Source organism: Streptomyces siamensis (assembly GCF_039543605.1).
GTDB lineage: Bacteria > Actinomycetota > Actinomycetes > Streptomycetales > Streptomycetaceae > Streptomyces > Streptomyces siamensis.
Genome location: NZ_BAABKB010000021.1, coordinates 453,942 through 511,612, shown reverse-complemented (window position 1 = coordinate 511,612; position 57,671 = coordinate 453,942). Strand labels below are relative to the sequence as shown.

Annotated in this window: 46 protein-coding genes and 7 pseudogenes (2 of these 53 cut by a window edge); 32 read left to right on the top strand and 21 right to left on the bottom strand. The window is 70.3% G+C overall.

Annotated elements, in window-relative coordinates; all coding sequences use genetic code 11:
• The 4 genes and pseudogenes from ABEB03_RS26745 to ABEB03_RS26730 form a co-directional block, all read right to left on the bottom strand.
• On the bottom strand, nt 1-36 hold the beginning of the coding sequence (locus ABEB03_RS26745) for an IS110 family transposase (protein ID WP_345654610.1). It extends 285 nt beyond the left edge of the window; the window shows 36 of its 321 coding nt (coding positions 1-36); it begins with the start codon at nt 34-36; the stop codon falls past the left edge of the window.
• Nucleotides 37-285: 249 nt separating this feature from the next.
• Nucleotides 286-1,275 carry an ABC transporter permease gene (locus tag ABEB03_RS26740; RefSeq protein ID WP_345654607.1) on the bottom strand — a complete coding sequence of 330 codons (990 nt, stop codon included), beginning with the start codon at nt 1,273-1,275 and terminating at the stop codon, nt 286-288.
• A gap of 404 nt (nt 1,276-1,679) precedes the next feature.
• A pseudogene (locus ABEB03_RS45390) lies at nt 1,680-2,159 on the bottom strand (ATP-binding cassette domain-containing protein); the annotation flags it as partial.
• Nucleotides 2,160-2,170: 11 nt separating this feature from the next.
• A pseudogene (locus tag ABEB03_RS26730) lies at nt 2,171-2,550 on the bottom strand (GntR family transcriptional regulator).
• Nucleotides 2,551-4,007: 1,457 nt separating this feature from the next.
• Between ABEB03_RS26730 and ABEB03_RS26725 the strand changes: the two are divergent.
• From ABEB03_RS26725 to ABEB03_RS26715, 3 genes and pseudogenes are all read left to right on the top strand, one after another.
• Nucleotides 4,008-5,030 carry a nuclear transport factor 2 family protein gene (locus tag ABEB03_RS26725; protein WP_345654601.1) on the top strand — a complete coding sequence of 341 codons (1,023 nt, stop codon included), beginning with the start codon at nt 4,008-4,010 and terminating at the stop codon, nt 5,028-5,030.
• Nucleotides 5,031-5,318: 288 nt separating this feature from the next.
• Nucleotides 5,319-5,432: pseudogene (locus ABEB03_RS26720) on the top strand (class I SAM-dependent methyltransferase); the annotation flags it as partial.
• 125 nt (nt 5,433-5,557) lie between these two features.
• A pseudogene (locus tag ABEB03_RS26715) lies at nt 5,558-5,745 on the top strand (THUMP-like domain-containing protein); the annotation flags it as partial.
• A gap of 8 nt (nt 5,746-5,753) precedes the next feature.
• Here ABEB03_RS26715 and ABEB03_RS26710 read toward each other — a convergent pair.
• The 4 genes and pseudogenes from ABEB03_RS26710 to ABEB03_RS26695 all read right to left on the bottom strand — a co-directional run bounded on the left by ABEB03_RS26710 (nt 5,754) and on the right by ABEB03_RS26695 (nt 9,446).
• A complete protein-coding gene (locus ABEB03_RS26710) occupies nt 5,754-6,740 on the bottom strand; it encodes a cell wall-binding repeat-containing protein (RefSeq protein ID WP_345654598.1) in 987 nt (328 codons plus the stop codon).
• Nucleotides 6,741-6,829: 89 nt separating this feature from the next.
• Nucleotides 6,830-7,120, bottom strand: a pseudogene (locus tag ABEB03_RS26705) (transposase); the annotation flags it as partial.
• A 177-nt stretch (nt 7,121-7,297) separates the two neighbouring features.
• The gene (locus ABEB03_RS26700) at nt 7,298-8,419 is read right to left on the bottom strand and encodes an FAD-dependent oxidoreductase (protein ID WP_345654595.1); all 1,122 of its coding nucleotides are present in this window, start codon (nt 8,417-8,419) and stop codon (nt 7,298-7,300) included.
• A gap of 55 nt (nt 8,420-8,474) precedes the next feature.
• Nucleotides 8,475-9,446, bottom strand: coding sequence for a Clp protease N-terminal domain-containing protein (locus ABEB03_RS26695; RefSeq protein ID WP_345654591.1), 972 nt, complete (start codon nt 9,444-9,446; stop codon nt 8,475-8,477).
• A 68-nt stretch (nt 9,447-9,514) separates the two neighbouring features.
• Between ABEB03_RS26695 and ABEB03_RS26690 the strand changes: the two genes are divergently transcribed.
• From ABEB03_RS26690 to ABEB03_RS26680, 3 genes are all read left to right on the top strand, one after another.
• Nucleotides 9,515-9,874: an excisionase gene (locus ABEB03_RS26690; RefSeq protein WP_345654586.1), complete on the top strand. Its 360-nt coding sequence runs from the start codon at nt 9,515-9,517 to the stop codon at nt 9,872-9,874.
• Nucleotides 9,875-10,177: 303 nt separating this feature from the next.
• Nucleotides 10,178-10,894: a scabin-related ADP-ribosyltransferase gene (locus tag ABEB03_RS26685; RefSeq protein WP_345654583.1), complete on the top strand. Its 717-nt coding sequence runs from the start codon at nt 10,178-10,180 to the stop codon at nt 10,892-10,894.
• Between the two features lie 432 nt (nt 10,895-11,326).
• The gene (locus ABEB03_RS26680; protein ID WP_345654580.1) at nt 11,327-11,989 is read left to right on the top strand and encodes a DUF4232 domain-containing protein; all 663 of its coding nucleotides are present in this window, start codon (nt 11,327-11,329) and stop codon (nt 11,987-11,989) included.
• Nucleotides 11,990-12,035: 46 nt separating this feature from the next.
• Here the strand turns inward: ABEB03_RS26680 and ABEB03_RS26675 are convergent, their stop codons facing one another.
• From ABEB03_RS26675 to ABEB03_RS26665, 3 genes are all read right to left on the bottom strand, one after another.
• Nucleotides 12,036-13,016: a threonine ammonia-lyase gene (locus ABEB03_RS26675; RefSeq protein ID WP_345654578.1), complete on the bottom strand. Its 981-nt coding sequence runs from the start codon at nt 13,014-13,016 to the stop codon at nt 12,036-12,038.
• A 147-nt stretch (nt 13,017-13,163) separates the two neighbouring features.
• Entirely contained in the window at nt 13,164-14,633 is a 1,470-nt protein-coding gene (locus ABEB03_RS26670) for a sensor histidine kinase (protein ID WP_345654576.1), read from the bottom strand.
• Nucleotides 14,630-15,364: a response regulator transcription factor gene (locus ABEB03_RS26665; protein ID WP_345654573.1), complete on the bottom strand. Its 735-nt coding sequence runs from the start codon at nt 15,362-15,364 to the stop codon at nt 14,630-14,632. Before ABEB03_RS26665 ends, ABEB03_RS26670 begins: the two co-directional genes overlap by 4 nt.
• A gap of 128 nt (nt 15,365-15,492) precedes the next feature.
• Between ABEB03_RS26665 and ABEB03_RS26660 the strand changes: the two genes are divergently transcribed.
• From ABEB03_RS26660 to ABEB03_RS26645, 4 genes are all read left to right on the top strand, one after another.
• A complete protein-coding gene (locus ABEB03_RS26660; protein WP_345654570.1) occupies nt 15,493-16,863 on the top strand; it encodes a ferredoxin reductase family protein in 1,371 nt (456 codons plus the stop codon).
• A gap of 98 nt (nt 16,864-16,961) precedes the next feature.
• The gene (locus tag ABEB03_RS26655) at nt 16,962-17,324 is read left to right on the top strand and encodes an FMN-binding protein (protein ID WP_345654567.1); all 363 of its coding nucleotides are present in this window, start codon (nt 16,962-16,964) and stop codon (nt 17,322-17,324) included.
• Nucleotides 17,317-18,081: an FAD:protein FMN transferase gene (locus tag ABEB03_RS26650; protein ID WP_345654563.1), complete on the top strand. Its 765-nt coding sequence runs from the start codon at nt 17,317-17,319 to the stop codon at nt 18,079-18,081. Before ABEB03_RS26655 ends, ABEB03_RS26650 begins: the two co-directional genes overlap by 8 nt.
• Nucleotides 18,082-18,141: 60 nt before the next feature.
• A complete protein-coding gene (locus tag ABEB03_RS26645) occupies nt 18,142-19,125 on the top strand; it encodes a tetratricopeptide repeat protein (protein ID WP_345654558.1) in 984 nt (327 codons plus the stop codon).
• A 110-nt stretch (nt 19,126-19,235) separates the two neighbouring features.
• Here ABEB03_RS26645 and ABEB03_RS26640 read toward each other — a convergent pair whose 3' ends face one another.
• Complete coding sequence (locus ABEB03_RS26640) at nt 19,236-19,664, bottom strand: VOC family protein (protein ID WP_345654554.1); 429 nt, start codon at nt 19,662-19,664, stop codon at nt 19,236-19,238.
• A 122-nt stretch (nt 19,665-19,786) separates the two neighbouring features.
• Here ABEB03_RS26640 and ABEB03_RS26635 point away from each other — a divergent pair, with 122 nt between their 5' ends.
• Nucleotides 19,787-20,770, top strand: a complete 984-nt coding sequence (locus tag ABEB03_RS26635; protein WP_345654551.1) for a phosphotransferase family protein — start codon at nt 19,787-19,789, stop codon at nt 20,768-20,770.
• Nucleotides 20,771-21,457: 687 nt separating this feature from the next.
• Here the strand turns inward: ABEB03_RS26635 and ABEB03_RS26630 are convergent.
• Together ABEB03_RS26630 and ABEB03_RS26625 are read right to left on the bottom strand one after the other, a co-directional pair.
• Nucleotides 21,458-21,841, bottom strand: coding sequence for a fic family toxin-antitoxin system, toxin component (locus ABEB03_RS26630; RefSeq protein ID WP_345654548.1), 384 nt, complete (start codon nt 21,839-21,841; stop codon nt 21,458-21,460).
• On the bottom strand, nt 21,838-22,122 hold the full coding sequence (locus tag ABEB03_RS26625; protein ID WP_345654785.1) for a type II toxin -antitoxin system TacA 1-like antitoxin: 285 nt from the start codon (nt 22,120-22,122) through the stop codon (nt 21,838-21,840). The genes ABEB03_RS26630 and ABEB03_RS26625 overlap by 4 nt, the downstream gene beginning before the upstream one ends.
• Before the next feature lie 658 nt (nt 22,123-22,780).
• On the opposite strand from ABEB03_RS26625, the gene ABEB03_RS26620 reads away from it, so the two are divergent.
• Nucleotides 22,781-25,384, top strand: coding sequence for a carboxypeptidase regulatory-like domain-containing protein (locus ABEB03_RS26620; RefSeq protein ID WP_345654546.1), 2,604 nt, complete (start codon nt 22,781-22,783; stop codon nt 25,382-25,384).
• Between the two features lie 145 nt (nt 25,385-25,529).
• Nucleotides 25,530-26,540 (top strand): helix-turn-helix transcriptional regulator, encoded by a 1,011-nt coding sequence (locus tag ABEB03_RS26615; RefSeq protein ID WP_345654544.1) that lies wholly within the window; start codon nt 25,530-25,532, stop codon nt 26,538-26,540.
• Nucleotides 26,541-26,842: 302 nt separating this feature from the next.
• Here the strand turns inward: ABEB03_RS26615 and ABEB03_RS26610 are convergent, their stop codons facing one another.
• Nucleotides 26,843-27,508: a DUF4097 family beta strand repeat-containing protein gene (locus ABEB03_RS26610; RefSeq protein ID WP_345654542.1), complete on the bottom strand. Its 666-nt coding sequence runs from the start codon at nt 27,506-27,508 to the stop codon at nt 26,843-26,845.
• A gap of 369 nt (nt 27,509-27,877) precedes the next feature.
• On the opposite strand from ABEB03_RS26610, the gene ABEB03_RS26605 reads away from it, so the two are divergent.
• The 4 genes from ABEB03_RS26605 (at nt 27,878) to ABEB03_RS26590 (ending at nt 31,551) form a co-directional block, all read left to right on the top strand.
• Nucleotides 27,878-28,294, top strand: coding sequence for an ester cyclase (locus ABEB03_RS26605; protein ID WP_345654539.1), 417 nt, complete (start codon nt 27,878-27,880; stop codon nt 28,292-28,294).
• Nucleotides 28,295-28,510: 216 nt separating this feature from the next.
• Complete coding sequence (locus ABEB03_RS26600) at nt 28,511-29,065, top strand: DUF3558 family protein (RefSeq protein WP_345654536.1); 555 nt, start codon at nt 28,511-28,513, stop codon at nt 29,063-29,065.
• Between the two features lie 183 nt (nt 29,066-29,248).
• Nucleotides 29,249-29,917, top strand: a complete 669-nt coding sequence (locus tag ABEB03_RS26595; RefSeq protein ID WP_345654534.1) for a hypothetical protein — start codon at nt 29,249-29,251, stop codon at nt 29,915-29,917.
• A gap of 788 nt (nt 29,918-30,705) precedes the next feature.
• Nucleotides 30,706-31,551 carry an alpha/beta fold hydrolase gene (locus tag ABEB03_RS26590; RefSeq protein ID WP_345654531.1) on the top strand — a complete coding sequence of 282 codons (846 nt, stop codon included), beginning with the start codon at nt 30,706-30,708 and terminating at the stop codon, nt 31,549-31,551.
• A gap of 175 nt (nt 31,552-31,726) precedes the next feature.
• Here ABEB03_RS26590 and ABEB03_RS26585 read toward each other — a convergent pair whose 3' ends face one another.
• The 5 genes from ABEB03_RS26585 to ABEB03_RS26565 all read right to left on the bottom strand — a co-directional run bounded on the left by ABEB03_RS26585 (nt 31,727) and on the right by ABEB03_RS26565 (nt 35,393).
• Entirely contained in the window at nt 31,727-32,938 is a 1,212-nt protein-coding gene (locus tag ABEB03_RS26585; RefSeq protein WP_345654528.1) for a PI-PLC domain-containing protein, read from the bottom strand.
• Nucleotides 32,939-33,158: 220 nt separating this feature from the next.
• Nucleotides 33,159-33,779 carry an Rv1733c family protein gene (locus ABEB03_RS26580; protein ID WP_345654525.1) on the bottom strand — a complete coding sequence of 207 codons (621 nt, stop codon included), beginning with the start codon at nt 33,777-33,779 and terminating at the stop codon, nt 33,159-33,161.
• A gap of 66 nt (nt 33,780-33,845) precedes the next feature.
• Nucleotides 33,846-34,664: a rod shape-determining protein gene (locus ABEB03_RS26575; protein ID WP_345654520.1), complete on the bottom strand. Its 819-nt coding sequence runs from the start codon at nt 34,662-34,664 to the stop codon at nt 33,846-33,848.
• Complete coding sequence (locus ABEB03_RS26570) at nt 34,661-35,035, bottom strand: TraR/DksA family transcriptional regulator (RefSeq protein WP_345654517.1); 375 nt, start codon at nt 35,033-35,035, stop codon at nt 34,661-34,663. Before ABEB03_RS26570 ends, ABEB03_RS26575 begins: the two co-directional genes overlap by 4 nt.
• Before the next feature lie 46 nt (nt 35,036-35,081).
• Entirely contained in the window at nt 35,082-35,393 is a 312-nt protein-coding gene (locus tag ABEB03_RS26565; protein WP_345654514.1) for a TraR/DksA family transcriptional regulator, read from the bottom strand.
• A gap of 354 nt (nt 35,394-35,747) precedes the next feature.
• Here ABEB03_RS26565 and ABEB03_RS26560 point away from each other — a divergent pair, with 354 nt between their 5' ends.
• The 4 genes from ABEB03_RS26560 (at nt 35,748) to secD (ending at nt 40,334) form a co-directional block, all read left to right on the top strand.
• Nucleotides 35,748-36,731, top strand: coding sequence for a HAMP domain-containing sensor histidine kinase (locus ABEB03_RS26560; protein ID WP_345654511.1), 984 nt, complete (start codon nt 35,748-35,750; stop codon nt 36,729-36,731).
• Between the two features lie 2 nt (nt 36,732-36,733).
• Nucleotides 36,734-37,417 (top strand): response regulator transcription factor, encoded by a 684-nt coding sequence (locus ABEB03_RS26555; RefSeq protein ID WP_345654508.1) that lies wholly within the window; start codon nt 36,734-36,736, stop codon nt 37,415-37,417.
• A gap of 176 nt (nt 37,418-37,593) precedes the next feature.
• Nucleotides 37,594-38,004: a hypothetical protein gene (locus ABEB03_RS26550; RefSeq protein ID WP_345654505.1), complete on the top strand. Its 411-nt coding sequence runs from the start codon at nt 37,594-37,596 to the stop codon at nt 38,002-38,004.
• Nucleotides 38,005-38,078: 74 nt separating this feature from the next.
• On the top strand, nt 38,079-40,334 hold the full coding sequence (secD, locus tag ABEB03_RS26545) for a protein translocase subunit SecD (protein WP_345654502.1): 2,256 nt from the start codon (nt 38,079-38,081) through the stop codon (nt 40,332-40,334).
• A gap of 64 nt (nt 40,335-40,398) precedes the next feature.
• Here the strand turns inward: secD and ABEB03_RS26540 are convergent, their stop codons facing one another.
• Nucleotides 40,399-40,665 (bottom strand): hypothetical protein, encoded by a 267-nt coding sequence (locus ABEB03_RS26540; protein WP_345654795.1) that lies wholly within the window; start codon nt 40,663-40,665, stop codon nt 40,399-40,401.
• A 27-nt stretch (nt 40,666-40,692) separates the two neighbouring features.
• Here ABEB03_RS26540 and ABEB03_RS26535 point away from each other — a divergent pair.
• From ABEB03_RS26535 to ABEB03_RS26485, 11 genes and pseudogenes are all read left to right on the top strand, one after another.
• A pseudogene (locus ABEB03_RS26535) lies at nt 40,693-41,165 on the top strand (zinc-binding dehydrogenase); the annotation flags it as partial.
• 1,207 nt (nt 41,166-42,372) lie between these two features.
• The gene (locus tag ABEB03_RS26530; RefSeq protein ID WP_345654499.1) at nt 42,373-43,851 is read left to right on the top strand and encodes a sugar transferase; all 1,479 of its coding nucleotides are present in this window, start codon (nt 42,373-42,375) and stop codon (nt 43,849-43,851) included.
• An 82-nt stretch (nt 43,852-43,933) separates the two neighbouring features.
• Entirely contained in the window at nt 43,934-45,250 is a 1,317-nt protein-coding gene (locus tag ABEB03_RS26525; RefSeq protein WP_345654496.1) for a nucleotide sugar dehydrogenase, read from the top strand.
• Nucleotides 45,240-46,504, top strand: a pseudogene (locus ABEB03_RS26520) (glycosyltransferase family 4 protein). The gene ABEB03_RS26525 and the pseudogene ABEB03_RS26520 overlap by 11 nt, the downstream one beginning before the upstream one ends.
• Nucleotides 46,501-47,898: a Wzz/FepE/Etk N-terminal domain-containing protein gene (locus ABEB03_RS26515; protein WP_345654493.1), complete on the top strand. Its 1,398-nt coding sequence runs from the start codon at nt 46,501-46,503 to the stop codon at nt 47,896-47,898. Before ABEB03_RS26520 ends, ABEB03_RS26515 begins: the two are co-directional and overlap by 4 nt.
• Nucleotides 47,895-49,415, top strand: a complete 1,521-nt coding sequence (locus ABEB03_RS26510) for a Wzz/FepE/Etk N-terminal domain-containing protein (protein ID WP_345654490.1) — start codon at nt 47,895-47,897, stop codon at nt 49,413-49,415. The genes ABEB03_RS26515 and ABEB03_RS26510 overlap by 4 nt, the downstream gene beginning before the upstream one ends.
• Nucleotides 49,416-49,418: 3 nt before the next feature.
• Nucleotides 49,419-51,347: an asparagine synthase (glutamine-hydrolyzing) gene (gene asnB / locus ABEB03_RS26505; protein ID WP_345654487.1), complete on the top strand. Its 1,929-nt coding sequence runs from the start codon at nt 49,419-49,421 to the stop codon at nt 51,345-51,347.
• Between the two features lie 25 nt (nt 51,348-51,372).
• On the top strand, nt 51,373-53,556 hold the full coding sequence (locus tag ABEB03_RS26500; protein ID WP_345654483.1) for a bi-domain-containing oxidoreductase: 2,184 nt from the start codon (nt 51,373-51,375) through the stop codon (nt 53,554-53,556).
• Nucleotides 53,553-55,511, top strand: coding sequence for an alginate lyase family protein (locus ABEB03_RS26495; RefSeq protein ID WP_345654481.1), 1,959 nt, complete (start codon nt 53,553-53,555; stop codon nt 55,509-55,511). Before ABEB03_RS26500 ends, ABEB03_RS26495 begins: the two co-directional genes overlap by 4 nt.
• 9 nt (nt 55,512-55,520) lie before the next feature.
• Complete coding sequence (locus tag ABEB03_RS26490; RefSeq protein WP_345654477.1) at nt 55,521-57,041, top strand: right-handed parallel beta-helix repeat-containing protein; 1,521 nt, start codon at nt 55,521-55,523, stop codon at nt 57,039-57,041.
• Between the two features lies 1 nt (nt 57,042).
• Nucleotides 57,043-57,671: the start of an O-antigen ligase domain-containing protein gene (locus ABEB03_RS26485; RefSeq protein ID WP_345654781.1), read on the top strand. The gene runs 676 nt beyond the window's last position; 629 of the gene's 1,305 nt are visible here — the first part of the coding sequence; its start codon is at nt 57,043-57,045; the stop codon falls past the right edge of the window.

The following is a 57,671-nucleotide window of genomic DNA, read 5'->3' as shown; positions in this document are numbered from 1 at the left end:
TGAGAGATGGCACGCGCCGGTCGGGTGGGAGGACAAGACTGTGATGGGACCTTTGGCCGGGCTCCTATGAAGTCACAAACGCCCGACCGGCCGCGCGCGGACGGCACCGCCCGAAGCGGCCGACAAGTCATCAACAGGACAGCATGCGTCGGTCAGTCGAAGGGTCAGACCCCTTGGACGGCGCCATCGCCATCCTCACAGTCAGCCGTGGATGTCAGCCCGCTCGTCCAGACAAAACAAGGGGCGAAGGCCAAAGTGCAGGACAGCCGCGCGATGGAACACGGTTCAGCGGGTTCGAGCCGGGAGGAGGCGGAAGGCGGTCACTGTCAGGGCGCCCGCGACGGCCAGGACGAGGGCCGCCGCCGTCAGTTGGAGAGGCCAGTAGTGCGAGATGGGGTGATACTCATGGTAGAAGCCGGTGGCGTGCAGCTTGTTGTAGACGGTGCGGCATTCGGGGTCGTAGGCGTAGGGGCCGCAGTCGACAGCCATCGGGTGGCGGGCTCCCGTTGAGGTGAGGAAGCCTTCACCGACGGTGATGCCGTCGCCCGCCAGGCCGTTGCCGTCGTCCAGACCGGTGATGCTGGTGACGGTGGGCCAGAGGTGGGGCAGTACGGCGTAGAGGGCGGCCCAGACCAGGCTCACGGCGAGCACGGCGGTGGCGAGCGCCGCGAGGGAGCGTCGCCAGGCCAGTCCGGCGAGGGCGCCGGCGGCGAGGCCGACCAATGCGAGGGCCACCAGGACGGGGCCGTTGGCGTAGAAGGTCGGGGTGTCGTTCCAGGACTTGATGGTGTCGATACGGCCATGGGACGCCGACCACATCAGGTGGTGGAGCAGGACCAGCAGCCCGGTCCCGGCAGCTACGGCCACGGCCGGGACGGTGAGCTTGACGGCCAGCCAGCGGGCCGGGGAGACGCCCTGGGTCCAGGCGAGTGTGGCGGTACCGCTCTCCAGCTCACGGCCGGTCAGGGAGGCGCCCGCCCAGGCCGCGACGACGAGGGGTACGGCGAGGACGGCGAACGTGGAGTAGTTCTCCATGTCCTTGTAGCGCAGGATCGCGGCCTGGTTGTAGGAGCATCGCGGCGTGACGCCGCAGGCGTGGTACTGCCGCCAGGCCTCGGCGGCGGCGTCGGTGAGCGGTCCGTCCAGCCACAGCAGCAGTGCCGACACGGCAAGGACGAGGACCACCCAGATGCACAGCGCGGGGCGGTGCAGGCGCAGCAGCATGCGGGGCAGTCCGAGGGAGCGGGAGGCGGGGTGGTGGACGGGGGCGGTCATGCGGCGTTGTCCTCGATCTTGGCCGGGGCGGATATGGATGCAGTGGTCTGCGAGGCACGCAGATGGGCGAGGACGAGTTCTTCCAGGGAGGGCCGGTCGGCGTGCCATCTTTCGGGCAGGGGGCGGCCGGCGGTGCGGACGAGTGCGGTGAGCTGCCGGCCGGCGATGCGGGACTCGACGACGGCGTGCGGTGCCAGGCCGTCACCGGATTCCGCGGGGCCGGTCACGACGGCGTAGGCGTCGCGCAGTTCGTCGATGTCGCCGGCCAGCCGGACGCTGCCGTTGCTGACCAGCAGGAGGTGGTCGCAGGATCCGTCCAGATCGGCCATCACATGCGAGGACATCACGATCGTGGTGCCGTACTCGGCGGCCTGGGCCATCAGCGTTCCCATCACCTCGTGCCGGGCCATCGGGTCCAGGTCGGCCATCGGCTCGTCGAGCAGGAGGAGTTCGGGCTGCTTGGCGATCGCGATCGCGAGGGCGACACGGGTGCGCTGGCCTCCGGAGAGGGTCCGGATACGCGCCTTGGTGTCCAGGGCGCCGTCGGCCACGATCCGCTCAGCGGTGCGGGTGTCCCAGTGCCCGGGGTTGAGATCGGCGCCGAGACGGAGCATCTCCGCGATGGTCAGCTGCGGGTACAGCGGCTTGTCCTGGCCCACGAACCCGACGCGGGGCCGTGCGGACGCCGGAGGTGTTCCGAGCATCTCGATCGTGCCCTCGGTCGGTGCCGCCAGCCCCGCCGCGATGGCGAGCAGTGTCGACTTGCCCGCGCCGTTGGGTCCCACCACGGCGCACACGCGCCCGGTGGGCAGCCGGAATGTGCAGCCGCGCAGCGCCCAGATGTCGCGTCGGCCGAACCTCTTGCCGAGCGAGGCCGCCTCCATGGCGGTATCGGTCATCCTCGTTGCCTTTCGGTGTCCATGAACTGCTCGTCCAGTACGGCGGTGGAAAGCGCCGCCACGTCGTCACGCTCCAGGCCTGCCGCGCGGGCGCGCAGTGCTCAGTCGGCCGGCTCCGCGTACAGCGGAGAATCTGCCGGGCGGCGCCGAGCGTCTTGCGGACGAACGTGCCAAGCCTCCGGCGGGCCTTGACCTGCCGCTCGCTTTCCAGCTCGCGGTAAGCCTTCAGGACCGTGCTCGGGTCGACGGCGGTCGATTCCGCGACCTCACGGGCCGTGGGTAGCTTGTTGCCGGGCCGCAACAGACGCAGGCGCAGCGCCTGTTCGCTCTGCTGGACGATCTGCAGATAGGTGGCGACACCGGTGCGCCGGTCGATTCAGTACTTCACCACTCGGACAACCGCCCTTTCACCAATTGAGTAGTGACAGGGCGGTGTAAGGGGTCCGGGATGTCAAATCTTGAACGTTTCTCTCGCCGGCCGCCCGATCCGCCTCCAAGATTCCGGTCCCGCTGCCCTCAACCGCCTCAGCCTTAAGAGTGACTTTCGCCCCCCGCCGAAGGGATGAGCCAGTCCGGCCCTTCCCCCGTAGGGGCCGATACAGCCAGGGTCCGTACGCGCGTTCTCTATCGATCTGCGCCGGCTGTCCGGCCGGTCGGCGGATGCCGCGGCCATCACCTGGACGCTTCACGGACGGGCCTGGCATCCCACCCGGCCGGGCGGCGTGAACCACCGCGTTCCCAGGGGTTTTGCCGAACGCCTCGTCTCTGGTCGGCCACGCGCCGGCGGCCATGGAGCGCCGCACGTCTTCGCCACCGCCGATCGGCCAAGGCCGGAAATGAGGGATTGCCGTCCCGTCGACGGCTGGCGGACAGGCACGAGGTCCGGCGAGGCCGGCTGCCGGTCGTCGCTCCGCACCACGAATGAGCAACACCTGCATGCCGTCCTGTACGGCCGCACCCATCCTGGGCAAGCCCGTCCGACCGCAACTCGCTCCTGGGGCTTATTGGACCAAGGCCGGATCACCTGACTCTCACGGCGACTGACGGCACCTCTTCAAGGTTCTGCCGGTTCGGCCACATACATCCTGCTGTGGGCCCGAATTCAACACTGAAATGTGACCCTTTTGCAGAATTGCGAGAAATTAGGGATGCATAAGACTGCTTCGTTGCCCATGGTCACCGCCATTGCCGCCGGAGCAGGTGTAACGCTCTTCACCGGATCAGATGCCAGGACGGCACCTGATCCGCACGCCCTTCGCGGCAAACGGCAACACGGCCTTCACACGTGAGGTCATGACGGCTAATCCCCGGGTCGACCCGGGGAAAACATGGGTTCCGCGCTTCGCCATGCAGTACAAAATCAAGGACGGCCAGATCTCGGAGGCTTACCGGAGGATCAGGACGTCTACGATTCCTACTGGACACCATCGTGCAATACTCCCAGGGGCACCCCGGCGTCCTCGCGAACAAACGCCCCGCTTGCCCGACGGCCGGTACGCCGCATCGCCTGAAAACACCAAGCCTCCTGAACGTCTTTTACGCCATGTTGCGGCCCGGGGAACTCGACAAGCTCCACCGCATGGTCTCCGACAAAGTCGAAGTACGCATGCCCGGGCATTCCGATATCTCAGATGCGCACAAGGGGTGGGACGGCTTTCTCACATGTCGTAGGCGCATGCTGGCCACCGTTGTCGCTGGCTACAAACTCGACGTCTCTGCGCCGGCGGCCGCCGGTGCAAGGACTGTGCAATCGGCCCGAGCGATGCTGTCACTCAGCCCAATGTTGAACCTCAACAACTGGCCGGCATTCCTACACCGAACAAAAGGCATATCGTGCGCAAGGCAACAGTAGTATCACTCACAGCAGCAACCATCCTCAGTCTCGGAGCAGGCGCGGCGTTCGCAGCCGACCCCACCGACACCGGCAAGCAGCCCGTCGCGGCCAAGGCCGAGCACGTCTCCTCGGACATCCAGCTGTCCAAGGCCAACGCCAAACTCCTGAACGGCTACTACAACGCCTTCCTCAAGGGCGACGTCAACGCCGCCGCCCAGTACGTGTCCGCCGACTTCGTCGGCCACGTCCCCGGCAAGGGCGCCAACGCCGGCGAGTACTGGAGCCAGGACGGCTTCAAGAAGTACATGTCGAACATCCTGGCCCACACCGGCCGCCGCTACGACGTGAAGGTCCCGGTGGTCTCCGCCAACGGCGCCGACGTCATCACCCGCGAGAAGATCATCGCCACCCGCGCGGACAACCCGCACAAGACCTTCAGCCTGCCGGTGACCATGCACTTCCGGTTCAAGGCCGGCAAGATCTCCGAAGCCTGGACCCTGCCGGAGGACCAGCGCCTGTTCGACAAGTACTGGGCCCCACTCACCGACGGCTCCAAGGCACCCACCGGCAGGCCGCTGTCGAAGGACACCGACGTCATCAACGTGGGCGAGGCCACCAGCGAGAAGACGCTCGGCCTCATCAAACACCTGTACAACGACTTCTGGCACGGCGACATCGCCGACATCCGCTCCAAGATCTCCGACAACGTGAGCGTCAACATCGTCGGCAAGAGCGCGATGTCCGGCCAGTACCACGGCTGGGACGGCTACATGCAGTTCCGCACCAACCTGATGAAGATGGTCGGCAGCAAGTACAAGCTCGAGGCCGACACCTACTCCGCCAGCGCCAACGACGCCTGGGTCAAGGAGTACATCCGCATGGACCGCAAGTGGGACAAGTCCTTCGACACCGTGTACGTGATGATGCACTTCCGGTTCAAGGACGGCAAGATCGTCCACATCGACGACTTCCCGGTCGACACCTACGCCTGGGAGAAGTTCTACACCCCGCCGCAGCACTGATCTCCTGGCCCGCCACACGCAGGCGTGCGCTCCCAGGAATCCGCAGTCCCCTTCCCGATCTCGACGGGAGGGGGCTGCTGCCACTTCATCCCGTCAGACGTCAGAAGCATCCTGTCGTAGCCGCGGTTGATCCAAACCTGGTGGAGGCATCCGTGAAGAAGCAAGTAGCGTCCGGGCTTTGATGACTGACTGCTGGGACACCATCGCCGACTGGTATGCGGGCCAGGTGCGGACGGGTTCCGCAATGCACGCTCTCGACCGTGATGTCCTGCTTGAGCATCCGCCCAGGTGCTCGATGGTCACCGAGTCCTCGACCTCGGGTGCGGTGAGGGGATAATCGCCCGTGGGGCTTACGTCGTGGGCATCGATCCGTCGCCGCGTATGATCGAACACGCGCGGGCCGCCGGGACAGATATGCCCGGCACGGCGGTGTTTGCGCTGTTCAGCGGAAGAGCCCGCTGTCGGATTCGAACCGACGACCTTCCGCCGGTTCGGCGGCGCGGTCGAGTGCAGGCTTTGAGGTTGGCTTCAACGCCGGGAAGTCGAAGGCACTGCTGCGCAAGCGTGGGGTCGGGACGCCGACCGCCAAGAAGCGCGGCTCGGCGGTGGAGCCGGCGGAACTCCGCGAGAAGGCCAAGCCGTCCGGCCCCCATGCGGCGACGGTGTTCCTGACCCGTGTGGCGGGGCGCCGACCATGCTGATCGGCGCCCCCGCCCAGCCGCACTACTGGTGCCGGACCGTCTTGAGCGAGTCCAGGTGGGGATCCGCGCCGGTCGGGCCGGTGCGGGCGACCGTGGCGGGCTGGCCACCGTTGGTGCGGGCCGCGTAGGTGCTCTGCTGGGAGGCCGTCGTGACGACGCCGTCGTAGTACGGGTGGTACACGAACTGGCTCGCGCTCGCGCTGATCGCGGCGCCCGCGGTGTCCAGCGCGGCCTTGGCGACCGAACCGGTGCCGCCGAACGCGAACACCGAGTTCGTGCTCGCCCACTCGTGCAGCAGGTAGCTCTTGACCTCGCTGGAGAGGCTGTCCTTGGCGGTCCACAGGACGGGGCCGAAGACGTTCATGGCCGCGCCCGCGGAGACCCCGCCGCGCCAGGAGTTGGTGTAGGCGAGCGCCGCCGTGCTCGGCGCGGTCCACCAGAACTTGGCGACGGCGACCGAGATGGCGTAGTGGTCGGTGCCGGACAGCCGCTTCGGGGTGAAGCCGAGCGAGGTGACCTGCGAGGAGACCGTGCTGGTCAGGATGGACGTGCCACCGATGAGGTAGACGTTCGAGCCCGGCTTCAGGGTGCGCTTCAGCTCGTTCTTCACCGCGGCCGTCAGGCCGCTCTTGGTGGTGCCGAGGACCGGGCCGTGCTTCTTGCCGGCCAGGGCGGGCGCGGTGAGCGAGTACGCCGAGTCGTCCCGGTTGATCAGGACGGCGGCCTTGGCGTCCATCAGGCCCGGGACCTTGGTGCCGCCGTAGGTGTTCCACGTCCAGCGCGAGGAGGCGATGTTGCTGGCGTAGACGTCGGAGCCCCAGACGCGGCCCGCGGAGTTCTTGCGCAGCGGCTGCCAGCTCGGTTTGCTGCCCTTCGGCGTGCCGCGGACCGCGGTCGTCGCGCCGGTGGCCACGTCGACGTACTCCGTGGTGTGCACGTCGGCGCTGTCGCCGGAGGTGTGGACGTCGGCGATGATCCGGGTACCGGTCGGCGACCAGGACGGGTTCACGCAGCCGCGGCCGTCGCTGGTGATCTGCTTGACGCCGGTGCCGTCGGCGTCCGCGGTGAAGAGCCGGCTGAGCCCGCCGCCGACGTTGTGCCGGTGTCATCGATGATCAGCGCTTCCGGGCCGATCGCCTCGTTCATCTTCCAGGCCAGCCGGGCCCGCACATGCGCAGGATCCCACGGACTCGAGGTGATGAGGTGCGCCAGCGTCTGCCGGTTGCCGTCCTCACCAAGGCGGGCCGCCATCGGCTCCACCGACTTGCGCCGCCCCTCCAGGAGCAGCCCCCGCACATACGCCTGCCCCCACCGCCGCTGATCCGCACCGAAGAACCCATCGAACAACTCCGCAGCGAACCCCTCCAGCTCCGCCCGGACCCCGGCCATCTCCTCAGGTGTCGCACCACCCCAACGACACCAACAGCCCAGCAGACACACCACTCACGAGTGAACCTGACCAAGCCCTACTAGGACTTCGGCGCAGCGGCCCTCCGCTCGTCCTCCCCCCGCAGGTCGGCTCGGCATCCGCCCGGGCACCAAGACTCATGTCGTATTCGGTTGCCTTCAGTCGGGTTGGAAGAACGCGAGCATTCTCCGGCTCGCCCCGGGCGACGCCAGGATCTCCTGGATGTCCGCGGACTGCCGGCCGGCGACACTGGTGCGTTCGAACATCTCGCGTTCGTATTCCTTGACGGCGGCGGGAAAGTCGTCCGGGTACGCGGCCAGCGCCAGGCCGAGCAGGGCTCCGTCGAGCAACGCCATGTTGGCGCCCTGTCCCACCGGCGGCATCAGGTGCGCGGCGTCACCGAGCAGTGTGACATCTGGTCTCGACGGCCAGGTCAGGCCGACCGGGAGCGTGGTGATCGACCGCGGCAGGACCGTGTCGTCGCAGGCCGCGATCAGTGCGATGAAGCGTGAGTCCCAGCCGGTGAACAGGTCGATCAGCCGCGCCCGGGCGGCGGCTGGGTCGCCGAACGGGATCCCGCTGGTCGCGAACCAGTCCTCGGCGGTGTTGTAGAAGCTCAGGTAGATACGTACGCGGCCGTCGCCGTTGCGCTGCGCCGACAGGGATCGTCCGTTGCCGAGCGCCCAGTAGTTGCCGCGTCCGACCATCGCGGCGAGGTCGGGGTGAGTGTGGTCGATGTCGGGAATGCCGAGCTCGACGACGTTCTGGCCGGTGTGCGTCGGCCGGGCGGTGGTGAGCAGCGCGCGGACCCGGGAGCCCGCGCCGTCTGCGCCGACGAGCAGGTCGTACGTGGTGCTGCTGCCGTCGGCGAAGTGCAGCAGGCCATCGTCGGCGGATTCGATGGTGTGTCCCCAGCGCACCGCGTGTCCGGGGAGGGAGTTCAGCAGCACGTCGCGCAGTTCGGCACGGTCGACCTCAGGTCGTTCGAGGGGGGCGTCGTCGGGCGTGTCCTCCTGCAACAACAGGGTGCCGTCCGGCTCGAGGAGACGCAGGTCCTGGCCTGCGCGACGGGCGATCGCGTGGAACTCGTCGATCAGGCCGGCCTCGCGCAGCGCCCGCTGCCCGGTCCCGGAGTGCAGATCGAGCATGCCGCCCTGACCACGCGCGTCACGCGACGCTTCACGTTCGTACACGACGGCGTCGACGCCGTGCACATGCAGCACACGGGCCAGGGCCAGGCCGCCCAAGCCGGCTCCGACGATGGTGATGGTTGCGCTCATCGAGCCCCCTCCTCGCCTGCTCCACCGTCGGATCCCGGCCCGCTGATCAGCCGGCTCACCGGCGGAGCCGTGATCCGAGCACCGTACGCACGGCCTTGGCCGCCTTGCTCGTGGCAGAGCCGTCTTGTTCCTCGGGTTCCGGTTCCAGCACACGTTGGATCTGCAGCAGCAGTTGGTTGGCCGACCGCCAGAGCGGCACGAACATGCCGGCGACCGGCCCGACACCCTGGATCGGGCCATTGGACTGCTCGGTGACCTTCTTGGCGATCGTGACCGTAGCCGGGTCCCGCAGGATCAGGTGCACCTCGTCGTCGACCACCCGGATCTCCATCTTGCGCGCGGCGGCCTCCTCCGGGTTCGCGTCCGTGGTGGTCTCCGGATCCAGTTCGTCGATCTTGGCGGCGACCGCGTCCGGGTCGACCCCGAGTTCGCGCAGCGCCCTGGCCGCCATGCTGTTCTCCGCCCGCAGCATCGCCTCGAGCAGGTGATGGCTGCCGACCGGTGCGCCACCGGCCAGGGCGCCGGCGGTGGACATGGTGTCCTCGGTCGCAGGCGTGCCGGCCAGCCATGGGCCGGCCACGACGTCCTGCGGTTCCTCCAGTGATGCCAGCACCGCGGCGCGGATCTTGCTGATCGGACTGATCCGCTCGGCCAGCACCGTCGCGCCGACGCCCTCGCCTTCTCTGACCAGGGCGAGCAGGATGTGTTCCGTTCCGATGTCCTTGTGGTGCAGCTGCTGCGCCTCGCGCAGGGCGAGTTCGAGCGTCTTCTTCGCGGGCGCCGCGAACGGGATGTGGCCGCTCAGTTCCCCTGTGCCGGGCTCGACCACCGCGGCGATATCGGCCTGTGCCGTCTCCTTGTCGTACCCGAGCCGGTGCAGAACTTTCGCCGCCGTGCTGTCCGGCACGTCGAGCAGCCCCAACAGGATGTGCTCCGTGCCGATCTGATGGTGCTTGAGCAGCCTCGCCTGCTCCTGGGCCGCGACGACCGACCGACGGGCCTTCACCGTGAACCTTTCAAAAGTCATGCTTCCATGCTCCCAACCATGTCAATACGCTGGTATTGATAGGGTCACCGTGCTGAAGGGAGGGTGTGATGGAGACACCGTCGGACTGGGAGGGTCGGCTCGCTCGCTGGCAGAACGAGTTGGAGCTGTTCGAGCAGTTGGACGAGACTCCCTGGGTCACGCTGGCCAAGGCGGAAGCAGAGACCGGCGTTTCCCGCTCGGCCCTGCGGTCCTGGTATCGCAACGGCGAGATCCAGTCCCGGCTGGTGGACGGCCCGAACGGGCCGCAGCGCCTGGTCCGGCTGGACGCGGTGATCGAGCGCGCCGCCGCGTCACCGCGTATTCAGCGCAGGGCGGAGCGAGAAGTCAGCCTGGAAGCCCAGGTCACCCTGCTTCGGCACCGGGTCGACCAGCTCGAACTGCGGCTGGCGGCGCTGGAACAGAAGTGACCGGCGCGTGCCGTGCCGTGCCGTGCCGTCGAGCGGGACCGTGCCACCACTCCCCCGCGATGACTGTGCAGTTGAGTCAGATGGGCAGCCGCCTCCCGTGCCGGGGGCGCGTCCGCCGTCTGCGGGTCATGGACAGCCGCTCAAGGCGACGAGAAGGGGTGGCCGGATCGGTTCGGTGGTGAGTGCCGGGTGAGTGAAGGCTGTGGTCCCGGCGGGTGATCGAGGCGCAGGCGGTGTGGTTGTCCGGCATGTTCGGGCTAGGGAACGTGGGCCGTGTGAGTCGAGTGAGGGGCTGGCCCGTCCATGTTCAAGACCGCGCTGCGGATCACTTCCGCTGCCTCCCTTGTCGTCACTTCGTTGACGTTCGCCTCGTCCGCGGGTGCTGCGACGGATCCGTACCCGGGAACCCCCGAGCAGATCCGCGACACCGGACCGTGTGGCCCGACAGGTGGATACCGGTCGTCGGAGTGGACGCAGACGACGACGAACCGCGGTCTGCGGTCGCAGGTCGATGTGGCTGCGGTGCGCGAGGGCTGGTATTGGCGCAACGACGTGAACACGTTGTGGCGCGGCGACACCCGGCCGGACCCGCAGGCGATCTTCCGCAGCGGTTTCACGCCGTTGGGGACGGACCTGACCCCGTTGAACAAGTGGATCACCGGTGGGGGTGGCCAGAACTCCGCGCACGTGAGCACGACTTGCGACCGGTGGGTGGCGCAGGGCTTCGCCACGGGCGGCGGGAAGGACGGCTGGGTGTATGCGATCCAGGCGCCCGGTGGGATCGACGTGAACGCCACCGCACGGATGACCGGCATCCAGTCGCAGTACCTGTGGAACAAGGAGATCGACTTCCCCGGCGGGGTGCAGGGCAGGTTCATCGAGGGGGCGTGCCAGTACCACTGGGCCGGCCAGGACCCGCAGACGAACGTGAACATCTACCAGAACCTGGGCTGCGTCACGAACCCGGGCTTCCGTCCCGTCGACACCCGTCGGCACGTCCCGACCGCACGGTCCCACTGAGCGCCGAGGGCTCTGTCGGCGACGACGGCCGCCTCGACACGGGCGGCCCGCTCGGTACGGATCGCTTGTTCGGGGTCAAGGTCCGCTGGGTCACGGGTCCGTCCCAGTGGGTGGCGGCCGCGGGGAGGTGTGGGAAGGGTGGCGGGAGCCGGCGTCTCGGCCCCTCGACGGCGTTCCCCGACGCGCGCGTTCGGGCCCCCTTCCCCGCGCCGGACAGCGGCAGGGGACGCGTCCGCGAGGCCAGGTGGAGGGCAAGGCGCGGCCGGGGTGTGCCCGGTGGTGGTGCGCATTGCGCCCGGCTCGGCGTGTAACAGGGGTGTATTACGGGGTGGTTGAGCGGAACGGTCCGCCGGGCCGGGCGTCTCTTGGTGATCAGAAACGCTCGCTCGCACCGAGCAGCCGGAACCCCCCATCGATACTGAGGAAGAAGCGATGCGCGTTCACAAGGTCACCTTCGCCGCCCTGGCCGTCGCCGCGAGTCTGTCGCTCACGGCCTGCCAGAACGACAAGGACGGCACCGCGAAGAGCGAACCGTCCACCGCGTCCAGCACGTCTTCCTCGGCCGGCGGTTCGGACTCGGGCGGTTCGGATCAGGACAGCGGGAAGGACTCCGCCGGGAAGAGCTCCGGCGGGCAGGGCACGGCCGCCGGGACCGGCTCGAACGAGAACGGCAAGGTCGCCAAGTGCCGCACCGACGAGCTGGAGATCACGGCGAAGGACAACACCATCGACGGCGACCCCGACGGCACCGTCGCGGTGCAGCTCACGAACCGCGGGGGCCGGGACTGCGCGCTCTCCGGGTACGCGGGCGTCGACCTGAAGACCGGCGCGGGGTCGCTGTCCGCGAAGCGCACCGGTCAGCAGGCCGACCCGACCGTCCTCAAGGACGGGGCGTCGACGGCCTTCGGCATCACTTACCCGATCAACACGTCGGGGGGCTCCGGCGTGCGCGTGACCGGGTTGCTGGTGACCCCGCCGGACGAGACGAAGACGGTCACCCTCGACTGGCCTGGTGCCGGCACACTGCCCGTCACGGACAGCCCCGACTCCCCGGTGAAGGTCGGTCCGGTCGGAAGCGCCGGCCAGGGCGGCTGACTTCGCCGCCTGCGCGGCGCCGTTGGGCTGCCCACGCGGGCGGCGGTCACGACCTGTGGAGGCCGGCCGCCCCGATCCAGCGACGGTAGGCGTCCGCGTCGACGTTGCTGCCACACACGATGGTGACGATGTGCCGGCCGGCGAAGCGGTCGCGGTCTTCGAGGATCGCCGCGATGCCGAGCGCGGCCGACGGTTCGACGACGAGGCCCGCGTGGTCGTGGAGCATCCGCATACCCGCGATGATCGACTCTTCACGGACCAGGACGGCGTCGTCGGCGGTGAGGAGGAGGTCGTCCAGTACGGCCGGGATGGGGAGTCGGCCGGCGACGCCGTCGGCGATGGTGTCCGTCGAGTCGGTGGTGACGACGCGCCTTCGGCGCCACGAGAGTGTCATCGCGGGTGCGCCCTGCGGCTGGACGCAGATCACCTCGACTTCGGGCGCCAAGGCCTTCATCACATGCCCCACGCCGGTCGCCAGCGCCCCGCCGCCGAGAGCGATCAGGACCGTGTCGAACGACGGCCTGGCGTCCACCAGTTCCAGGCCGATGGTCGCCGCACCCTCGCAGGTCTCGATGTCCAGGCTGTCTTCGACGAGACGGATGCCGTCGCGCTGTGCGACAGCCGCCGCCCGTTCGCGAGCCATCTCGTGGTCGCCGTCCACCAGTTCCAGCCCGGCACCCAAGGCGCGGATGCGATCGAGCTTGGCCACCGTCGCGAATCGGGACGCCACTACGGTCACATCGAGGCCGCGCCCGCGACCGGACCAGGCGAGGGCCTGGCCCAGGTTGCCGGCGCTGGCGCACACCACGGCTCGCGAACCACGGTCGGCGAGCAGGCTCGCCACCACCTCGGTGCCGCGGGCCTTGAAGCTGCGGACCGGGTTGGCCGTTTCGAGCTTGATGCTCACGGAGCACCCGAGCTGCGGCTCCAGCGCCTCGCAGCGGTACAGCGGGGTGTCGAGGAAAATCGGGTCGATCACCTGGCGGGCCAGGCGGATCCGAGCAGTGTCGAGGCGCGTCTCCTGCACGACAGGGCAGCATAGCGCCGCTCGCCCGGGACCGGGCTGACCCCGACGCTCTGGGGGTGCGCTGGTAGCGGGAAGAGCGGCGGGCGTGACGGATGGCGCCGCCGACTCACTGACGTACGTATGCGCAAAGGGGGCTTCTCCGACGCACTAGCCGGAGCCGGCTCCGGGCCGCGGCAGACGCAGGGTGAACGTGGTCGCGCCCGGTTCGCTCGCCACGCTGACGGTGCCGCCGTGGGCGGCGGCGACCGCGGCGACGATGGACAGGCCGAGCCCCGTCCCGCCCCCGCCGTCGCGGCGTGGACCGTCGCCGTGCACGAACCGTTCGAAGAGGTGCTCGCGCAGAGCGGGTGGAATGCCGGGGCCGTCGTCGGTGACAGTGACCACGACACAGTCGTCGTCCGCGATCAGGCCCGTGGTGACCTTGGTGCCCGGCGGTGTGTGCAGGCGGGCGTTGGCGAGGAGGTTGGCGAGGATCTGCTGGAGGCGGTCGGCGTCGCCGGTCACGGTGACGAGTTCCTCGGGCAGCTCCAGTGACCAGTGGTGTCCGGGGCCGGCGGCGCGGGCGTCGGTGACGGCGTCCAAGAGGAGCCTGGTCAGGTCGACCGCCTCGTGTGCCAGGGGGCGGCCCGCGTCGAGACGGGCGAGCAGCAGCAGATCGTCGACCATGGCTCCCATCCGGCCCGATTCGGCGGCGATGCGTTCCAGGGCGCGGGTCACCTCGGGTGGCACGGGTCCTGGGTGGAGCAGGGCGAGTTCGGCGTGGCCGCGCACCGAGGCGACGGGGGTGCGCAGTTCGTGGCTGGCGTCGGCGGAGAAGCTGCGCAGTCGTTCCTCGCTGCGCTGGCGCTGGGTGAGGGCGTTCTCGACGTGGCCGAGCATGCGGTTGAAGGCGAGCGTGACCTGGTCGACCTCGGTGCTGCGCGGGCGGGTGTCGGGGGCGCGTGCGGGCAGTGTCACTTCGCCGCTGGCCAGCGGGAGTTCGCTGATGTGCGTGGCGGTGCCGGCGATGCGGCTGAGCGGGCGCAGCGACCAGCGCACCCAGAGGGCGCCCGCGATGCCCGCGCCGGCCAGTGCCATGCCGAAGACGCTGCCGGCGACGAGTTCGAGTCGGTGCACGGCGGCGTCGACCGGCTCCAGCGGCAGGCCGGTGATCAGGACGTCGCCGTCGCGCCCCGGCCAGGCCATGACCCGATAGTCACCGGGCGTGGACAGCTCGACGCTGTGGCCGTGCCCGTCGGTGGGCACGGCCGCCAGTGCCTGGGTGTCACCGCTGCTGAGGTCGACGGTGACCAGGTCGGTCGTGTCGCTGCCCGGGCGAACCACGGCGGCGTTGGTGACGTGACCGTCGACCAGACGGACTCCCAGGGTGCCGGTGGTCTGGCGGCGGGTGTCGCCGTGCTCGTCGCCGTCGTGGTCGTCGCGGCCCGGGCCCTGGTGTTCCAGGCTCGCCGGGAAGACACTGCCGGTGTCGGAGAGCTGCTGGTCGAGACGGGCGGTGAGGAAACCGTTCAGTTCCAGGACCGCGGCGATGCCGACGGCGGCGCAGCCGACGGCGAGCAGCACCAGGAGCCCCGCGGTGAACCGGGCCCGCAGCGTGTGCAGGCGGGGCCGCCTCACCGGCCGCCCGCCGGCTTGAGGACGTAGCCGGCGCCGCGCACCGTGTGGATCATGGGTTCGCGGCCCGCATCGATCTTCTTGCGCAGATAGGAGATGTACAGCTCGACGACATGGGCCTGGCCGCCGAAGTCGTAGGACCAGACCAGGTCGAGCAGCTGCGTCTTGCTCAGGACGCGCCGCGGGTGGCGCATGAGGCAGCGCAGGAGCTGGAACTCGGTGGGCGACAGCTCGACGGGATCGCCGCCGCGGGTCACCTCGTGTGCGTCCTCGTCCATCTCCAGGTCGCCCACGACCAAGAGGGATGCCGCGGCCCGTTCCCTGGTCATGCCGGCACGGCGCAGCAGTCCGCGCAGCCGGGCCACCAGCTCGCCGAGGCTGAACGGCTTGGTGACGTAGTCGTCGCCGCCCGCCGTGATGCCGGCGATGCGGTCCTCGACGGTGTCGCGGGCGGTGAGGAAGAGCACACACACATGGGGCTGCTCCGCGCGCAGCTCGCGCAGCACGGAGAGGCCGTCGCGATCGGGCAGCATGATGTCGAGGACGACCGCGTCCGGCTGGAACTCGTGGGCCTCGCGCACGGCGCCCCGCGCGGTGGCGGCGGAGCGCACCTCCCAGCCCTCGTAGCGCAGCGCGCCGGTGACGACCTCGGCAAGGTCGGGTTCGTCATCGACGACGAGGACGCGTACGGGTGTGCCGTCGGGGCGGGTCAAGGCCGCTGGGCGTGGGTTCATGGCTCTTCCAGCATCTCTCGGTCCGCTCTGAGTTTCCTATGAGCGTGCCGCTCGCGGCCCCGGTTCAGAGCCCGCTCAGAGATTGCCGCACCACAGTGGGCAGCCCGAACCCCCGTGAGGAGCCGCCGATGGCCGCCGCAACACACAGCCCGCCGCCCGTGCGGCACCGTGCGGCGCAGCGGACCGGCCGCCGGTCGCCCGCCGTGCCGCTGCTCGCCGCAGCCTGGGCCGGTGGCATCGCCGTCCTCGCCCTGTGGTGGCGGGACACCGCCTCCGTGGTCGGCGCGGACGGCTGGCTGACCGGCGCGGGCCGGATCACCGGGCTGCTGTGCGGATACATGTGCGCCCTTCTCGTCGCCCTGATGGCACGGGTGCCGTGGCTGGAGAACGGAGTGGGCAGCGACCGCACCGCTCGCTGGCACGCGTCGGCAGGACGCTGGACGATCGGCCTCCTCATCGGCCACATCGTGCTGGTCACCCTCGGCTACGCCGCGCAGGCGCACACCGACCCGGTCACCGAGTTCACCACCGTGGTGTTCGACCTGCCGGAGATGCTGAAAGGCACGGCGGGTGCAGCGGTCCTGCTCGCCGTCGGCTACACCTCGGTGCGTGCGGTGCGTCGCCGGATGCGCTACGAGACCTGGTACTACCTGCATCTGTCGACCTACGGTGCCGTCTTCCTCGCCTTCTCCCACCAGCTCGCGCTCGGTGCCGACTTCGTGGGCAGCGCACCGGCCCGCACCGCGTGGTATGCGCTGTATGTGTCGGTCGCCTGCCTGGTCGTCTGGTTCCGGGTGCTGATGCCGGTGCGGCTCAACGCCCGTCACCGGCTGCGCGTGGAAGCCGTCGTAAGAGAGGCACCCGACGTGTACTCGGTGTGGCTGCGCGGTCGCCGTCCGGACCGGCTCGGCGTCGAGCCGGGTCAGTTCCTGCGCTGGCGGTTCCTGTCGCCCGGCATGTGGCACGCCTCGCACCCGTACTCGCTCTCCGCCCTTCCCCGTGACGGATGGCTGAGGATCACCGTCAAGGCACTCGGAGATCACAGCGCGGCCGTCGCCACGCTGCGCCGCGGCACCCGGGTGTGGGCGGAAGGCCCGTACGGCGCGCTGACCGCCGAGCGCCGCAGGCAGGACAAGGTCCTGCTCATCGCGGGCGGCACCGGCATCACTCCGCTGCGTACGCTCTTCGAGACGCTGCCCGCGGCACCCGGCGGCCTCACCCTGCTCTACCGGGGCCGGACGACCGAGGAGCTGGCACTGCGCCACGAGCTGGAGCAGATCGCCGCCGCACGCGGGGCCCGCCTGGTCTACGCCCTCAACGCCCCGGACGGGCGCCGCACCCCGATCACCGCGGACCGGCTGCAGGCCCTGCTGCCCGACCTCGCCCGGCACGACGTGTACCTGTGCGGCCCGCGCGGTTTCTCCCTCGCCGCGTACAACGCCCTGCGCGCGGCCGGCGTACCGGCCTCACGCATCCACTACGAGTCCTTCGAACTGTGAGCCCTGCCATGCGCGTCCACTCCGTCCGACGCACGGTTCTGACCTGTGTCGCCACCGTCACCGTGACGGTTCTCGCTCTTTCTCTCAAGCCTCATCACGTGGATCACGTCGCCGCCCCGTCCGCCGTGACACCGTCCACCGCGCCCTCGGCGGACGGCTCCGGATCCGGTTCCTCCTCCGGCAGGCGCACGGTCAGCGGCTCGACGGTCCAGACGCGCTACGGCCCCGTCCAGGTGCAACTCACGCTCGACGGTGCGAAGATCACCGCGGCACGAGCTCTTCAGGCACCCGACGGCGATCCCCGCAGTCAGCAGATCAACTCCACGGCGATACCCACCCTCGTGCAGGAAACCCTGGACGCGCAGAGCGTCCACATCGACACCGTGTCCGGGGCGACCTACACCAGCGAGGGCTACATCTCCTCGTTGCAGAGCGCATTGGACCAGGCAGCACATGGCTGAGGATTCGGAGGCGCCCCTGCACCGCGTCGTGCACACCATGGGCACGGTCTTCTCCTGCACCGTACGCGACACCTCAACGCCCGCTCTCCATCAGGCACTTGACGATGTCGAGGCGCTGCTGCACCACATCGACGCGGTCTTCTCGCCGTTCCGTAGCGACAGTGCCGTCAGCCGCGTCACGCGCGGCGAACCGGTGCCCGAGGAGTGGGAGCCGGAACTGTGCGAGGTCCTCGGCCTGTGCGCCGAGGCACACCAGCGTACCGACGGCTGGTTCGCGGCCTGGCGCGACGGCGGCTTCGACCCGAGCGGCCTGGTCAAGGGGTGGGCGGTGGAACGGGCGGCGAAGCTGTTGCGTGACGCCGGGGCCGAACACCTCTGCCTCAACGGCGGCGGTGACATCCAACTGTACGGCGGTCCCTGGCGCGTGGGCATCAGCCATCCGCTGCAGCCGGGCAAGCTCGCCGCACTCGTCGAGCACACCGCGGGCCCGCTCGCCGTCGCCACTTCGGGACCCGCCGAACGCGGCTGCCACATCGTCGACCCGCACACCGGGGCGCCGCCCTCCGATGGTCCGGCCTCCCTGACCGTGACGGGCTCGTCCCTCACGGAGGCCGACATGGTGGCGACGGCCGCGTATGCCATGGGCGTCGAGGCGAGGGCATGGCTGTCCGGACTGACTCATGTATCCGCATTCGCGATGGCGTCGGACGGGGTGACTTGGTCGACGAATCGGGGGGCCGACTGCCCGCGGACATGACCGACGTCGTCGCCGAAAGGCGGGTCACACGGAGGTCCGGAGCCGGGATACCCTCTGACGATGTCGAATCGGGCAGTAGCAGGTGGGGTGGGTCTCGCACGGGTGCTGGCGCACTGCGGGGGCAGCCCCGCGGCAGCCGTGCACTATTTGGCGGGTGCCATCGCCTCCGCGCCCGAGAACCCCGAGCCGTATACGGTCCTCGCCGAGCTGTGGCGGGACAAGCCGTCGGAGCTGGCCGAGGTCGTTCGGGATGCCGACTCCTTGAGGACGGTACTGGCGCAGTCGTACATCGGCTTCCTCCAGGGCGACATGGACACCGCGGCGCTGGCGATCGGATCGGTCACGGGTGTGCGACCCGACATCCCGTGGACCAAAGCCCCTTGGTTCGGCGATGGACGATTTCTCGATGTGGTGAGTGCCGACGCGCTGGCCGAGGCCGCGATGCGGACGATGGACCACGGCCATGAGCTGGACACCGACAGCACGCGGGAACGGTTCCGGCCCTGGTTCGAAGCCATCGACATCGTCTCTGCCCGGCGGGCGTCGCCGGATGCGTTGGCCAAGATGGCGATCCTGCTCCGGGCCTGCGGTCTCACCGATGAGTCGCTCGCCCTCTGCGACCAGGCGGACTCCGTCGAGCGGGTCATGCTGACCGAGGTCGTGCGAGCGGGAACGTGGCGCAAGTTGGGTGATTCTGAACAGACCGTGGCGGCGTTCGAACGCGCTCTCGCCCTGGACCCGGCGAACTGGTCGCTCCATCTCGACCTGGCCGACGTGCATGCCGAACAGGGCGACTTCGCCTCCGCGGTCCGGCTGATCGATCAGGGGATGACGTACGGGCCGGCTGAACTCTCACTTCGCGCGGCCGGGGCCGCCTACCGCGCACGGCTGACCGGCTCGCCTGCCGACCTGGGCGAACTCATCGAGCTGACACCGAGTCTCCCGAACGACTCGTACCGGAGCCTGCTGATCGACTTCGCCTGTGCCGGCCCTGACCTGCCTGCCGAACTCATAGCCGAGGCCCGCCGCGTCCAGGACAGTTGACGTTCGACACCGCCGCGAACGCGGCCGGCCCCGTGCGAGACGACCAGCTTCACGCGGGACGAGAGTTGTCCGAGGGAGGCGGCTCCCCGGATCTCCGACTCGGAGAACGCTCAGTCGATGCAGAACTCGTTGCCCTCGATGTCCTGCATCGGGATGCACGAGTCAGTGCCGTCGTACAGCGTTTGCACGTGTACCGCGCCGAGCGGGACCAGTCGCGCGCATTCGGCCTCAAGAGCGGCCAGGCGCTCCTTGCCCACGAGTCCGGTGCCGACCCGCACATCAAGATGCACCCGGTTCTTGGCGGCCTTCCCTTCAGGGACGCGCTGGAAGTACAACCGCGGGCCCACTCCCGAGGGATCCACGCAGGCGAACCAAGAATCCCGCTGCTCAGGTGGCTGCGACTGCTTGAAATCGTCCCAAGTGGCGAACCCCTCCGGCGGCGGCGGTACGACGTACCCGAGCACCTCGCACCAGAAGCGAGCGAGGCGCTCGGGTTCCGCGCAGTCAAAGGTGACTTGGAACTTCTTGATCGCTGGCATCGGCGCACCATAGCAGGGGACCTCTGCCGCTCATGCCGAGATCGGTTGTGGGGAGTGATCGCCAAGTGGTGTGGGTGGGGTGGCCTACTGCGTCCGTCGAGGACGGTGGATAGCCTGCGTCCATGGTTACGGGCGAGGGGGCCGAGCACATCCGTACCGATCTTGAGGACCAGGGCTGGGGTGCGACGCGCGCCTGGGTGGAGCAGGCGCTGTCCGAGGCAGAACTCATCGAGGAAGTCCGCCGGTTGCGTGGCGGATGGACGTCGGAGATGCGCCGTCTGGACATCGGCGGGCCGGGCGGTCGACGCTCGCTGGTTCTGCGGTCGTTCGTCAAACCCTTCTTCGTGCGTCACGCGGAGGGCCTGCTGACCCGCGAGGCAGCCGTTCTGCGCCTGCTCGGCGGCACGGATGTGCCCGCGGCCAGGCTGGTGGCCGTGGACGCACTGGCCCAGCACTGCGCTCACCCTTCCTTGCTGATGTCCCTGTTGCCCGGGACCGTGCGGCTGGGCGACGAGGGGGCCGATCGGCGTGCCGAACTGCTCGCCCGCCAGTTGCTGCGCATCCACCGGCTGCCGGTGACTGCCGAGGCACGGCCTCGCACCTATCAGGCGTGGACCTCTCCCGAGCGGGTGAGCCCACCCGAGGACACCGAGCAGCCTGAGCTGTGGCAACGGGCCGTGGACGTGATCCGCGGCGAGCCCCCGGAGTACCAAGCCTGCTTCCTGCACCGTGACTTCCATCCCGGCAATGTCCTCTTCACGGGCGACGGCGACGGTCTGCGCATCAGCGGCGTCGTCGACTGGGTGGAGACCTCCTGGGGGCCGGCTGACCTGGACGTGGCCCATTGCTCGACCGCCCTGGCTCTGCTGCACGGGGTGTCCGCGGGCATGCACTTCGCCGACCGCTACCTCGCGGTGGGAGGGACGTTGGCCGAAGACGGCGCCGCCCATCTCTACTGGCGGCTGCTGGACGCCTTGGCCTTCGCTCCCGACGCCGAGAAGGTCGCCGTCCCTTGGCGCGAGGTGGGCCGTGCCGATCTGGCCCCCGCCCTGCTGGCCCGGCGTCTGGAGGAATACCTCCAGGCCCTTTTCGACCACTACGCCTGACGCCGGACCGAAGGGCCGCAAGCGGGAGGCCCGGCCGGCGGCCTGTCCTGCTACGAGTTGTGGCCAACTGCGGTCACACCCAGCCGTATGCCCTTTGGCACACTGTCCCCGTTCATGATCAGACATGTGGGGGGCGTGACAGTGAGAGAGGGAAAACTGCGGCCGACGCGGTGGCGACGTCCCGCGGCGCTCGCTTCTTTGGTCGCTGTGCTCGTCGCTGGTGTCGCCTGGCGTCTCATCGACCGGTACGAGGCACAGCCCCGGTTCGCCGTCCTCTCCTCCCGGTCGTCACTCCTCGGGACCTGGGATGTGGAGGACGGTTTTACCGGGCACGTCGAATTTGCCGCCGACGGACGCTTCTCCGCAGTCGGACTGCCGGTCGAGGGGTCGCCGGACAAAGGGTTCAGCGGTGCTGGACGGTGGTCGCTCGACGACCGTGGCGGGTCAGTGAGTCTCACGCCTGAACATCCTCCGTCGGGCATGAGCCCGGACGCGAGCCTGGCGGTCGTTCGCGCCGACGGCCGAGTGCAGCTGTGTGTCACCTCCGGTTCGCCGGGAGTCCTGTGTGACTTTCTGCTGCGGCACAGGGCGGCACCGTAGTGACGTAGTGGCCGACGGGGACTGCGCGGAAGCCGCTTCCGCGGGCCGAAGTCCGGACTGGGTGTGGTGCGGCAGCGGCCCTCGGCGTCAGGTCGCTGCCCAGCCCCGGAGTTGACGGGCGATGCGGGCGACACCGAGTGCGCCCGAGGCCGCGTCCCGTACGAGGGCGACGGCCGCCTTGGGCGGATAGTCGAGGCGTTGTTCGTTGAGCAGGAGGTACGCCTCGGTGGCGTGCCAGGTGAAGGCCTCGTTGGAGTGCTCCAGGCAGGGCAGTTTCGCCAGGGTCTGCAGGAGTGCGGCCGCCTTCAGGTGGAGGGAGCCGTAGATGTCGCGTTCCATCGCGCGGGCGTTGACGCGGGCGACAGCGGCATAGAGCGGCCCCAGGTCGTCGACCTGGGGGTCGCCGTCGAGCAATTCGGCGGCGTGGAGGAGGAAGGAGACGTCGAGCGGGTGCGGTTCGGGCAAGGTCACGCGGCGTGTCCTCGCCCCGGCTCATGTCCTTCGAGTTCCTGCCGTGCCTCGCGCTCGGCGGCCCGCTGCTTCGGATCGGGGTCCAGGCCGCCGGGTTCCGCCGCGAAAGCGGCGCCGCTGCGGGCCATCGACTCCCTGAATCCTTCCAGGAAGCGCTGCTCCACCGCGGTCGCCCGGGCGTAGGCGGCGGACAGGATGTACTCCTGCATGCTGACCCCCTCCTGCCGCGCTGCGGCCGCGATCGCGGCTCGCTGCTCGGGGTCGGGGAAGCGCAGGTTCATCGCCTTCGGCTCTCCGGACATGGCCCTCATGGTACCAGCGGTACCACATCGCCTCCAGCGGTCACCAGGGGTCGCCGCACCGGCTCGGAATTCACCGTATCGACGGCGCGCGAGCCCCCTCCGAATACAGCCCTCGAATTTCGCCCGGACTACGACACGGGCCGAGACGAAAGAAATCCGGTTTCAGCGAGGGCGCACCCACCGAACCGTCAAGAACACCAGCGAGCAGCCTACGCACCGGAGTAATTCTGCAGCCGTCCGGACGCCGCGACAATGGCGGCAACAGGTGACATTCGCGCGACTGCACAAGTGGGAAGACCGAGCCCGAGACCATCTCCCCACGGCTCCATGGATCGGGCCAAAGGCCGCAACGCTCCTGCATCTCGCTGACTTTGACGCGATGAGTCGCGCCTGGGTGCCAGGCCCGACCGCACCTCGGCCCGCTCGCCCGTCGGCCCGGAACGACAAAACTCCCGTCGTGCCCGCTTTTTCCGGCAAGGAAGTTTCAAGACCTGCACCCGTATCAGCGAATTCATTGACAGCCACCTGTCGGCGACAACTAATAGGGCGCTGCGCATCGACGTATGCGCGCTCACTGCCACCGGCCTTTTCTTCAAGGCCATGTCACGACGGGTGATACGTGAAAATATCCAAGAGCGTGAGAAGCGGGCCGCCCGCTTCTCACGTCCTGCGCCGCGGTGCCGCGGCCCTGGGCATCGCCGCTGTGGTCCTGCTCGGTGTCCAGCCCACCGCCCAGGCGGCAGGCGCCGACCCGAGTCCGGCCACAGCCTCGACGAGGCTGCGCACGACCGACGCTGCCGACGCGCCCGACACCGACCTCGTACCCGTCTGCGGCACGCCGGCCAAGGGCCACGCGGCCTGCTATGCCATGCGTGCGGACGAGCCGGCTCCGGCAACCCGTGCGAGCGCGGCGGTGCCTCCCGCGGGGCTCGGAGCGCAGGACATCCAGAGCGCCTACAACCTGCCCGCCGACGGTGGGGCGGGCCAGACGATCGCCATCGTCGACGCCTACGACAACCCGAACGCGGAGGCGGACCTCGCCGTCTACCGCGCCCAGTACGGGCTGCCGCCCTGCACCACCGCCAACGGCTGCTTCACCAAGGTCGACCAGCGCGGCGGCACCGACTACCCCAGGTCGAACGAGCTCTGGGCCGGTGAGATCGCCCTCGACCTCCAGATGGTGTCGGCCGCGGCGCCACAGGCGCACATCCTCCTCGTGGAGACCGACAACGACGGGCTCGACCGTCTCGCCGCCGGCGTCGACAGAGCCGTCGCCATGGGCGCCAAGTTCGTCTCCAACTCCTACGGCAGGCAGGGCGACCTCGACAGCGACCAGCCGACCTACGGCGCCTCGTACGACCACCCCGGTGTCGCGGTGGTCGCCGCGAGCGGCGACTACGGCTACGGAGTCTCCTTCCCCGCGAGCCTGTCCACGGTGACCGCGGTCGGCGGCACGAACCTGGTCGCCGACCCCGCCAGCCCGCGTGGATGGTCCGAGACCGTCTGGAAGCGTGACGCCTACGGACCGGGCTCGGGATGCGCGACCCACCAGGCCAAGCCCGCTTTCCAGACCGACACCGGCTGCGCGGGACGCAGCGTCGCCGACGTCTCGGCCGTCGCTGACAACGTTGCCGTCTATTCCACCTTCGGCTCGACCGGAACGGGCTGGCAGCGCTACGGCGGCACGAGCGTCGCCACCCCCGTGATCGCAGCCGTCTACGCCCTTGCAGGCTCCCCGCGCCCCGGCACCTACCCCAACTCCTACCCCTACGCCGCCGGCGGCGCGGGTCTGAACGACATCACCAGCGGGTCGAACGGCACCTGCGACACCGCGTACCTGTGCACGGCGGGTTCAGGCTACGACGGTCCGACCGGACTCGGCACGCCCGGCGGCCTGGCCGCCTTCCGCAGCGGTCCGAGCGGCACCCTCTCCGGCGTCGTGAAGGACGCGTCGACGGGCAAGCCGGTCGCCGGGGCCACCGTCGGGTCAGGCGCCGACGTCGCCACGACCCGTCAGGACGGCACCTACACCCTGAACCTGCCCGCCGGCCGCGTCGACGGCCTGACCGTGACGCGGTTCGGCTACAGGACCACAGACCCGTTGAGTGTCGACATCGCCGACGGCCAGACCGTGACACACGACTTCACGCTCCGGCCGACACCGCGTGTCCACGTCCGCGGGACGGTGAAGGACGGCTCGGGTCACGGCTGGCCGCTCTACGCCCGGCTCTCCGTCCAAGGATCGCCCGAGGCCCCGGCCTGGACCGACCCGGTGACGGGTGAGTACGACATCGCACTGCCCAAGGGAGCCGACTACAAGCTGGACGTCACCGCCGCCCTGCCCGGCTACGAACCCCTCACCCGCTCGGTCACGGTCAAGAGCACAGCTGTGACCGCCCGCATGGCCTTGACCGCCGACCCGGACGCGGCCGACGCCGTCGGCTACACGCCACGCCGCACCGACCACGCCGAGGCGTTCGACTCCCCCGACCACGCACCTGCCGGATGGTCCGTGTCCAACGCCGACGGCACCAGCAACGGCTGGCAGTTCGACGATCCAATCCAGCGCGGGAACACCACCGGCGGCAGCGGTTCCTTCGCCGTGGTGGAGAGCGACCAGGGACCGTTCGGACCGCACCAGAACAGTGAACTGGTCACCCCCGCCTACGACCTGTCGGACGCTCAGTCCGCGGAGCTCAGCTTCAAGACCGCCTACACGGCCAACCTCACCCAGCAGCACATGACGGTGGACGCCAGCACGGACGGCGGCACCAGCTGGGAGAACGTGTGGGCCGGCCCGAAGGTGAGCGACACGGTCGGCCATCTGACGGTCCGTGTACCGCTGCGGCAGTTCGCCGGAAAGGAGTCCGTGCGGCTGCGCTTCCACTTCGTGGCGGACTGGGGGTACTACTGGGCCATCGACGACGTGACCGTCCAGGCCCGCTCCCTGCAAGCCGTCCCGGGCGGCCTGGCTGTCGGTACGGTCCGGACAGCGGGCACCGGATCCGGGCTGGTCGGCGCCACCGTCGTCGACACCGCCACCCCGGACGACCAGGCGATCACCGCCGCCACACCGGAGGACCCGGCCATCGGTGACGGTCTCTACATCCTGTTCCTGGCCCACCCCGGCCGGCACACTCTGCGTGCCGCCGCGCCCGATCACGCGACACTCACGCACACGACGGTAGTGCGCGCCGACCAGGCCGTCTGGAAGGACTTCAGACTGGTGCACCGCGGCTGACAACGCACGAGAGGACGAGCGGTGCGGCGCCCCTCGGCGCCGCACCGCTCCGCACCTGGCGCGCGACGATCTACGATCGAGCCCGGTCGAGCAAGATCCGACTCGGGTGCGGCCCGAGTCCAGGCGCGTGGGAGTGTCACACCGGATGGACCTCACGTCGGACAGCGACTGGACGGGAATCGGGCTGAGCGGGCTCGAAGGGCGGGTGCTGGAGCAACTGGTGGGCCTGCGGCCGACCGACGCCACCGCGGTGGCCGCGGCCGTCGGCATATCTCCGCCTGAGGCCGAACACGCACTGCAGAGCCTGGAGAAGGCCTCGCTGGCGATACGCACCGGCGATCGACCGGCACGCTGGGCGGCGAGCCCGCCCCGCTCGTCGGTCGGAGCGCTGCTCGCACGCCGGCGGTCCGAACTGGCCCGTGCCGAAGACTTGGCGGAACGCCTGTACGCGGCATACGAAGCGGCCTCAGGCCCACGGTCCGCGCATCTGGTGGAGCTGCTGGAGGACGGCCAGGAGGTGTCGGCGCGCTACGCCCGACTCCTGCAGGACAGCCGGGACGAGGTCCTGCACCTCGCGAAACCGCCGTATGTCACGGCCCCCGAAGGGTCCGGGCAGGAGATCGCCGTGGGATCCGGCGTGCGTCTTCGATCGGTGTACGAGACGGACGGTTTCGCCGATGCGCTGTCGCTGGAGACGGCGATCCGGGGAACGGCCGGGGGCGGGGAACTGCGGCTGGCGTCACACCTGCCGACCAAGCTGGTGGTCTTCGACCGGACCACGGCGCTGCTGCCGACTCGCTTCGACCGGCCGGCGGCGGGTTCGCTGGTGGTCCACTCCCCCGCCCTGGTGTCGGCACTGGCCACGCTGTTCGAGATCGTGTGGGAACACGCGACACCCGCTTCGCTCGACACCCGGATCGATCGGCCGGTACCGGAGAGCCACTCTCCGGGAGCACAGATCGACGAGCGAACCCACGAGATCCTCCAGCTGATGGCGACCGGCATGAAGGACCACTCCATCGCCCGGGCTCTGGGGATAAGCCGCCGCACCGTACAGAAACACGTCAGCGACGCGGGCAGTGCCCTCGGGGCGCAGACACGCTTCCAGATCGGGCTGCTCGCGGCAGAGCGCGGGTGGCTCGATCGACGTTCCTGAGGGGCCGGCGTCACCCGCTGGGCACCGCCGTCACTCGCCTGGCCGCGCCGGCGTGGAGGCAGGTACGGGCCTGGGGCATCTTGGTTGAGTGGCGGTCCGGGCGCTTACCCGAGCACTGAGCCCCGGGCCGCCCGAACGCGCGCACTTCACCCGCCTTGAGGGAGTGGAAGGCGGCACGCGGCCGGATGACCATCGACAGTCCTCCGCCTTCCAGGTTCGTCCTCGACGAGCGGCGATGGTGCCTTGAGCCGGCCACGGCCCGTGCTGCGTCGGGGCACGGACCGCGAGGGACACCCCGCCCCTCAGAGGCTGCGGGCGGTGATGTCGCCGTGGGTGGTGGTCGCCTTGATGGTCAGGGCCGGGGTGCCGTCGTTCTTCAGGGTGTTGTCGACCCGGCCGTAACCGGTCCCGGCGTCCAGGGTTGCAGAGACATCGCGGGCGGCGCCGACGGTGACGTCGCCCATCTGCGTGGTCAGGGTGAGCGTGCCGCGCACGGCCTCGGTGACGGTCACGTCGCCCTTCCGGGTGCTGATCTCACCGGGTCCGTTCAGGCGGCCGATGACGATGTCGGCGTCCAGACCCGCAAGGCGAGCACTCGCGGCCTCGTCGATCTTCACCGTGCGGTAGCCACCCTCGAAGGAGACGTCACCCAGGCTCCCCACGCCGCGGAACTCCGCACCAGCCGCGTACGCCTCCACGCGGGAACCGGTCGGCAGTTGGACGGTCACCTCGACGGATCCGGAGGGCCCGAGGATGCGGTTCTGTACTTCCGGGGCCTCGACGCGCAGGACACCGTCGTCGTAGGTGATCCGGATCTGTTCCGCGGCCTTCACGTCACGGCTCTTGGCGGCGTTCGCGGGCAGGACCTCGACGGTGGTGTCGGCGCGGTCGGCCGCGATCAGCTGGATGCGTCCGGCGGGGATGGTGACGACGGCCTGGACGGGGGCGGAGGTGGCGAACTTCTGCATGACGTAGCTCCTTCGTCTGCCGGCGCGGACCCTTGCGGCCCGCCGTTTCCGGCAGTGGAAAAGCTACGTTGCATTCACTAATCCAACAACATGCTTGTTGCGCAGGAACGCCATCTTCCCAGGTAGATTGAGGGAATTCGTTGCAACGATTCTGGAGGGAATGCAACACGCCTGTCGCCTTTCGTTGCAATGGATTGAATGTGAACGCTCTGTTGGATGCTGTATGGCGCAGCCCCGGATCTCGGCACCGGAGGCCTGCCTCACAGACATGCCGGGGGCGTTCGGCCGAGGTACGGTCGTTGTACGGCGTAGGCGCTGACCTCTCGGCCGACGAACAGGCCGGTGCCGCGGACGCGCCCGGGAGTTCCCATGGCTCAGCAAGCGAACATCGCCGCGCAGACCGCTTTCGCAGAAGCCGTCGTCACCGGCGACCTGGACACCCTCGACACGGTCGTCGCACCCGATTCGGTCGACCACGATCCCGCGCCGGGACAGATTCAAGGGCCCGACGGATACAAGGCCATGTTCGGTGAACTGCGCACGGCCTTCCCCGACTTGCACGTCGAGGTCGAGCATCTGCTGGCCACCGACGACGAGTTGGCCTTCGCCTACACGATCACCGGGACGCACCTGGGACCGCTCAGGGGGCACCCGGCGACCGGCAAGAAGGTGAGCTACCGGGGCATGCAGATCAGCCGCTTCGACAGCGACGGCAAGCTCGCCGAGCGCTGGGGCAGCAGCGACGAACTCGGCATGCTGCGCCAACTCGGCCTGGCCGAGGTGTGACCTGTCCGCCGCTCCGCCCCCGCTGCCGGATATGTCGAGCAGGTTGTGGAGATCTGCGGCGGCCTGAGCCCCCGTGAACGGGTTTCGGCTGAGGACAGTGGGACCCTGGTTCCGGCGAGGGAGCGTCGTACTGCGCTGCGCATCGTGCGCCCGTGGAGCGTGGGACCGACGGAATCTCCCTTCGGTACGATCCGGACCACAGTGGAATCACGGGGGATGAACATGCGACGTGTGGTGATGACGGCCACGGTCCTGGCCTGCGTGCTCGGGCTCGCGGCCTGCGGCGACAGCGACAAGGGCTCCGGCGGACCGGACAACGGAACCGGCGGGAGCTCGGCCGCGCAAGGGGGCGGTGCCGGCAAGGGCAGGACTGGTACACCGCTCGCCGGCGTCGATCCGTGCACCCTGCTGAAGCCCGCCGATGTACCGCAGCTCAGCCAGGACGGTTACACCCAGCCCACGAAGCTGTCCATCCCGGGCAAACCGACGTGCAGTGGTTACGACTTCGCGGTCGAGATCAACGACGGCGGCGCGGAAGTCCACGACCTGGAGTTCCACAGCTCGCAGGCCAAAGCCCTGCCCGACATCGGCGGACACAAGGCGGTCATGAAGCAGAACACCTCCGGCGAGACGACGGACTGCTCGGTCTCGCTCGACGTGACCACGCAGGAATACGTGCGCGTGACCGTCACGGCAGGCGACGACCCCGCGCAGACATGCGACATCGCCAAGAAGGCCGCGGAGGTCGTCGCGGGCAGGCTGTCCTCCTGACACGGCGCGTGGCCCGTCCATCTGCCGACGCGGAATCGAGCGCCGCGCCCGCGGCCCTCCCGGTTGGCGGGCGGCCGGGGTGATCGGGTATCTGTACCGGACGACGGAACGGGCGGTGGGGGGAGTTGACCGTGGTGGTGCGATGGTGGCGGCCTGGAGTGCCTCATCAGGCGGGGGCCTTCCATGCCTGACTCCCGGCGGTCCCAGCGTCGGCGCGCGGTCTCCGAGCTGCGGGCGCAGGGCCGGTACGGGCCCGAACTGCGCGACGTGCTGCCGGTGTTCGCAGGCCTCGGCCTGTCCGTACTCGCGGCCGTTCTGGGGTTCGTCTGGCTCTACCGCACGCAGGGCGTCGCCTGCCTCGCGCTCGCTCTGCTCCTGGCCGCGATCGGCGGGAGTGCAGGGCTGCGTCTGCGCCGGGGAGTCGTCCGCCGGCGCGGTGGGCGCTACACCGCGGCGGAGCTGACCGACCTCGACGACCAGGGCCTCGTGGTGGCGGCTACGCGCATGCTGCGGCGTGACGGCTATCAGGTGGTCGACCTGACCGCGCGGAAGGGGCGGCCGCGCCTGTATGCCCACGATGCGCAGGGCCGCGAACTCGACGTCGCGTTCCGCCCCGTGTCGGCGCCGGGTGGGGACGAGACCATCAGCGGGCCCGCTCCCCTACGAGAGACGGGCCGCCCCGGCACAGGCCGGCCGACCAGCATCATCGTCCACCGCGGCGACTTCAGCCGCGCGGACGTGCTCTGGGCGTCCCGACAGGAAGGCCTCCACCTCCTCGACGGCCACCAGCTCCAGCGCTGGGCCACCGGGCAGTCGCTGGACGAACTGGGGCTCCCACCGCAGGCGCGATAGAGGCCGGCCCGTCGGCGCGAGCCGACGGGTGGCCGTCGTCGATCCGGGCCCGCCGTCCGCCCTCGCCGGTCCGCGGGCGGCCCGGACGATACGTCGGGCCCGATGCGATCGCCTGCGCACCCGCCGCGTTCTGGTGATGGCCGCGGCCGCAGGTGCCGACGTATTCCCGTACCCGGATATGCGTGTGACCCCGGCCGGGATGCCCGGCCGGGGTCACAGACGAAGACGCGGTCGTGAAGGGCGGTCGCCTACGCGGCGAAAGGCACTGCAGGGCTTCAGCCGAACGATCGTCCCTACAGGCGATAGGTGAGGCCCGGGGACACTGTCCCCTCCACGACCACACTCCCCACAACAGCCCGGACCCGGCAGGCATTCCCGCCCCACGGCCGGATGCCCCTGGGGGACGGCCCCGCATCGAGGCGGAACTCGCACTGCTTCGCCGCACCGGCCGCTTCCAAAGCATCGCCGACGACGAGGAGTTGCCGACCGGCTGCCGCGCCGACCTCACGCGTCTCACCTGACCCGCAAGCACAGCCCGTCGTCCGGCCAGGCCGCCGTCTCCCATGGGTGGGGTGGTGGATGCCGCGGGCCGGTCCGCGCTGCCGACGTACCGGTCGGCAGTCGGAACGGAAAGCGTCGGAGGATTCGCAGCCCAGGCTCCACGTACTCGATTAAGTTGCGCACAATCTAAATGCTCGCTAGGTTTCTCCGTGTCGCCCCGGGCACCAGCCCAGGGCGGCAGAACGGGGCGCTGCCGTCAACGCCCGCCGACCAGAAGGAGATCCGCCATGAACCTCAAGTCCCTGCTCCGGCCGATCCGCACCCAGGCCGCCCTGGCGGGCTCCCTCGCCGCCCTGGCCGCCCTGTCCCTGGCGGCCTCGACCTCGGCGAGCGCCACCAAGAGCGGGCACCACCCGGCCGGCCCGAAGCCCACCGTCGTACTGGTCCACGGCGCGTTCGCGGATTCCTCCAGCTGGAACGGCGTCATCAAGCGCCTCAAGCAGGCGGGCTATCCGGTCATCGCCCCGGCCAACCCGTTGCGCACGCTGGCCGGTGACGCCGCCTACCTGCACAGCGTCCTCAAGAGCGTCGACGGCCCGATCGTGCTCGTCGGCCACTCCTACGGCGGGGCCGTCATCAGCGAGGCCGCCGCCGACACCCCCGAGGTCAAGGCGCTCGTCTACATCGCCGCCTTCGCCCCGGACAAGGGTGAGAGCGCGCTGGAACTGTCCGACAAGTACCCGGGCAGCACCCTGGGTGAGAACCTCAACCCGGTGCCCTTCCCTCTCGCCGACGGCACCACCGGCACCGACCTCTACATCAAGACCGAGAAGTTCCACGACCAGTTCGCCGCCGACGTACCCACCGCGCAGACCGACCTGATGGCCGCCACCCAGCGCCCTGTGGCCGCCTCGGCCCTTGAGGAGAGGGCGACCGAAGCCACCTGGAAGACCATCCCCTCCTGGTACCTCGTCGCCACCCAGGACAAGAACATCCCGCCGTCCGCGCAGCGCTTCATGGCCGAGCGCGCGCACTCCCGCACCGTCGAGATCAACGCCTCCCATGCCGTCTCCGTCTCCCGCCCCGACGCCGTCGTGGACCTGATCCGGCAGGCCGCCACTGCGGCCCGCTGACACCGACCCCCGGACAGTCACCGACCCCAGCCCTCGAAGCCGGCAACCACCCGGCATCAGTGGGCCGGTACGACGGGCTCACTGAACGCGTCGAAGCCCCGGACCGCATGCCGTCCGGGGCTTCGCCCTGTGCAGGAGTGCCTGCCGTCGCGAACCGGGCAAAGGCCGCAGTCGGTCAGGTGGCGTGGCCTGCAAGCGTGTTGATGTCGATGACGGCGCGCTGAAGGTCGCCCTGCGGGCGGTGTCCCAGGTCGTCGATCGCCACGATGTTCATGTTGCGGGCCAGTTCAGGCGACCGCCACTGTGTCTGCAACTTGGTGACCAGCTGGGGGTTGAGGCCGTTCGCGAGATGCATGAGGTAGTTGTCCCGTACGGAGGCCGGGAAGAAGGGTGACAGCAGCCGGATCATGAACAGTTGGGGTATCTGCAGATCCGGCTGGACGATGCTCGACAGGACGAAGAGTCGTCCTTGGTCGGCGCCGGGGTCGCGGGCGAGGGCCTTCTCGTTGAGCGTCAGTGTCTGATCGTAGATCTGCTGGGGCGGGCTTCCGCTGAAGAAGGACTTGAGGATCTCCCACCAGGACGGGTTCGCCGTCGGGTAGCTGCCGCGGTCGGAGATGCTGTCCGCGTGCCAGGCCCAAGGCTGGTCGACCGCTGCTGAGGAGTCGATGAGCACGACGTTCTTCCCGGCCTTCACGAAGTCGCCGTAGCGGGAGGTCGCGGACAGCTCGGTCCGGGTCGCGACCCGGGAGCCGAACAGGTCGCGCAGCCTCGTGATCGGCTCGCCCGCGTCGGCGCCCGCAGGAACGGCGGCCGACACACTGATGACGACCACTTCCGAGGGATGGTCGTCGATCCAGCGCTTGACCGAGGCCGCCTCACCCGAGGGCCCGTCGAAGAACAGTCCTCCCATCGGGGCGCCGTGGAAGGTCCTCCATTGCCCGCCCTCCCGGCACAGCCGCAGGTCGAGATAGCGGGCGCCCTCGTCGAGCTGGCCGGTGAGGCTGCTGCTCTGAGCTCGCGAGATGCTGGCCGCCAACCGTGGGTCGAGCGAGGCGGCGTCGTAGGACCAGCCGCTCGTGCACAGGCCCGGGTCGGCCGGGATGCTCCAACTGCCGGAGTCGTGACTGCCGGGCATCGCGATGCCGTTCAGCGGCCGGTCGTCGAGATAACCGTGCATCTCGCCCATCCACCGCGACAGGTCCACCGTCGCCGCCGAGGCCCGGCCCGCCGGCGCGGCCGGTGCCGCCTGAGCCGGTCCGCCACCGATCGCCAGTGCCGCGGCGACGAGGAGCAGAGCGACCAGAGCGGCCGTTGAACGCCGTAAGCCGGTGCCATGTATTGAACGCCGTGAGCCGGTGCCGTTCGTTGCGCGTCTCTTCTTCATACGCCCTCCTTGGGGGAAGAGGCCGAGGTCGGGCACCGAGGGTAGAGGGCGATCCGCGACAGGCCCAGACAATCTCCGCGTCAATCAGGTGTGTGCCTGAACAGGCGGCTGTCGACGGTCGTACGGGCCGTCCACCTCTGCTCGATCACCGCTGCGGCCGTTGCGAGGAACGGAGGACGGGAAAGCTCGGTCGGGGGAAGAACTCCTCGTGGGTCGGGGGCTACGACGATGTCGTCCAGCGGGGTGCCGTATCAGCCCAGGCCGTGTCCCATGCGGCGAGGTTGCGGCGGTGGAGGATGCGGGTGGCGATGCCGTAGGCCGCGGCCGCGGTGGCGTGCACGCCGAGGGCGGCGACGATGCCTGAACTCATGGCGCGGCTGCGGATCTGGCTGGGGCTCAGGGGCGGGTCGGTGACCTTTCCGTCGGTGCCGGCCCAGACGCGGACGGTGCTGCCCTTGGGCAGTGCCGGCTGGACGTCGGTCGTGGCGGTGTGGGTGTGTCCCTCGGGATCGGTGAAGCGGACCTTGGCCGGGTAGCGGGTCTCCTTGGCTTCGGCGGAGCCGGGTTCGGGGTGGCGGGGGACGTCTTCGAGAAGGACGGCGGTGGTCTGGTGGCGGGTCTCGGCCTGGTGCCGGGCGGTGCGGGTGTAGTGGCGGTAGGCGGCGTCGCCGCCCAGGAACATGGCGGCCGGGGCGGCTGTCAGGGCGGCCAGGAGAAGGCCGAGGCCGATCCACGCCTGGACCAGGTCGCTGCGGCGGCGCAGGGGGTTGCGCCGCCGACGCCACAGCACGACCCGCGGTAGCTCCTGCGGAGGGGGTGGTGAGGGTAGGCGGCCGGGCATGTGTCCTCCTTCCGGCGGTGGACGCAGTGAATGCGGGGTGCCGAGGAAATCGGGGACAGGCCTCGGTCAGGGGCGGACAGTCGGCGGGGAGGAGGCGGAGACGGAGGGGTGGCTGCAGGCGGCTTGCAGCAGCTTGGCGGCGCCACGGACGGCTGCGGTGTGCGGGGCCGGGACCACGCGCAACGGCACGTGCAGCCGCCCGGTGAGGTGATCGGTGATATCGGGTCGCAGCGCGCCTCCGCCGGCCAGGAGGATGCCGCGGTGGAGGGCGTCGAAGGTGAGCGAGGTGCGGTCCTGGCGGAGCATCTCGGCCAGCATGGAGGCCACCGCCTCGGCGATCTCCTCGGGAGTGGTCGATGCGTCCAGGTCGCTGGTGCCGAGTGCGGTACGGCGCGCGTCGGTGACGGCGCCGTCGTCCAGCAGTACCGCCTCGGTGAGGTGGGCGCCGATGTCCACCACCATGAGCGGACAGGACAGGTCCGCACCGGCCGCCACGGCGACGGCCCGGGCGCTGGGCACGGTCAGGACACTGGACGGCCTCAACACGGCGACTGCGGTGCGGGCCTGGGTGCGGTAGGCGAGGCCGTCCAGGACGGGGGTGGTGACGATGACCATGGGGCGGGTGAAGCGGGGCAGGCGGTCGGCGAGCAGCCGCTGCAGCATTCGGGCGCACCCCGGGGTGTCGATGATGGTGCCGCGTTGGATGGGGTGCACCGCGCCGGTTCCGGGGAAGGTCACGGTGGGCACGTCGACGACTACGCCTCTGCCCGCGATCCAGGCGCGGGTGCGGGCGCTGCCCATGTCCAGGGCTATGCCGCAGCGCCGCCGGGCGATCGGCCAGGCCCGGTGCGCGGCGGCGGCGTACGGGTGGGACGTGCCGGTCATGGGATGGCCTCCTTGACCTGCTGGCAGCGGGCGCAGTAGCGGGCCTGCGGCACGATCAGCAGCCGTTCCCGCTCGACGGGGCGTCGGCACAGGTGACAGGTGCCGTACGTGCCGTCGTCCATCCGGGCAAGGGCTGCTTCGACGTCGGCGAGGACCATGTGGGCGGAGGCGGCGAGCTTGATGTGAACCTCGATCTGGGAGGCGGCCTGCTGCAGGAGCCGGTCCTCGATACGGGAGGTGACCGGTCCGGAGAGCTGCTGCAGCTGCTCCTGGCGGAACAGGCGCTGCTCGTGCAGGTTCTCGCGCAGGACGGCAAGGTCGTCGGCCGACAGCTGTGCCGTGCTCCGGCTGATGGTCTGGTGGTTCACCACTTCACCCCTTCGAGGGCATGACGCGGGAGATCGGAACGGACGGTGGTCAGGTGGTGCGGCGTTGGCAGGCGACACAGAAGCGGGTGTACGGGAGGATCTCCAGCCGTTCCGCGGGAATGGGCTTCGCGCAGCCCAGGCAGGTTCCGTAGGTGCCGTTCGCGATGCGGGCGAAGGCTCCCTCGATCTCTTTCAGGGCCCGCTGCATCGCGGCCTTCTGCTCGGACAGCAGGTAGTCGTCCGAGGTCTGTCCGGTCCCGTCGAGGGCCTGCAATTGCGCCAGCCGGGAGTTGCGGGCGTGTTCCAGGCGCTGTCGTGCCTCATGCAGGTGGGGTTCGGCCCGGGTGACATCGAGGGACATCGTCGATCCTGTTCTCGAGGACGTGCCACACGCGCGGTACGGCGCGGGTGGGTGCCGGACGACGAACTTCCCGGTGGCTGTGCCCGGGCCGCCCGCCGACTGGCTTCTGGTGGCTTCCACCCTGGCCGGGCCGACGACGGGTACCTATCGGGCGCGGACCCCATTTGCGCAGGCCCACGGGATGCATGCGGCACCTTCGTGGGTGGTGCGCGCCGAGGGAAATGGGGTCTGGGCCCCATCGACGGGGCGCTCGGGACGGGGCAGGCTGTCCTGAAGATCACTTCGGGCTCCCGCCACCGTGAATGTGGCGGGCTGCATAGTGGAGGTGAAGCGAGAAGGGGAGGCGTAGGGCCGGTGTCGTTGTTCTGGCGGATGTTCGCACTCAACGCCGTGGTGCTGGGTACAGCCACGGCGCTGCTGCTGTGGGCTCCGGTGACGGTCTCCGTGCCGGTTCTGCTCACCGAGGCGGTCATCCTGGTCGGCGGTCTGGCCGTCATGCTGGTCGCCAACGCCGCGTTGCTGCGGCTCGGTCTGGCCCCGCTGGACCGGCTCACCCATCTGATGACCACCGTGGACCTGCTGCGTCCGGGCCAGCGCCTGCCCGCCTCCGGCGGCGGCGAGGTCGCCCAGGTGATCCGCGCGTTCAACGCGATGCTGGAGCGGCTGGAACACGAGAGGGCCACCAGCAGTGCCCGGGCACTGCTGGCCCAGGAAGCCGAACGCCGCCGCATCGCCCAGGAACTGCACGACGAGGTCGGCCAGAGCATGACGGCGATTCTGCTGGGCCTCAAGCGCGCGGCGGACGACGCTCCCGCGCCGCTGCGCGAGGAGCTGCAGGAGATGCAGGAGATCACCCGGGAGAGCCTGGACGAGGTCCGCCGTCTGGTGCGCCGGCTACGACCCGGCGTGCTGGACGATCTGGGTCTGGTCAGCGCTCTGACCTCGCTCACCGAGGACTTCGCCACCCACACCGGGCTGCAGGTCACCCGCCGCTTCTGCGCCGACCTTCCGGCCCTCGCGCCGGAGACGGAACTGGTCCTGTACCGCGTCGCCCAGGAGTCGTTGACCAACGTCGCCCGCCACGCCGACGCCCAGCGGGTCACCGTGGCCCTGTGTCACAGGGACGACCATGTGGTGCTGACGGTCACCGACGACGGCTGCGGTATCCAGGCCCCCCGTGAGGGCGCCGGTATCCGCGGCATGCGCGAGCGGACCCTGCTCATCGGGGGCAGCCTCGAGATCGCCCCGGCGCCCCGCACGAGCACCGGCACGAGCACCGGCACCGGGACCGGCACCCAGGTCCGGCTCACCGCGCCCGTACCCAGGAAGCAGCCTTGACGATGCCCGACACGACCATGACCCCCAGGACGGGAACGGGCACGATCCGCATCCTGCTCGCCGACGACCACGCCCTGGTCCGCCGCGGTGTGCGGCTCATCCTCGATCAGGAACCGGACCTCGAAGTGGTCGCCGAGGCCGGTGACGGAGCCGAGGCCGTCGGCTTGGCCCGCACGCACGACGTCGACCTGGCCGTGCTCGACATCGCCATGCCCCGCATGACCGGCCTGCAGGCCGCCCGCGAACTGGCGGCCCTCAAGCCGGATCTGCGGATCCTGATGCTGACCATGCACGACAACGAGCAGTACTTCTTCCAGGCCCTGAAGGCCGGAGCCAGCGGGTATGTGCTGAAGTCCGTCGCCGACCGGGACCTGGTCGCCGCCTGCCGGGCCGCGATGCGGGACGAGCCCTTCCTGTATCCCGGCGCGGTCACCGCCCTGATCCGCAACTACCTCGACCGGGCCCGCCACGGCGAGGAGACCCCCGACCAGATCCTCACCCCCCGCGAGGAGGAGGTCCTCAAGCTGGTGGCCGAGGGACACTCCTCGAAGGAGATCGCCGAGCTGCTGTTCATCAGCGTCAAGACAGTGCAACGGCACCGCGCCAACCTGCTGCACAAGCTCCGCCTGCGCGACCGTCTGGAACTCACCCGCTACGCCATCCGCGCCGGCTTGATCGAGCCTTGATCCTCCTTCCGGTCCGGGGCTGATCGAGCCTTGGTCCCCGATCCGGTCCGGGCCTGATCGAGCCCTGATCTCCCTACCGGTCCCGGCTCCCGGCTCCCGGCTCCCGGCTCCCGGCTCCCGTACGGAACACCCGAGCCCGACCGGCACCCGCACACCACGAGGAAAGGGGACGAGGCATGCACCACGCGACGCGCGTCGCCCCCGGCACGAGGAGCGCCCGGCATCCCGTCGTCGCGGTACTGGCGACCGCCGTCCTCACGCTGCTCGTCGCGCTCGGCCTCGCCGGACCCGCGACGACGGGCGGCCTGGCGACCGACGTGGCGGCAGCAACAGGCCACCACCTGGACACCGGGTCACGCGCCGACGAAGGATGCGACACCCTCTGCGTCCTCCGAGCGACGACCCGTCAAGAGCCGCACCACGAGCACCCTGCTCCGCGCTGCCACGTCGCCGTCCGCCCTCAGAGCACGAACGTCGCCCCACCCGGCTCCGCGCGGTTCCCGACGCCGAGCCGGCACATTCCCTCCTCCCAGCCTCACGCCCACCATGACCGTGGGCGGGCACCCCCCGCGGCCTCCGGCACCTGACACCCCTTCTCCCTCACCTCGACAGCACCCGGCCGCGCCCGCGCGGCCCTGGTGCGCCTGCCGGAGGCCCCTCGTTGAACCGCTCCCTGCGCGTGAGGGCATTGCTCGCCCTCGCCGTGATCGCCGTATCCCTGTACATCGCCGTCACCGTGCCGGTGCACCTCGGACTGGACCTGCGCGGCGGCACGCAGATCGTGCTGCAGACCCGCTCCTCCCCCACCGCTGACGCCGACCGCGCGGCGACCGACCGCACCCTGGAGGTGCTGCGCGGCCGCATCGACGCGCTCGGCGTCGCCGAACCCACCCTCGTCCGCTCCGGCGACAACCGGATCATCGCCGAACTGCCCGGTGTGCAGGACCCGAAGAAGGCCGCCGACATCCTGGGCCGTACCGCGCAGCTCACCTTCCACCCGGTGCTCGGCACCGCCGACAGCGCGGACGACACCTCCCGGCCACTGCCGAAACGGCCCCGGGAAAGCGTCCTGCCCGACGAGTCCGGCACGCCGCTGCGCCTCAGAGCCGCGGCCCTCACCGGCGCGCACGTCAAGGAAGCCGCCGCCCGCTTCGACCAACAGGGCGGCGCCGGTTGGCACGTCACCGTCGACTTCGAAGGCGCCGGCCGCGACGGCTGGGCCCGCCTGACCGGCGAGGCCGCCTGCCACCCGGCGGGCGAGCCGGCGCGGCGGGTGGCCATCGTCCTCGACGGCAAGGTCATCTCCTCACCTCAGGTCGACCCGTCCGTCGCCTGTCGGACCGGCATCCGCGACGGCGCCACCCAGATCACGGGGTCCTTCAGCGCCGAGGAGGCCCGCGAGCTGTCCCTGCTCATCAACGGCGGGGCTCTGCCCGTACCGGTCGAGACCGTCGAACAGCGCACCGTCGGCCCGACCCTGGGCGCGCAGGCCATCGCGGCCAGCGCCTGGGCGGGGGCCATCGGCACCGCGCTGACCGCGCTGTTCATGATCGTCGTCTACCGGCTGATGGGAGCGCTGGCCGCCGTTGCCCTGGCCTGCTACGGCCTCATCTCCTACGCCGCCCTCGCCGCGCTCGGCGCCACCCTGACCCTGCCGGGCCTCGCCGGTTTCGTCCTGGCGATCGGCATGGCCGTGGACGCCAACGTGCTGGTCTTCGAACGGGCCCGCGAGGAATACGCGGCCCGCCGCCGCCCCAGTACCCGCTCGGCGCTCGCGGCCGGTTTCCGCAACGCCTTCAGCGCGATCGCCGACTCCAACATCACCACGCTGATCGCCGCGGCGCTGCTGTTCTTCCTCGCCTCCGGGCCCGTGCGGGGCTTCGGCGTCACCCTCGGCATCGGCGTGCTCGCCTCCATGTTCAGCGGGCTGGTGATCACCCGCGTGCTCGCCGAGTACGCCACCGGCCGCCCCGGGGTCCGCCGACGCCCCCGTCTCACCGGCATCGCCACCACCGGCGCCGTCCGCGACCGCCTCACCCGCCGCGCTCCCCACCTGATGCGGCATCCCCGCCGCTGGCTGGCCGCGTCCGCCGCCGTACTCGTCCTCGCCGCCTCGGGCATCGCGGTGCGCGGCGTCGACCTCGGTGTGGAGTTCACCGGTGGCCGCCTCATCGAGTACGCCACCACCGGCCCCGTCGACCCGGACAGGGCCCGAACCGCGCTCGCGGAGGCCGGTTTTCCCCGCGCCGTCGTGCAGTCCTCCGGCGCCACCGGCCTGACCGTGCGCACGGATCCGCTGACCAATGCCGAGGAGGCCGAAGTCACGGCCACCGTGCGCGACCTCGCCGACGGGGCGGACAAGGTTCGTGACGAGTTCATCGGGCCCAGCCTCGGCCAGGAGCTGCGGCGCGGCGCGCTGATCGCACTCGCCGTGGCGCTCGGAGCGCAGCTCGTCTATCTCGCGGCGCGCTTCCGCTGGCTGTTCGGCACCGCCGCGGTCGCAGCCCTCGCGCACGACGTGGTGATCCTCGTCGGCGTCTTCGCCTGGCTCGGCAAGCCCGTCGACGGGGTGTTCGTGGCTGCCCTGCTCACCGTCATCGGCTACTCGGTCAACGACTCCGTGGTCCTCTTCGACCGCGTCAGGGAACTGGTCCGCAGGTCCCCCAAGGCGCCGCTGCCCGGCATCGCCGACCAGGCGATCCTGCAGACCCTGCCCCGCACCGTGAACACCGGCATGGGCGCCGCCTTCATCCTCACCGCCCTGACCCTGCTCGGCGGGACCTCACTCACCGACTTCGCGCTGGCGCTCCTCATCGGCCTCGCGATCGGCACGTACTCCTCCGTCTTCACCGCCACTCCCGTGGCCGTGGAACTCCACCGGCGCGGCGACCGGGCCCGCCCACCCCGCCGGCCCTGACCCGACCGACAGATCCGCCCGTCGACACGGCCGCCGGCGGCGTCGGGCAAGAACAGGAGGTAGGTCACCCTCCGACAGCCAATCCCTCCGTCACCGACGTCTGAAGGGCTTCCCGGCCGGGCTCGGAGAGCGATTCACGGCGCTTCTCCGCAACAGCGGCCATCGAGGTGAGGACCCTTCCGGCGGCCAACCACAGCGAAAGGGGCAGGAAGTGAGCGCCGAGCCCGGTGCGGTCGAAGCAGAGGACGTCCCGGATGCCCTCTACGAGCGCCGCGCCGTTCCAGAACGAGTGCAGCGATCCGAAGAAGTCGTTCTGCAGATCAGGTCCCATGAGTCCGCCGGCGCTCGTCAGCCGGCCGGCGCCGCGCCGGTCATCGCCATCGACCCGTTGCCCAGCGCCCGAGAGCGTGCCCTCGCCTTCGGCGCCGACCTCGCCTGGACCCGGCCGACCCGGGCCTGGCCGAGGCGGTGCTCCGGGCCACGGGCGGCCGCGGCCTGGACGTGGCCTTCGACTTCGCCGGTGTACCGGCCGTGCGGGAACAGGCCGTCACGGTCCGCGGCCGAGGCGGAACCATGGTCCTCGTGGGGCTCACCCCGCAACCGCTCACCATCACCGACGGCAAGCGCTTCAGCTGGAACCGCAACCAGATCCGCGGCCACTACGGCTCTTCACCCCAGCACGTCGAGCAGTTGATCCGTCCGGCCTCCGTCGGCCGCCTCGACCTGTCCCCCTCCATCAGCGGGCACGTGCCGCCGGCCGACGCCGCGGAAGCGGTCCAGCGGCTGGAGAACAAGGTCGGGGACCCGATCCGCCTCGTGCTCGTCCCCTGAGAGAAGGGGCCGTCCGCGCGCGAGCAACGGCGGCCCCGTTCCCCGTGGACCAGGCCGAGAGCGCCAACTCACGGTCCGTACCCGGGCTTGCGCCTACGGCACCACCTGCTGCTCGGACCTGCCCGACCGTCCATCGAACTCCAGGCTCCTGCCAGCCGATTCGCTGCGGTCCGCGACGAACCTTGCCACCGAAACCATTGATCGAAACCGGGCTGAATTCGAGCGGCCGGATTGTTGCGCTGCGCCCCGACGCCTCTTTCGGAACCGCAGTCGCTCGCCATGAAACCCGCAGTTCAGACCGCGTCAACGAAACATTCGGCCTGCTCACTCCGTTGATCTTCAAGCAACAGGTCGAACATGCCGGGGTGATCACAAGGAAACGAACCGACTGTTCCGGTCCGCGACCCCACCACCAGATCCCGGGACCGACATCACGCCATTTCATCGGCCCTTGAGGCGGATTCGCTCGCCCCGGACCTGCCGCCGAACACCGACGCGATCAAGACAGCACCCCGTGGTCCGGGTCGACCGCCCCGACCGCATCGGGCACCCACAGCGGCCCGCCGTGGCGCACGAACAGAGAGGGCTTGCTGCCGAACTTGGGGCCGCAGAAGGCCCGTTGCACCTCGTGATCATCGACGTGCGAGGGTCGCACCGGGGCCGGTGGAGCCGCTGGAACGTGCCTGGCGCAAAGGCATCCGTAGGCCATCGGCGATCACCGGACTCGGCTTCAAATCTTGAGCACAATTTCCACACATCCCTCTCTTCATACTGGCCCCGATGGTCTAGATTGACCGTGCTTCAGCAGTTCGGACACGAGGCGACCATTAATGATCTTTAGGTCCGGCGCTATGGAAAGCCTGCAATCGCGGGCCCGGCGCCAGCCGTGGGGGTGATCAATTCCGAGCCCGACAGGGGTCCTTGGGTGCGGGGAGCACCCGGGGTAACGACGGGCTCCGTCGCATCTCGAAAGTCCGACGGAACATGCGAATCCGCTGCCGCCGGGGTGGGTTGACCAACTAGCTCTGAAAACTGTCGGGACGTCATGCGCGGGGAGGCGAAGGCCTCCCGATGGGAGGAACGACGCGGCGCGGGAGGCGGGGGCCTCCCGGGGGGAGAACGGCGCGGCGCGGGAGGCGGGGGCCTCCCGATGCGAGGAACAGGGTTGGGCGAACACGTCGAACCACTGGGGACCTTGGGGGGTTCTGTGCGGCAAGGGGGAGTAGTCAGCCCGTTTCCGTCAGCGCGCGAGCGTCTGACGAACGGCGCGAGCAGACAGCCCGCGATCGAATGGGAGCAGCGGTACCGGCGTGCCGTGATGACCAGCGATACCGCGGCCACCGCCTTCGTGGTGGCCGCGATCGGCAAGTTCTTCGGGGCCAGGGACGCTGCCAACTGGCATGAGAAGTGGGGAATTCTCGCCTTCGGCACCGAGCTGCTGGTACTGGGGGCACTCGCGGTGAGCCGTTCGTGGGCTCCGGCCGTGCTGGGCCAGGGCGCCGAGGAGTTCCGCCGGCTCGGACGCTCGATGTTCGCGGCGACCGTGGTACTGGCCCTCGGCGGTATCGCTCTCACCTCGCGCAACATCAAGCTGTGGATCTTCGTCGCGGTCCCCGCGATCGCGGTCGTCACCATGACGGCGCGGTACCTGCTGCGCCTGTGGCTGCACAAGCAGCGCAAGGAAGGGCGGTGCCTGAGACCGGTACTCGCTGCCGGAAGCCCGGCCACCGTGCACGACCTGATCACCCGGACCCGCAAGTTCCCGCACCTCGGTTGGCGAGTGGACGCGGTGTGCACGACGGACGGACTCGGGGTCGACGGTGACCAGTTGGACGGAGTACCGGTCGTCGGCCGACTGACGGACGTCGCGGGTCACGTCCACCGCGACGGTTACCGCGTCGTCGCGGTCACACCGGACCCGCACTGGTCACCGGACCGGCTGCAGCGGCTGGCCTGGAACCTCGAAGGCAGCGACGCCGAGATGGTCGTGGCCCCCGTGCTGATGGAGGTGGCCGGCCCGCGACTGCACGTCGACGCGGTGCTCGGAATCCCGCTGCTGCGGGTCAGCATGCCGACCTTCACCGGAGGCCGCCGGGCGGTCAAGGTGGTCGTCGACCGGATGGGCGCGGCGGTCCTGCTGCTGCTGTTCGCGCCGCTGATGGTGCTGGTCGGGCTGCTCGTGGTGATGGACAGCCGGGGTGGGGTGTTCTACCGCCAGCGCAGGGTCGGCAAGAACGGCCGCGAGTTCACCATTCTCAAGTTCCGCACCATGGTCGCCGGCGCTCATGGAGCACGTGCCGAGCTGGCCGACCTCAACGAGGGCGCCGGCCTGCTGTTCAAGCTCCGCCGTGATCCGCGGGTGACCCGGGTGGGAGGAGTGCTGCGACGGTACTCGCTCGACGAGCTCCCACAGCTCTTCAACGTGCTCACCGGATCGATGTCGCTGGTCGGTCCGAGGCCTCCGTTACCGGAGGAGTCCGCCGCGTACGGCCCGGACATCCGGCGACGGCTGCTGGTCAAGCCCGGCCTCACCGGCCTGTGGCAGATCAGCGGACGCAGCGACCTGTCGTGGGAGGAGGCGGTCCGGCTGGACCTGCGATATGTGGAGGACTGGTCGCTCGCCCTGGACACGGTGATCTTGTGGAAGACGCTGCGTGCGGTGCTCTACGGGCAGGGGGCGTACTGATGCGCGGGGGTCAGCAGGGGCTTCGTACTGCCGACGCACGGACCGCAGGCCGGGAGGGCCTGCTTGGGGGGAGGAACAGGTCGTGAGAGTCAGCGTTTTCGGGCTCGGCTACGTGGGCTGTGTGTCGGCCGCGTGCCTGGCCAGCATGGGCCACGAGGTCATCGGGGTGGACGTGAACCAGGTCAAGGTCGACCTGGTCAACGACGGCAAGGCCCCGGTGGTCGAGGAGCGTATCGGCGAGCTCATCGCCGACGTCGTACGGACCGGCGCGTTGAGCGCCACCGCCGACGTCCGCGAGGCCGTCATGAACAGCGAGGTGTCGCTGGTCTGCGTGGGCACACCGTCGGAGCCCAACGGCAGCCTGTGCACCACGTACTTGGAGCGGGTCACCGAGCAGATCGGCGCCGCGCTGGCCGAGCGGGGTGGTCGGCACACCGTCGTGTTCCGCAGCACCATGCTGCCGGGCACCTGCCTGAACCTGCTGGTACCGATCCTGGAGAAGTACGTCGGCGGCACCGCCGGCGTGGACGTCGGGGTCGCGGTCAACCCGGAGTTCCTGCGCGAGGGTACGAGCGTGCGGGACTTCTTCGACCCGCCCAAGACCGTCGTCGGCGAGCTCGACCCGGCAAGCGGCGACGCGGTGCTGGCGCTGTACGACGGCTTGCCCGGCGAGGTGTTCCGGGTGCCGATCCCGACGGCCGAGGCGATCAAGTACGCGGACAACGCGTTCCACGGCCTCAAGATCGGCTTCGCGAACGAGCTGGGCGCGGTCTGCCAGGCGCTCGGGGTGGACTCGCACCAGGTGATGGACGTGTTCCTGGCCGACCGCAAGCTGAACATCAGCCCCGCCTACCTGCGGCCCGGCTTCGCCTTCGGTGGCTCCTGCCTGCCCAAGGACCTGCGCAGCCTGGTGCATGCGGCGCAGCGGGCCGACATCTCGGTGCCCATCCTGTCCCATGTGCTGCCCTCCAACTCCGACCATCTGCAGCGCGCGGTGGACCTGGTCGAGCGTGCCGGCAAGCGCCGGGTGGGCATGTTCGGGCTGTCCTTCAAACCCGGCACCGACGACCTCCGCGAGAGCCCGCTCGTCGAGCTGGCGGAGCGGCTCTTCGGCAAGGGGTACGACCTCAAGATCTACGACGCCAATGTGAGCCTGTCCCGGCTGCTCGGCGCGAACCGCGAGTACATCGAGAGCCGGCTGCCGCACCTCGCACAACTGCTCGCCGACTCCGTCGACGAGGTGCTCGAGCACGCCGAGGTGTGCCTGGTCGGAACCCGGGATCCGGCCGTGCTCTCGGCGCTGCCCCATGGCGACAGCCCGGTGATCGTCGATCTCATCCACCTTCCCGACGCCGAGGCGCGCCGGGCCGAACCGGGGTACATGGGCCTTGCTTGGTAACACGACCAGTGGCGACCGGCGGGACCGGCGCGCACTGATCCTGGTGGAGAACCTGTCGGTGCCGTTCGACCGGCGGGTGTGGCAGGAATGCACGACGCTGCGCGACGCCGGCTGGACGGTGCACGTCATCTGTCCTCAGGGAAGCAAGCGGGACACGGAACCGGAGGTCGAGATCGACGGGGTGCGCATCCACCGCTACCCGTTGCGCGCGGCCACCGGAGGGCCGGCCGGCTATCTCCAGGAGTACGGCACGGCGTTGTGGCACACGCTCCGGCTGGCCCGCAAGGTCGGCCCGGTCGACGTGGTCCACGCCTGCAATCCGCCCGACCTGCTGTTCCTGCCGGCGCTGTGGCTGAAGCGGCGCGGCGCACGGTTCGTCTTCGACCAGCACGACCTCGTACCCGAGTTGTACCTCTCCCGGTTCGACCGCGGAAAGGATCTGCTCTACCGCGCCGTGTGCGCACTGGAACGGCGGACCTACCGGGCCGCGGACATCGTGCTCGCCACGAACGAGAGTTACCGGGACGTCGCGCTGCTGCGCGGTGGCAAGCGGCCGGCGGACGTCTTCGTGGTGCGCAGCGCGCCGGACATCGACCGGTTCCACCCGGTGCCGTCCGAGCCGGAGTTGAAGCGCGGCAAGCCTCATCTGCTGTGCTACCTGGGGGTCATGGGTCCGCAGGACGGCGTCGACTACGCCTTGCGGGCCCTGGCGAAGCTGCGTGACGAGGTCGGGCGGACCGACTGGCACGCGGTGTTCGTCGGCGCCGGCGACGCCTTCGACGCGATGGTGGAGCTGTCCCACAAGCTCGGGCTCTCGGAGCAGGTGCAGTTCACCGGGCGCATCCCGGACGCCGACCTGGTGCGCTACCTGTCGACCGCGGACGTGTGCCTCTCCCCCGACCCGCACAATCCGCTCAACGACGTGTCGACCATGAACAAGGTCCTGGAATACATGGTGATGGGCCGGCCCATCGTCTCGTTCGACCTCCGGGAGGCGCGCGTCTCCGCCGGTGACGCCGCCGTCTACGCACCCGCCAACGACGAGGCCGAGTTCGCCCGGCTCATCGCGCTGCTGCTGGACGACCCGGAGAAGCGGGCCCTGATGGGCAAGATCGGCCAGGAGCGGATCAGCGGCCCGCTGTCCTGGCGGAACTCCCAGCGCTCGCTGCTCGCCGCCTACGCAGCCGCCTGCCGTGACGACGCTCCGGCGTCCGCGGACGACCCGACCGCACAGGGCGGAGGCCGCACCGTTGAACGATGACACGATACGCCTGGTCACCATCGGGCGGATTATCCGTCGGCGCTGGCGGCTTCTCACCATCCTCGCCGTGGTGGGTGCGCTCGTCGGATACGGCACCTCCTTGCTGTTTCCTCCGCGATACACGACGTCGGCATCGGTACTGCTGCCGGGGGCGTGGGAGGAGCGCGAGCTCCTGACGCAGACCGAGATCGCGACCAGTTCGGTGGTGCTCGACCACGCGGCCGACACCCTTCACTGGACCGGGATCAGCGGCAGCGATCTGCGGGACGAGGTCGGCGCCAAAGCGGCCGACGGGAACATCATCAAGATCTCGGGCACGGCCGACACCCCGGAGCGCGCACAGCAGCTCTCCGACCAGGTGGCCCAGCAGTTCGTCACATTCGCCGCGCGGCTCGTGGACGACAACACCGACCCCGAAGAGGCGGCGCAGCTCGAGGAACTCCAGCAGATGGTGGTGCAGACCAGCCGCCGCATCACCGATCTGGCCGATTCGGCGGATCCGGGGCAGACCGTCGAGAGCGTGCAGACCCGCACCGAGCTCGAGAAGCTGCGTACCTCGCTGCAGGAGGCCATCACCAAGCTGGACCAGGCCGACCCGGCTTCCAACAAGGCCAACATGGTCGTCATGGGGCCGGCGGCCCGGCCGACCGGCGAGGCACCGCCGACGAGGATGCAGCTCGTCGTCGGCGGGGCGCTGCTGTTCTTCCTTCTCGCGGTCATCGGCCATCTCACCGCCGCACGGATGAGTCGCCGACTGCGCACCCAACCGGAGATCGCCGCCGCGCTGGGCTCGGCGCTGCTCGGTACCGTCGACGTACCCGGTGAACGGACCGCGCACCGGCCGGAGGACCGTGGCCCGTGGGCCCGCATACGCCGACTGATCGGCGTCGACGTCCGGTGGGACATACCGGCCCCGCAGACGTCGGGCGACGAGGCCGGCAGGCAGATCCGCTACCGGCGGGTGTGCGCCCGCCTCCGGGACGAGGTGTCGGCCCCCCGACGGCTGCTGGTGGTCGTCCCGGACGGCGACGAGATCGCCCGCCGAGCCGCCGAACAGCTCGTCGCCGTGGCCGAGAGCGATCCTTCCCCGAGCTCTTCGAGCGAGGGACACCCCATGCTGCGGGTGGTGGGGGTTTCGGTGTCCCGGCCGATGGTGCCGGACCGCGGCGACGAGTCCGGTGCCCTGGTCGTGCTCAGCGCGGGCAGCTGGACCGCAGGGGAACTCGCCGGCATCGCCGAGGCGTGTGCGGACGCCGACCACGAGGTCGTCGGCATCGTCCTCGCCGGCCTGGTCCAGGCCCGTGATACGCGGTCCGCCGGCCGTCCTCGGGAAGCCGCCACGCCGGTGCTCGCGGTTGGGTACGACGCGAAGGGAAGTTCAGGGTGACGACGAGTACGACTTCGGAGTCGTCGGCCGCCGCTCCGCTGCTCGATCTGCAGGCATTGGTGGTGGCGGTGCGCAGGCGCCGCCGCTTCTGGTGCTCCGTGGGGCTGCTGGGGCTGCTCGTGGGCGGGGCGTTGGCGGTCCTGATGCCGCCGTCGCCGACCGCGGTGACCAAGGTGCTGGTCGCGCATCAGGAGGACCAGCCGAACGACCCGGGAACGCTGATCCGCACCGACGTGGCGCTGCTGCAGACCACGCGGATCGCCGACAAGGCCCTGCGGTCCCTCGACTCCCCGGAAAAGCCTGAGGACTTCATGCGGGACTACGGGGCCGTCGGCTTGACCAACAACCTGATGCAGATCACTGTGACGGCCGACAGCGACGCGGAAGCGGTGGCGCGCGCGAAGGCGCTGGCCGACGCGTTCGTCGCGGACCATGTCCGGCGGATACAGGCGGCCGCGGACGCCGAGTCCAAGGCCCTGCTCGACCAGCGTGACCGGATGCGGAACGAACTCGCCAAGGTCAACAAGTCGATCGGAGACGCATCGCCGGACAGCGGGCCGAAGGCGTCGGCGAACCTGGAGTCGCTCTTCGCCCGCCGGGCCGAACTCACCTCGCGTATCACCGACTTCGGCCAGCGCGCCGCGGAGGCACGCATCGGCACGCCCCAACTCGTCGCGGGCACGCAGGTCGTGGACGCGCCGCGCGCGGTGCGGCACTCCCTGCCCAGGACCGCCGCCACCAACGCCGTGATCGGGCTCGTCCTCGGGCTCGTCCTCGGGCTCGCGGTGGCCGCGGTCGGCACGGTGGTGGCGGACCGCCCCGTGCTGCGCCGGGACATCGCGGCGAACCTCGGCGCCTCGGTCATCTCCGAACTGCCCCGCCGGTCGGGCAGGTTGTGGCGGCGTCGGCGGATCCGGGCGGCGCGTGAACGGCTCACCACGTCCCTGGCCCGCACCGTCCGCGGCTCCGCGGATCCGGTGTCGCTGCTGGAACTGGGCTGTGCGCGCAGCACGAGCGTCATCGCCCTGGACCTCGCCAGGGCACTGGCGGCGGACGGGCCGGTGGTCGTCGTCGACGGCCTCCCCGGCCCACAGCTCGCGAGGCGCCGACCGAGGCCGGGAGACCCGACCGTGGTCAGCGGCGAGCGTGCCGCGTCCCTGTCGCATCAGGAACTCCGGGTCGGTGTCGGCTCGGTGGCACCCGGCACGGCGTGGACCGACCTCCAGTACCTCGGCACTCAGACCGTGCTCGTCGTGCGTGCCGGACACGGCAGCGCCGCATGGCTGCACACCGTGGCACGGCAGCTCGCGGACCAGTCCATTCCGGTGATCGGTGTGGTGCTGATCGACCCCGATCCGCGTGACCGGACCGACGGCACGCTGTGGGACGGGCTGCACACCGCGCTGCGGGGCCAGAACGAGCGGCTGGCCCGGCAGAACGGGACCGGCCGACGGCGGGCCGAGCGGCTGCCAATGTGGGCGACACGGGGCCCGGACAGCGACCAGGAGGCGCGCTAGCACATGTGTGGCATCGCAGGCACATATCGATGGCCGGACGGGAAGGTCGTGGCCGACCGGCTCACCGACACCCTCGCCCACCGCGGTCCGGACGGAGCGGGCCGCTACAGCCACCCCGCCGGTGACGGCGAGGTGCACCTCGGGCACCGTCGGCTGGCCATCATCGACCTGTCCGAGACCGGCGCCCAGCCGATGGTCTCGGACGGCCTCGTCCTGACGTACAACGGCGAGCTGTACAACGCGCCCGAGCTGCGTGCCGAGTTGTCGGCCTCCGGGGTGCGCTTCCGCGGCACCTCCGACACCGAGGTGCTGCTCGAGGCCTGGCGGCGCTGGGGCACTGACTGCCTGCCCCGGCTGCGCGGCATGTTCGCGTTCGGGATCTTCGACGAGCGAACCGGTGAACTGGTGCTCGCCCGCGACCAGCTCGGCATCAAGCCGCTGTTCCTGCTCCGGCGCGGCCAGGGCCTGGTGTTCGCCTCCGAACTCAAGGCGCTCGCCGCCGCGACCGGCGGCTCGCTGGAGGTGGACCCCGCGGCGCTGGTCGCCTCGCTGCTCTACTACTGGGTGCCGGACTCCCGTTGCGCGTACCGCGAGGCGGAGAAGCTGCCGCCGGGGAGCTGGATCCAGTTCCGGCCCGACGGCCGGGTGGACCGCGGCCGGTACTGGAACCTGAAGGACGTCGCCGCCGAGGGCAGGGACCGGGCTCGGGCCGGTGAACTGCCGGACCTGGCCGCGATCGTCGAGGAGTCGACCCGGCGCCACCTGCTCTCCGACGTACCCGTGGCGACGTTCCTCTCCGGCGGCCTCGACTCCAGCTGGCTGACCGCCCTCGCGGCCCGCCATCAACCCGGGATCTCCGCCTACACGATCGGATTCCGTGCCGAGGACGCCAGGTTCGAGGCGATGCCGGACGACCTGCGCTACGCCCGGCAGGTGGCCGAGCGGTTCGGCGTCGACCTGCACGAGATCGAGATCGCGCCGAACGTGCTCGACCTGCTGCCGCAGATGACGTACCACCTGGACGAGCCGATCGGCGACCCCGCCGCGATCAACACGTTCCTGATCTGCTCGGCCGCCCGGGAGGCCGGGGTCAAGGTGATGCTCTCGGGGATGGGGGCCGACGAGCTGTTCGCCGGCTACCGCAAGCACCTGGCCAATCTGATCGCGCTGCGCTACCAGCGCATCCCGCGGCCGCTGCGGCGCGGCCTGTCCGCGACAGTGGACCGGTTGCCGGTCGCCTCGGCCCGCCGGGGGTACCGGTCGGTGCGCTTCGCGAAGCGCTTCCTGTCCTTCGCCGATCTGCCGGAGGAGACCGCGTTCCGGCGCAGCTACACCATGTACGACCAGGACGAGCTGCTCGCCCTGGTCGACCCGGACCTGGCCGGGACGGTGGACGACGTGCTCACCGAGCACGCGGACGTCTACGAGGACAACGACCTCGACGACTTCGTCAACCGCATGTGCCTGGGCGACGCCCGGATGTTCCTGCCGGGCCTCAACCTCACGTACACGGACCGTTCCAGCATGGCCGCGTCGACCGAGGTGCGGGTGCCGTACGTGGACGTCGAGGTGGTCAGGGCGGCGTTCGCCGTGCCCGGTGACCGCAAGATCGTCGGACGGCAGGGCAAGGCCGCCCTCAAGAAGGCGGCCACGTCGATCCTGCCCCAGGAGATCGTGTACCGGCCCAAGGGTCTGTTCAGCGCACCGCTGCGCGCCTGGATGAGCCGGGACCTGGCACCGCTGGTGCGCGAGGTGGTCAACGACGGTGTGCTCGTCAACTCCGGGCTCCTGCGCCGCGACGCGCTGGCCCGCATGGTCGCCGAGGACGCCGCCGGGCAGCGGGACTTCTCCAAGCATCTGTGGCATGTGCTGACGCTCGAGTACTGGTATCGCGACGCGACCTCTGGCTCCGGCCAGAGCCAAGCGGCTTGACAGCGTGGAAACAAGAGGAGCTCGGGTGAAACAGGTTGTTCAGAACTACAAGAGCGGCGAGCTGGCGGTGCTCGACGTGCCGGTGCCGGGCTGCAAGCCGGGCGGCGTGCTGGTCCGCACCGCCTTCTCGCTGATCTCCACCGGTACCGAGCTCATGAAGGTGTCCGAGGCCGGCATGTCGATGCTGGGCAAGGCTCGCTCCCGGCCGGACCAGGTGGCCAAGGTCATGCAGAGCGTGGCCACCAACGGGGTGCCCGCCACCTACCGCAAGGTGATGGGCAAGCTGGACTCCTACACGCCGCTGGGCTACTCGCTGTGCGGGGTGGTCGAGCAGGTCGGCGCCGGGATCGACGACGTGAAGGTCGGCGACCTCGTGGCCTGCGCAGGCAACGAGCACGCGCTGCACGCCGAGCTGAACTGGGTACCGAAGAACCTCTACGCCCCGGTGCCGGACGGCCTCGCGCCACGGCACGCGGCCTTCGGCACCGTCGGGTCGATCGCCTTGCAGGGTGTCCGTCAGGGCGAGTCACGGCTCGGCGAAGTGGCGCTGGTCATCGGCCTCGGGCTGATCGGGCAGCTGGTCGTGCAGCTCCTTGCCGCCTCGGGCGTCCGCGTCGTCGGGGTCGACCCCGACCCGGCGCGCTGCGAGCTCGCCGAAAGCCTGGGCGCCGCGGCCTGCGGCGATCCCGCGTCCGCGGCCGTCGAAGCCGCCGTCGCCGAACTCACCGACGGTCACGGCGTGGACCAGGTGTACCTGGCCGCCGGCGGCGGCAGCAACCAGCCCGTCGAGCTGGCCGCCCGGCTCTGCCGGGACCGCGGCCGGGTCGTCGACATCGGCAAGTGCCGCCTGGACCTGCCGTGGAACGCGTACTACGAGAAAGAGCTCGACGTCCGCTTCTCCCGCAGTTACGGCCCCGGGCGCTACGACCCGGAGTACGAGCTGGAGGGACGGGACTACCCGATCGGTTACGTGCGGTGGACCGAGCGCCGCAACCTGGCGTGCTTCCTCGACCTCGTCGCCCGCGGCCGCGTCGACGTGGAGCCTCTGGTCTCCCACATCGCCGACTTCGACGACGCGGTCGAGACGTACCAGCGACTGAAGGACGGCGACCTGAAGGCCGTGGCCGTGCTGTTCCGGTACCCGCAGCACGCTGCCGAGGCGGAGGCCCCGGCGGTGGCCGTGCCCGCGGTGAAGCGCGGCAGCACCGACGTGTCCACCCCGACACGGGCCGCCAGGACGCCGGTGCGCCTCGCGTTCGTCGGCGCGGGCAACTACGCGACGTCGATGCTGCTGCCGCACCTGGCACAGCGCGACGGCGTCGAGCTGTCGACCGTCGTCACCACGACGGCGCTGTCCGCGGCCAACGCGCAGCGCAAGTTCGGCTTCGCCGAGGCGACCACCGATCTCGACGCCGTGCTCGGCGACAAGTCCATCGACGCGGTGTTCGTGGTCACCCGCCACAGCTCGCACGCCGAGCTGACCCGGAAGGCGCTGCTGGCCGGCAAGACGGTCTTCGTGGAGAAGCCGTTGGCGCTCACCGAGGACGAACTGGCCGGCGTGCTCGCCGCGGTGGAGGAGTCCGGCAACGACCGGCTGCAGGTGGGCTTCAACCGCCGGTTCGCGCCGCTGCTGCAGGAGGCCAGGACGCGGTTCGGCGCCCGGACCGGTCCGGCGAGCCTGCGCTACCTCGTCAACGCGGGGCAGCTGACCCACGGCAGCTGGTACCTCCAACAGGGCACCGAGGGCTCGCGGTTCGCCGGCGAGGGCGGACACTTCATCGACACGGCGAGCTGGCTGCTCGACGCCGATCCGGTCTCGGTGTACGCGGTCGCCCCGTCCGGCAACGAGGACCTTCAGGTCGTCCTGCGCTACCCGGACGGGTCCACCGCCACCATCAGCTACGTCACCACGGGCGCGCCCGGCTTCCCCAAGGAGACGCTGGACCTGGTCGCGGACGGCAAGGTGCTGCGGCTCGACGACTTCGTCCGTGCCTCGGTGTACGCCCGCAAGCGGTGGGTCAGTTCGCGGCTGCCCAAGGCCCGGGACAAGGGCCAGTCCGCCGAGCTGGCCGCGTTCGTCAAGGCCGTGCGGACCGGCGGTCCGATGCCGGTGCCGCTGGAGTCTCTGGTCGCCACCACGTCTGCCACCCTCGCCGTACAGGCCGGCCTGGCCGGCGGCGCGCCCGTGACGCTGGCGAGTGCCCGATGACCATGAGCGCGGGCTGGTACCTGCGGCGGCTCTCCCGGATGGGACCGCGAGAGGTCGGCGGCCGGGTGGGCGACGCGGTGCGCAGGCGCCGGTGGCGGTCGGCGCTGCCGGACCGCCCGAGCGTGACCGGCGCCCGCTTCACCGCGGTCCTGCCCGCGGGGGCGGTCGCCGCGGTGCCGCCGGACGCCGCGAAACGCCTCGTCGCCGAGGCGGACCGGCTGATGGACGGGCACGGCGAGTTCTTCGGGGTGGAACGCGAGGACCTGGCCGACCCGGACTGGTCGTACGACCCGAAGACGGGGCGCCGGGCGCCGCAGGGCTATGCCTTCGACGTGCCGTACCGCGACGAGAACACGGTCGGGGACATCAAGCAGATCTGGGAGCCGTCCCGGCACCAGTACCTCACCGTGCTCGCCGCCGCCTACGCGGTCACCGGGGACGAGCGGTACGCCGAGCGGGTGGCCGAGCACCTGCGGTCGTGGTGGGCGGCCAACCCACCGCTGCGCGGTGTGCACTGGGTCAGCGGCATCGAGCTGGGCATCCGGCTGCTGTCCTGGGTGTGGATCCGCCGGCTGCTGGACGGCTGGCCGGGCGCGGCCGGCCTGTTCGAGGCCAACCCGGTGGCGCTGGACCAGATCTGGCACCACCAGCGCTGGCTGGCCGGCTTTCCCAGCCGTGGGTCCTCGGCGAACAACCACGTCATCGCCGAGGCCGCCGGGCAGTTCGCCGCGGCCTGCGCGTTCGGTTGGTTCCCCTCCTCGGCGCGCTGGCGGGCCGACGCGCTGCGGTCGCTGGACCGGCATCTGCGCGGCAACACCTTCGGCTCCGGCCTCAACCGTGAACTGGCCACCGAGTACCACGGACTGGTGCTGGAACTCGGCCTGGCCGCGCTGGCCGAGGCGGACGCCGCGGCCGTGCAGGTGCCCGCGACGGTCCGGCTGGTGCTGCTGCGGATGACGGACGCCCTCGCGGCCGTCGTGGACAACCGGCTGCGGCCGCCGCGTCAGGGGGACGCGGACGACGGGCACGGTCTGATCGTGGACGGCGCGGGCACCGACCGCTGGGCCTCGCTGCTGGCCACGGGAGACGCCGTGTTCGGCAGGCTCGACTGGTGGCCGACGGTGACCGGCACCGATGTGCGCACCCCGCTGCTGGCCGCGCTCGTCCGACCGTACCCGGGAAACGGAACCGCACGGGCCGTGTCCCGCCCGGAGAGCCGGCCGACCCGTTTCGCCGACGCCGGCATGACCGTCCTGCGTGGTCCGGAGGAGATCTGGGTCCGTTGCGACGGTGGTCCGCACGGGTTCCTGTCCATCGCCGCGCATGCCCACGCGGACGCGCTGTCCGTGGAGGTCCGGCACGACGGGGTCGACGTGCTCGCCGACCCGGGGACGTTCTGCTACCACGGGCAGCCCGAGTGGCGGCAGTACTTCCGCTCCACGCTCGGCCACAACACCCTGGAGCTGGACGGCACCGACCAGTCCGTGTCCGGCGGCCCGTTCCTGTGGACCCGGCATGCCCGCGCCCGTGTCCTGACCGCGGAGACATCCGGCGAAGGCGTGGCGCGCTGGTGCGCCGAGCACGACGGCTACCGGCCCTCCGTGCACCGCCGCCGGGTGGAGCTGACGGCCGAGACCCAGGAACTGAGGGTGGTCGACGAGGTGCGCGGCCCGCGCCGGGCCGTGCGGCTGGCATTCCACCTCGGCCCGGCGATCTCCGCGGAGCTGGCCGGCAGCCGGGCAGTGCTCACCTGGAATCAGGACGGCGAGGACCGCTCCGCGGTGCTCGACCTGCCCGAGCGGCTGAGCTGGCGGGCGCATCGCGGCGAGACCGACCCTCCGCTGGGCTGGTACTCCGCCGGTTTCGGGCGCAAGGAACCCACCACGACCCTGGTCGGCACCGGCACCACCGACGGCACGGAGGGCTTCACCACCGTGCTCGGGTTCCGCGGCTAGGGGGGGCGCGTGGGGATCAAGAGGCGGCACTGGGCGTGGGCGGCGGCACCGCTGGCGCTGGCCCTGCTGGCGGCGACCGGCTGTGAGAGCACCTCGAGCGCCCGGTCGAAGCCGGCCGCTGCGCCACCCACGCCCGTGGCCCGGGTGTGCGCCAAGCCCGCGGCCGGGCCGACGAGGGCACCGGCGGGCGCGGTGACCGTCGACCCCAAGGTGGTCGGTGACCTGGCGGCGAAGACCAAGAGCAACCCCCCGAACACCACGTTCTGGCTTCGCCCGGGCAAGCACAGGCTCGACCCGGACCGCTACGCCCAGGTCATCCCCAAGAAGGGGAACCGCTACCTCGGTGCGCCGGGCGCGGTGCTCGACGGCCGGAAGAAGAACCAGTACGCGTTCGGCGGTACCGCCCGCGACGTCACCATCGGCTACCTGACCGTGCAGCGCTTCGTGGCGCCGCCCGACGAGGGCGTGGTCAACCACGACTCGGCCGACGGGTGGGTGATCGAACACGCGACGATCCAGCGCAACTCCGGTGCCGGACTGATGGCCGGTGACCGCCAGCAGGTCCGCGCCAGCTGCCTGCGCGACAACGGCCAGTACGGCATGAACGCGTACAAGGCCACCGGCCGCATCAGCGGCCTGGTGGTGGAGGACAACGAGATCGTGGGCAACAACACCGACGACTGGGAGCGGCGGCGGAAGGGCTGCGGCTGCACCGGAGGCATCAAGTTCTGGGCCGTCGACGGCGCCGACGTACGCGGCAACTGGGTGCACGACAACCGCGGACCCGGGTTGTGGGCGGACACCAACAACAACGACTTCCGCATCGAGAAGAACGTGCTCGAAGCCAACGACGGTGCCGCGCTGATCTACGAGACCAGCTACAACGCGGTCATCCGGAACAACACAATCCGGCGGAACAACTGGGTCGAGGGCCGCAGGGAGGCCGACCGCGGCGACACCTTCCCGTACGCGACCGTCTACCTGTCCGAGTCCGGCGGCGAACCACGGATCCGAGCCCGCACCGGCAAGATCGAGATCTACCGGAACGTGCTGGAGAACAACTGGTCCGGGATCACCCTGTGGGAGAACGCCGACCGGTTCTGCAACAGCCCGGCCAACACCTCGTCCGGTGACTGCACCTTGCTGGTACGGGACACCGACCGCTGCGCGAAGCCGGCCATCGCCACCGCACCGCTCTACGCCGACTGCCGGTGGAAGACCCAGCGGGTGGACATCCACGACAACCGCTTCGTGCTGGACAAGTCCGTCCTGCAGTGCACGGTGAAGTGCGACCGCATGGCGGTGCTGGCCAACTACGGCACCTATCCGGACTGGTCGCCGTACCAGGGCAAGCGGGTGGCCGACGCGATCACCACCGAGCAGCACAACCGCTGGCACGACAACGTCTACGTCGGCCCCTGGAAATTCGTCGCCCACGACCCGAGCCGGGTGCTCGACTTCGGGCAGTGGCAGGGCACGCCCTACCGGCAGGACGCGGGAAGCACCCTCGACCCACAGGCCGGTGGTTGAGATGGCCGGGGATCTGCGGCGCGAGGCGCTGCCGGACGGTGCGGGTGCGGCGGGCACGCGACCCGACGCCCGACCGCGCCCTGCCGGCACACCGAAGATCGTCGGGATCGTCTGGGGGCTGCTGATCCTCAACACGCTCGGCTCCGCCGGGGCGAAGACCATCGTCCCGCTCCCCCGCTCCCTCATCCAGATGGTCACCATGGGCGCGCTGGTCGCCGCGTTCGCGCTGGCGCTCGCAGTCAATCTGCGGCTGAGCATCCGGCCCAGCGCCTTCGTGTTCCTGCTCACCCTGCTCCTGGTACCGAGCGTGATCTCCAGCGCGAACCTGGAGTCCGGGTTCGGCGCGCTCTTCCGCTGCGCCCGGCTGGCCCTCTTCGTCGGCACGCTGTGGCTCCTCAGCCGCTGGTGGGACGGCGGCCTGACCTTCGTCCGGCACCACATCCGGATGTACTTGGCCGTACTCGCGTCGGTTGCGGCCGGCCTGATCGCCTCACCGGGCGCGGCCCTGCCCGACCTCTACGGCGGGCGGCTGGTCGGCGCGCTGTGGCCGCTCACCCCGCCGCAGATCGGACAGTACGCGGCGGTGATCATCGGGCTGACGGTACTACTCCTTCTGGGCCGCCGGACCGA

Bases quoted from the DNA above. Each gene is read 5' to 3' on its own strand.
- asnB (WP_345654487.1), top strand. From the start codon at position 49,419: ATGTGTGGCATCGCAGGCACATATCGATGGCCGGACGGGAAGGTCGTG.
- ABEB03_RS26610 (WP_345654542.1), bottom strand. From the start codon at position 27,508: ATGCAGAAGTTCGCCACCTCCGCCCCCGTCCAGGCCGTCGTCACCATC.
- ABEB03_RS26590 (WP_345654531.1), top strand. From the start codon at position 30,706: ATGAACCTCAAGTCCCTGCTCCGGCCGATCCGCACCCAGGCCGCCCTG.
- ABEB03_RS26565 (WP_345654514.1), bottom strand. From the start codon at position 35,393: ATGTCCCTCGATGTCACCCGGGCCGAACCCCACCTGCATGAGGCACGA.
- ABEB03_RS26685 (WP_345654583.1), top strand. From the start codon at position 10,178: ATGTTCAAGACCGCGCTGCGGATCACTTCCGCTGCCTCCCTTGTCGTC.
- ABEB03_RS26665 (WP_345654573.1), bottom strand. From the start codon at position 15,364: ATGAACCCACGCCCAGCGGCCTTGACCCGCCCCGACGGCACACCCGTA.
- ABEB03_RS26495 (WP_345654481.1), top strand. From the start codon at position 53,553: ATGACCATGAGCGCGGGCTGGTACCTGCGGCGGCTCTCCCGGATGGGA.
- ABEB03_RS26595 (WP_345654534.1), top strand. From the start codon at position 29,249: ATGCCTGACTCCCGGCGGTCCCAGCGTCGGCGCGCGGTCTCCGAGCTG.
- ABEB03_RS26550 (WP_345654505.1), top strand. From the start codon at position 37,594: ATGCACCACGCGACGCGCGTCGCCCCCGGCACGAGGAGCGCCCGGCAT.
- ABEB03_RS26585 (WP_345654528.1), bottom strand. From the start codon at position 32,938: ATGAAGAAGAGACGCGCAACGAACGGCACCGGCTCACGGCGTTCAATA.
- ABEB03_RS26700 (WP_345654595.1), bottom strand. From the start codon at position 8,419: ATGAGCGCAACCATCACCATCGTCGGAGCCGGCTTGGGCGGCCTGGCC.
- ABEB03_RS26605 (WP_345654539.1), top strand. From the start codon at position 27,878: ATGGCTCAGCAAGCGAACATCGCCGCGCAGACCGCTTTCGCAGAAGCC.
- ABEB03_RS26635 (WP_345654551.1), top strand. From the start codon at position 19,787: ATGGTTACGGGCGAGGGGGCCGAGCACATCCGTACCGATCTTGAGGAC.
- ABEB03_RS26640 (WP_345654554.1), bottom strand. From the start codon at position 19,664: ATGCCAGCGATCAAGAAGTTCCAAGTCACCTTTGACTGCGCGGAACCC.
- ABEB03_RS26615 (WP_345654544.1), top strand. From the start codon at position 25,530: ATGGACCTCACGTCGGACAGCGACTGGACGGGAATCGGGCTGAGCGGG.
- ABEB03_RS26660 (WP_345654570.1), top strand. From the start codon at position 15,493: ATGGCCGCCGCAACACACAGCCCGCCGCCCGTGCGGCACCGTGCGGCG.
- ABEB03_RS26740 (WP_345654607.1), bottom strand. From the start codon at position 1,275: ATGACCGCCCCCGTCCACCACCCCGCCTCCCGCTCCCTCGGACTGCCC.
- ABEB03_RS26645 (WP_345654558.1), top strand. From the start codon at position 18,142: ATGTCGAATCGGGCAGTAGCAGGTGGGGTGGGTCTCGCACGGGTGCTG.
- ABEB03_RS26600 (WP_345654536.1), top strand. From the start codon at position 28,511: ATGAACATGCGACGTGTGGTGATGACGGCCACGGTCCTGGCCTGCGTG.
- ABEB03_RS26540 (WP_345654795.1), bottom strand. From the start codon at position 40,665: ATGGGACCTGATCTGCAGAACGACTTCTTCGGATCGCTGCACTCGTTC.
- ABEB03_RS26650 (WP_345654563.1), top strand. From the start codon at position 17,317: ATGGCTGAGGATTCGGAGGCGCCCCTGCACCGCGTCGTGCACACCATG.
- ABEB03_RS26695 (WP_345654591.1), bottom strand. From the start codon at position 9,446: ATGACTTTTGAAAGGTTCACGGTGAAGGCCCGTCGGTCGGTCGTCGCG.
- ABEB03_RS26690 (WP_345654586.1), top strand. From the start codon at position 9,515: ATGGAGACACCGTCGGACTGGGAGGGTCGGCTCGCTCGCTGGCAGAAC.
- ABEB03_RS26680 (WP_345654580.1), top strand. From the start codon at position 11,327: ATGCGCGTTCACAAGGTCACCTTCGCCGCCCTGGCCGTCGCCGCGAGT.
- ABEB03_RS26575 (WP_345654520.1), bottom strand. From the start codon at position 34,664: ATGACCGGCACGTCCCACCCGTACGCCGCCGCCGCGCACCGGGCCTGG.
- ABEB03_RS26625 (WP_345654785.1), bottom strand. From the start codon at position 22,122: ATGAACCTGCGCTTCCCCGACCCCGAGCAGCGAGCCGCGATCGCGGCC.
- ABEB03_RS26555 (WP_345654508.1), top strand. From the start codon at position 36,734: ATGCCCGACACGACCATGACCCCCAGGACGGGAACGGGCACGATCCGC.
- ABEB03_RS26580 (WP_345654525.1), bottom strand. From the start codon at position 33,779: ATGCCCGGCCGCCTACCCTCACCACCCCCTCCGCAGGAGCTACCGCGG.